Annotated in this window: 42 protein-coding genes, 2 tRNA genes and 2 pseudogenes (1 of these 46 cut by a window edge); 15 read left to right on the top strand and 31 right to left on the bottom strand. The window is 41.1% G+C overall.

The window, feature by feature from the left end:
- A protein-coding gene (trmD, locus tag HMPREF9007_RS13130; RefSeq protein ID WP_008761559.1) for a tRNA (guanosine(37)-N1)-methyltransferase TrmD crosses the window boundary here: on the top strand, nucleotides 1–277 show its 3' portion. It extends 401 nt beyond the left edge of the window; only the last 277 of its 678 coding nucleotides appear in the window; its start codon lies off the left edge, out of view; the stop codon is at nucleotides 275–277.
- Nucleotides 278–493: 216 nt separating this feature from the next.
- Here the strand turns inward: trmD and HMPREF9007_RS13135 are convergent.
- The 5 genes and pseudogenes from HMPREF9007_RS13135 to HMPREF9007_RS13155 form a co-directional block, all read right to left on the bottom strand.
- Nucleotides 494–1404: pseudogene (locus HMPREF9007_RS13135) on the bottom strand (dihydroorotate dehydrogenase).
- Nucleotides 1392–2168 carry a dihydroorotate dehydrogenase electron transfer subunit gene (locus HMPREF9007_RS13140; protein WP_008761558.1) on the bottom strand — a complete coding sequence of 259 codons (777 nt, stop codon included), beginning with the start codon at nucleotides 2166–2168 and terminating at the stop codon, nucleotides 1392–1394. The pseudogene HMPREF9007_RS13135 and the gene HMPREF9007_RS13140 overlap by 13 nt, the downstream one beginning before the upstream one ends.
- A 75-nt stretch (nucleotides 2169–2243) precedes the next feature.
- Complete coding sequence (locus HMPREF9007_RS13145) at nucleotides 2244–2714, bottom strand: helix-turn-helix transcriptional regulator (RefSeq protein ID WP_008761557.1); 471 nt, start codon at nucleotides 2712–2714, stop codon at nucleotides 2244–2246.
- A 1226-nt stretch (nucleotides 2715–3940) separates the two neighbouring features.
- The gene (gene holA, locus HMPREF9007_RS13150; RefSeq protein WP_008761556.1) at nucleotides 3941–4960 is read right to left on the bottom strand and encodes a DNA polymerase III subunit delta; all 1020 of its coding nucleotides are present in this window, start codon (nucleotides 4958–4960) and stop codon (nucleotides 3941–3943) included.
- A gap of 25 nt (nucleotides 4961–4985) precedes the next feature.
- Complete coding sequence (locus HMPREF9007_RS13155; protein WP_008761555.1) at nucleotides 4986–5762, bottom strand: AMP nucleosidase; 777 nt, start codon at nucleotides 5760–5762, stop codon at nucleotides 4986–4988.
- A gap of 63 nt (nucleotides 5763–5825) precedes the next feature.
- Here HMPREF9007_RS13155 and HMPREF9007_RS13160 point away from each other — a divergent pair, with 63 nt between their 5' ends.
- A complete protein-coding gene (locus HMPREF9007_RS13160) occupies nucleotides 5826–6275 on the top strand; it encodes a type I restriction enzyme HsdR N-terminal domain-containing protein (protein ID WP_008761554.1) in 450 nt (149 codons plus the stop codon).
- Between the two features lie 123 nt (nucleotides 6276–6398).
- Here the strand turns inward: HMPREF9007_RS13160 and HMPREF9007_RS13165 are convergent, their stop codons facing one another.
- From HMPREF9007_RS13165 to HMPREF9007_RS13185, 5 genes and pseudogenes are all read right to left on the bottom strand, one after another.
- Entirely contained in the window at nucleotides 6399–9545 is a 3147-nt protein-coding gene (locus tag HMPREF9007_RS13165) for a multidrug efflux RND transporter permease subunit (RefSeq protein ID WP_008761553.1), read from the bottom strand.
- Nucleotides 9546–9627: 82 nt separating this feature from the next.
- Complete coding sequence (locus tag HMPREF9007_RS13170; protein ID WP_008761552.1) at nucleotides 9628–10737, bottom strand: efflux RND transporter periplasmic adaptor subunit; 1110 nt, start codon at nucleotides 10735–10737, stop codon at nucleotides 9628–9630.
- Nucleotides 10738–10770: 33 nt separating this feature from the next.
- Complete coding sequence (locus HMPREF9007_RS13175) at nucleotides 10771–12168, bottom strand: TolC family protein (protein WP_008761551.1); 1398 nt, start codon at nucleotides 12166–12168, stop codon at nucleotides 10771–10773.
- Nucleotides 12169–12305: 137 nt separating this feature from the next.
- The gene (locus HMPREF9007_RS13180) at nucleotides 12306–13136 is read right to left on the bottom strand and encodes a C4-type zinc ribbon domain-containing protein (RefSeq protein WP_008761550.1); all 831 of its coding nucleotides are present in this window, start codon (nucleotides 13134–13136) and stop codon (nucleotides 12306–12308) included.
- Nucleotides 13137–13141: 5 nt separating this feature from the next.
- Nucleotides 13142–14235, bottom strand: a pseudogene (locus HMPREF9007_RS13185) (Nif3-like dinuclear metal center hexameric protein).
- 106 nt (nucleotides 14236–14341) lie between these two features.
- On the opposite strand from HMPREF9007_RS13185, the gene HMPREF9007_RS13190 reads away from it, so the two are divergent.
- A complete protein-coding gene (locus HMPREF9007_RS13190) occupies nucleotides 14342–14758 on the top strand; it encodes a DUF4891 domain-containing protein (protein WP_008761549.1) in 417 nt (138 codons plus the stop codon).
- Nucleotides 14759–14792: 34 nt separating this feature from the next.
- Here the strand turns inward: HMPREF9007_RS13190 and HMPREF9007_RS13195 are convergent, their stop codons facing one another.
- The 3 genes from HMPREF9007_RS13195 to HMPREF9007_RS13205 are packed head-to-tail and all read right to left on the bottom strand — an operon-like array spanning nucleotide 14793 to nucleotide 16517.
- A complete protein-coding gene (locus HMPREF9007_RS13195; RefSeq protein WP_008761548.1) occupies nucleotides 14793–15071 on the bottom strand; it encodes a hypothetical protein in 279 nt (92 codons plus the stop codon).
- Nucleotides 15068–15862, bottom strand: a complete 795-nt coding sequence (locus HMPREF9007_RS13200) for an ABC transporter permease (RefSeq protein WP_008761547.1) — start codon at nucleotides 15860–15862, stop codon at nucleotides 15068–15070. Before HMPREF9007_RS13200 ends, HMPREF9007_RS13195 begins: the two co-directional genes overlap by 4 nt.
- A gap of 34 nt (nucleotides 15863–15896) precedes the next feature.
- Nucleotides 15897–16517 (bottom strand): ATP-binding cassette domain-containing protein, encoded by a 621-nt coding sequence (locus HMPREF9007_RS13205; RefSeq protein ID WP_008761546.1) that lies wholly within the window; start codon nucleotides 16515–16517, stop codon nucleotides 15897–15899.
- Nucleotides 16518–16603: 86 nt separating this feature from the next.
- Between HMPREF9007_RS13205 and HMPREF9007_RS13210 the strand changes: the two genes are divergently transcribed.
- The 3 genes from HMPREF9007_RS13210 (at nucleotide 16604) to HMPREF9007_RS13220 (ending at nucleotide 19253) form a co-directional block, all read left to right on the top strand.
- Entirely contained in the window at nucleotides 16604–17146 is a 543-nt protein-coding gene (locus HMPREF9007_RS13210; RefSeq protein ID WP_008761545.1) for a DUF2148 domain-containing protein, read from the top strand.
- Between the two features lie 70 nt (nucleotides 17147–17216).
- Complete coding sequence (locus HMPREF9007_RS13215) at nucleotides 17217–18332, top strand: agmatine deiminase family protein (protein WP_008761544.1); 1116 nt, start codon at nucleotides 17217–17219, stop codon at nucleotides 18330–18332.
- A 36-nt stretch (nucleotides 18333–18368) separates the two neighbouring features.
- Entirely contained in the window at nucleotides 18369–19253 is an 885-nt protein-coding gene (locus tag HMPREF9007_RS13220; protein WP_008761543.1) for a carbon-nitrogen hydrolase, read from the top strand.
- A gap of 101 nt (nucleotides 19254–19354) precedes the next feature.
- Here HMPREF9007_RS13220 and HMPREF9007_RS13225 read toward each other — a convergent pair whose 3' ends face one another.
- The 4 genes from HMPREF9007_RS13225 to HMPREF9007_RS13240 all read right to left on the bottom strand — a co-directional run bounded on the left by HMPREF9007_RS13225 (nucleotide 19355) and on the right by HMPREF9007_RS13240 (nucleotide 24546).
- Nucleotides 19355–19744, bottom strand: coding sequence for a GtrA family protein (locus HMPREF9007_RS13225; protein WP_008761542.1), 390 nt, complete (start codon nucleotides 19742–19744; stop codon nucleotides 19355–19357).
- Complete coding sequence (locus HMPREF9007_RS13230) at nucleotides 19741–21678, bottom strand: LTA synthase family protein (protein ID WP_008761541.1); 1938 nt, start codon at nucleotides 21676–21678, stop codon at nucleotides 19741–19743. The genes HMPREF9007_RS13225 and HMPREF9007_RS13230 overlap by 4 nt, the downstream gene beginning before the upstream one ends.
- A gap of 3 nt (nucleotides 21679–21681) precedes the next feature.
- Nucleotides 21682–23445: an aspartate--tRNA ligase gene (gene aspS / locus HMPREF9007_RS13235; protein ID WP_008761540.1), complete on the bottom strand. Its 1764-nt coding sequence runs from the start codon at nucleotides 23443–23445 to the stop codon at nucleotides 21682–21684.
- Between the two features lie 75 nt (nucleotides 23446–23520).
- A complete protein-coding gene (locus tag HMPREF9007_RS13240; protein ID WP_008761539.1) occupies nucleotides 23521–24546 on the bottom strand; it encodes a diacylglycerol kinase family protein in 1026 nt (341 codons plus the stop codon).
- A 220-nt stretch (nucleotides 24547–24766) separates the two neighbouring features.
- Between HMPREF9007_RS13240 and HMPREF9007_RS13245 the strand changes: the two genes are divergently transcribed.
- Nucleotides 24767–25951 carry an aminotransferase class I/II-fold pyridoxal phosphate-dependent enzyme gene (locus tag HMPREF9007_RS13245; protein ID WP_008761538.1) on the top strand — a complete coding sequence of 395 codons (1185 nt, stop codon included), beginning with the start codon at nucleotides 24767–24769 and terminating at the stop codon, nucleotides 25949–25951.
- Nucleotides 25952–26038: 87 nt separating this feature from the next.
- On the opposite strand, the gene HMPREF9007_RS13250 is transcribed toward HMPREF9007_RS13245, so the two are convergent.
- On the bottom strand, nucleotides 26039–26386 hold the full coding sequence (locus HMPREF9007_RS13250; RefSeq protein WP_008761537.1) for a lipocalin family protein: 348 nt from the start codon (nucleotides 26384–26386) through the stop codon (nucleotides 26039–26041).
- A gap of 25 nt (nucleotides 26387–26411) precedes the next feature.
- Complete coding sequence (locus tag HMPREF9007_RS13255) at nucleotides 26412–26795, bottom strand: hypothetical protein (RefSeq protein ID WP_032813409.1); 384 nt, start codon at nucleotides 26793–26795, stop codon at nucleotides 26412–26414.
- A 726-nt stretch (nucleotides 26796–27521) separates the two neighbouring features.
- Between HMPREF9007_RS13255 and HMPREF9007_RS13260 the strand changes: the two genes are divergently transcribed.
- The 3 genes from HMPREF9007_RS13260 to HMPREF9007_RS13270 are packed head-to-tail and all read left to right on the top strand — an operon-like array spanning nucleotide 27522 to nucleotide 33901.
- Nucleotides 27522–30734, top strand: coding sequence for a TonB-dependent receptor (locus HMPREF9007_RS13260; protein ID WP_008761535.1), 3213 nt, complete (start codon nucleotides 27522–27524; stop codon nucleotides 30732–30734).
- Nucleotides 30735–30754: 20 nt separating this feature from the next.
- The gene (locus tag HMPREF9007_RS13265) at nucleotides 30755–32653 is read left to right on the top strand and encodes a RagB/SusD family nutrient uptake outer membrane protein (RefSeq protein WP_008761534.1); all 1899 of its coding nucleotides are present in this window, start codon (nucleotides 30755–30757) and stop codon (nucleotides 32651–32653) included.
- 30 nt (nucleotides 32654–32683) lie between these two features.
- Nucleotides 32684–33901, top strand: a complete 1218-nt coding sequence (locus tag HMPREF9007_RS13270; RefSeq protein ID WP_277754662.1) for a DUF1735 domain-containing protein — start codon at nucleotides 32684–32686, stop codon at nucleotides 33899–33901.
- 326 nt (nucleotides 33902–34227) lie between these two features.
- On the opposite strand, the gene HMPREF9007_RS27690 is transcribed toward HMPREF9007_RS13270, so the two are convergent.
- The 10 genes from HMPREF9007_RS27690 to HMPREF9007_RS13315 are packed head-to-tail and all read right to left on the bottom strand — an operon-like array spanning nucleotide 34228 to nucleotide 51949.
- Nucleotides 34228–35286, bottom strand: coding sequence for an FtsX-like permease family protein (locus HMPREF9007_RS27690; RefSeq protein ID WP_277754661.1), 1059 nt, complete (start codon nucleotides 35284–35286; stop codon nucleotides 34228–34230).
- Nucleotides 35243–36586 carry an FtsX-like permease family protein gene (locus tag HMPREF9007_RS27685; RefSeq protein WP_277754660.1) on the bottom strand — a complete coding sequence of 448 codons (1344 nt, stop codon included), beginning with the start codon at nucleotides 36584–36586 and terminating at the stop codon, nucleotides 35243–35245. The genes HMPREF9007_RS27690 and HMPREF9007_RS27685 overlap by 44 nt, the downstream gene beginning before the upstream one ends.
- Nucleotides 36587–36613: 27 nt before the next feature.
- Entirely contained in the window at nucleotides 36614–39022 is a 2409-nt protein-coding gene (locus HMPREF9007_RS13280) for an ABC transporter permease (protein ID WP_008761533.1), read from the bottom strand.
- A gap of 21 nt (nucleotides 39023–39043) precedes the next feature.
- A complete protein-coding gene (locus HMPREF9007_RS13285; RefSeq protein WP_008761532.1) occupies nucleotides 39044–41350 on the bottom strand; it encodes an ABC transporter permease in 2307 nt (768 codons plus the stop codon).
- 18 nt (nucleotides 41351–41368) lie between these two features.
- Nucleotides 41369–43684, bottom strand: coding sequence for an ABC transporter permease (locus tag HMPREF9007_RS13290; protein WP_008761531.1), 2316 nt, complete (start codon nucleotides 43682–43684; stop codon nucleotides 41369–41371).
- A gap of 15 nt (nucleotides 43685–43699) precedes the next feature.
- On the bottom strand, nucleotides 43700–46045 hold the full coding sequence (locus tag HMPREF9007_RS13295) for an FtsX-like permease family protein (RefSeq protein ID WP_008761530.1): 2346 nt from the start codon (nucleotides 46043–46045) through the stop codon (nucleotides 43700–43702).
- 17 nt (nucleotides 46046–46062) lie between these two features.
- Nucleotides 46063–46737 carry an ABC transporter ATP-binding protein gene (locus HMPREF9007_RS13300; protein WP_008761529.1) on the bottom strand — a complete coding sequence of 225 codons (675 nt, stop codon included), beginning with the start codon at nucleotides 46735–46737 and terminating at the stop codon, nucleotides 46063–46065.
- A 49-nt stretch (nucleotides 46738–46786) separates the two neighbouring features.
- Complete coding sequence (locus HMPREF9007_RS13305; RefSeq protein WP_008761528.1) at nucleotides 46787–49162, bottom strand: ABC transporter permease; 2376 nt, start codon at nucleotides 49160–49162, stop codon at nucleotides 46787–46789.
- 14 nt (nucleotides 49163–49176) lie between these two features.
- Complete coding sequence (locus HMPREF9007_RS13310; RefSeq protein WP_008761527.1) at nucleotides 49177–50427, bottom strand: HlyD family efflux transporter periplasmic adaptor subunit; 1251 nt, start codon at nucleotides 50425–50427, stop codon at nucleotides 49177–49179.
- A gap of 49 nt (nucleotides 50428–50476) precedes the next feature.
- Nucleotides 50477–51949, bottom strand: a complete 1473-nt coding sequence (locus HMPREF9007_RS13315; protein ID WP_008761526.1) for a TolC family protein — start codon at nucleotides 51947–51949, stop codon at nucleotides 50477–50479.
- A gap of 214 nt (nucleotides 51950–52163) precedes the next feature.
- Here HMPREF9007_RS13315 and HMPREF9007_RS13320 point away from each other — a divergent pair, with 214 nt between their 5' ends.
- Both HMPREF9007_RS13320 and HMPREF9007_RS13325 read left to right on the top strand, forming a co-directional pair.
- Nucleotides 52164–53540 (top strand): sigma-54 dependent transcriptional regulator, encoded by a 1377-nt coding sequence (locus HMPREF9007_RS13320; RefSeq protein WP_008761525.1) that lies wholly within the window; start codon nucleotides 52164–52166, stop codon nucleotides 53538–53540.
- Nucleotides 53537–54814: an ATP-binding protein gene (locus HMPREF9007_RS13325; protein ID WP_008761524.1), complete on the top strand. Its 1278-nt coding sequence runs from the start codon at nucleotides 53537–53539 to the stop codon at nucleotides 54812–54814. Before HMPREF9007_RS13320 ends, HMPREF9007_RS13325 begins: the two co-directional genes overlap by 4 nt.
- A gap of 627 nt (nucleotides 54815–55441) precedes the next feature.
- Here the strand turns inward: HMPREF9007_RS13325 and HMPREF9007_RS13330 are convergent.
- The gene (locus tag HMPREF9007_RS13330; protein ID WP_008761523.1) at nucleotides 55442–55636 is read right to left on the bottom strand and encodes a hypothetical protein; all 195 of its coding nucleotides are present in this window, start codon (nucleotides 55634–55636) and stop codon (nucleotides 55442–55444) included.
- A 147-nt stretch (nucleotides 55637–55783) separates the two neighbouring features.
- Between HMPREF9007_RS13330 and HMPREF9007_RS13335 the strand changes: the two genes are divergently transcribed.
- The 3 genes from HMPREF9007_RS13335 to HMPREF9007_RS13345 all read left to right on the top strand — a co-directional run bounded on the left by HMPREF9007_RS13335 (nucleotide 55784) and on the right by HMPREF9007_RS13345 (nucleotide 56831).
- On the top strand, nucleotides 55784–56521 hold the full coding sequence (locus tag HMPREF9007_RS13335; protein ID WP_008761522.1) for a class I SAM-dependent methyltransferase: 738 nt from the start codon (nucleotides 55784–55786) through the stop codon (nucleotides 56519–56521).
- A gap of 126 nt (nucleotides 56522–56647) precedes the next feature.
- Nucleotides 56648–56722: transfer RNA gene (locus HMPREF9007_RS13340), tRNA-Pro, on the top strand.
- 34 nt (nucleotides 56723–56756) lie between these two features.
- Nucleotides 56757–56831 (top strand) — tRNA-Pro (locus tag HMPREF9007_RS13345).
- 49 nt (nucleotides 56832–56880) lie between these two features.
- Here the strand turns inward: HMPREF9007_RS13345 and HMPREF9007_RS13350 are convergent.
- Nucleotides 56881–57594, bottom strand: a complete 714-nt coding sequence (locus tag HMPREF9007_RS13350) for a methyltransferase (RefSeq protein ID WP_008761521.1) — start codon at nucleotides 57592–57594, stop codon at nucleotides 56881–56883.
- Nucleotides 57595–57671: the final 77 nt, after the last annotated feature.

Below are 57671 nucleotides of genomic sequence, written 5' to 3'. Positions count from 1 at the left end.
TTATGTGCTGACAGGAGGCGAACTGGCAGCAGCAGTCATGGCGGACGCAATTGTCCGTATCATCCCCGGAGTGATTTCAGATGAACAGTCGGCACTTTCTGATTCTTTTCAGGATAATCTGTTGGCGGCACCTGTATATACTCGTCCTGCCGACTATAAAGGCTGGAAAGTACCCGATATTTTGTTATCCGGGCATGAAGCAAAAATAAAAGAATGGGAGCTACAGCAATCTTTAGAACGAACCAAAAAACTTCGCCCTGACTTACTGGAAGACTAAAAATATATGTAAATAAAAACGACGGTGAAAATATAGAGAATTTCTACCGTCGTTTTTATTTATGTTCTATAAGAAAGACAAATCTGTTATTTTACTCTTCGCACTGGGAATCTCTTTTCATCTATCATTCCGGTACTGATTTTATTCAATATACTTAAAAAGTAAAATAGCATTTTTCTTTCGTATTATATGCGAAGGGTTATTGTATGTTTTCAATTATACCTCAAGCGCACCAATAATTTCTTTTACTGACTTACATCCGTGTCTTTCCAAGTAATTATTTATACCATCTTCAACTTTAATTGTAACAGCCGGATCTATAAAATTTGCCGTACCAATCTGGATCGCAGAAGCACCGGCAAGCATGAACTCAACAGCATCTTTCCAGTTCATAATACCTCCCAAGCCTATGACAGGAATATTTACCACCTTTGCAACTTGCCAAACCATACGCAAGGCAATCGGTTTCACAGCAGCACCGGACATTCCTCCTGTCACAGTTGACAGAATAGGACGTTTACGTTCCGCATCAATAGCCATTCCCAGCAATGTATTGATTAATGATACACTATCCGCACCACTTTCTTCTGCTGCACGGGCAATTTCTGTGATATCAGTAACGTTCGGAGAGAGTTTAACTATAAGTGTCTTTTGTAAGCTGCACGTACCGCTTTTACTACTTCAGAAGCACCTTTTGCTGACACACCAAAAGCCATACCTCCTTGCTTTACATTAGGGCACGAGATATTTAGTTCTATAGCAGGAATTTTGTCAAGTTCATTAATGATCTCTGCAGTTTTCACATAATCCTCAATAGCAGACCCCGACACGTTTACAATCATATTCGTTTGAATGTCTCTTATACGAGGATATATCTGTTCCACAAAGTAGTCAACTCCCTTATTTTGCAGTCCTACAGCGTTTAACATACCGGAAGGAGTCTCTGCCATACGAGGATATGGATTACCTTCACGTTTGTGAAGAGTAGTTCCTTTTACAATAATACCGCCTATTCGCGCTATATCAATGAAATCCGAGAACTCTTCACCATATCCAAATGTACCAGATGCAGTCATCACCGGGTTCTTCATCTGCAATTCACCAATGTTTACACTTAAATCTGCCATAGTAGTTTATTTATATTAAAAACAGGACCTTCTTTACATACACACAAATGTCCTTCTGTCGTATTTTCCACACAACAGAGACATGCTCCAATTCCACAAGCCATTGTATTTTCCAAAGAAACTTCACATTCTATCTGATTACTTTTGGCATATTTTGCCACAGCCATCATCATCGGTTTAGGACCACAAGTATAAATCTGCTCAAAATGTACCTGATTTAATATAGAATGCTGGGTGACGTATCCTTTTTCTCCGTGACTTCCGTCTTCTGTAGTAGTATATACCTCTCCATATTTAACAAATTCTTCCAGCTGCAACAAGTCTTTATTGCTACGAGCCCCTAAAAGGAAGGTAGGTTTATGACCATTTTTCGCCAATTGTTCACCTAAATATAACATAGGGGCTGTTCCGACACCTCCGCCCACAAGCAAAAGCTTATCAGAAGGCTTTTGAGGCATTGTATAGCCATTCCCCAAAGGAAGTACTACGTTGATCACATCGCCCGAATTTACTTCTGCTAAACGTCTTGTTCCGTCTCCAATCAACTGAATAAGGAACCACACTTCGTTTTGTCGCTTGTCTACAAAATTAATAGAAATAGGACGGCGTAAAAATGTAGTAGATGAACCGTCCACCCGAAGTTCGGCAAACTGCCCCGGCAACATCTCGGGCAGCAATGACTGAGAAGTCAATTTCAGCAATACATAGTTTGCATTCAATCTGATATTCTCAGTAACTGTCAGATCTAAAATAAATTTCTTCATGTATGGATATAAAAGTATAAATTCGTATTCCGGTGCAAAGATACAGGAATTTGCTCAAACCACCGATTTTACCTCTCATTTTTCAGGTCGAAAGGTTTCATAAGTATTATCATCAAAGAATATTCTTATTTCAGTGATTTTTCTGGCAGGCTTTTCTATGTACCTAATCTCCTGTTTTACAATCTCTTTAGGTGCATTTTCGGCTGTTCTTAATGCCATTTCCTTGCGATTTTCCGGATTAATCGTCTCTTTGGACGGATTTACAGGATTCTCATCAAACAAAGAAGGCTGATAATCTCCACTGGAAGAAACTGCAGAAGCATCTTCTGCAGATGCTATCATTTCGCCTTTACCATAAAGCAACCATTCAAGATTTACATAATTATAGGTCTGATGTACCTTCATTACAACCTCCAAGCTTGGTTTATTCCGATCATTCAAAATATGCGAGAGAGTAGATTGCTGGACTCCAATTGTCTCAGCAAAAACTCTTGGAGGAACTTTTTCTCTCTCCATTATCATTCTAATTCTGTCTTTTATCTCCATACAGCTTCTTTCTTGTTACAATTGTATGTATTAAACGTTGGTTTCACAAAAATACTAATAACCACTACGGATATACAAAGGTAAATATTACAAATCACAAATGCAAATTATAAGTATAAAAATAACAATATTACAAATGTGTGATCATTATCACAATTAGACTAATATGTTTGTAAAACACAAAATAAAACATAAATTACAATGATATTTTAGATTTAACAAAACAATATATTATATTGATTTATAACATTATATATACAGATAAGAAATAAGTAAATACAATATTCACAAAAATATGCTTCACTCAAACAGTAATTTTAGAGTTATAATTCAATATTAGAGTATATTTATATGGTATACAATGATATAACATATAAAAACAAATTGTTAACCACTCTCCTATTACATTTATAAACTGTATATTACTACTGTAAAACAATCAGTATACTTTTGTGATTCAGTTAGACTGATCACATTTGTAATCTATTCACAGATATAAACTTCACAAACAAACAGGCATGATTACACAAACGTAAATATCAATAGTTGCAAAAACAATAAATCAAGGAATAAAATGCATTATTTACTTATGTATATTGAGAACTCTTCAAATCTTCTTTTACATTTTCTTCTGAAGTACCTCGCAAATCGTAAATCCTTGCCATATTTCCGCACATTCAGTCGATCAATTGTTTTTTTTCAATTCTAGAAGCTCTAAAATTGAATTAAACGCCTGTATTATAATAAATTACACCTATTTTATCAATACCCAAATTAAGATCAACTAGAAAAATAACAGCAAAATATCCCAATTATCCCACAAATTATCAAAATGACATTTTATCAATTCAGGAAAAGAAAGATGATCCTTCCAATTTATGCAAAACCATTTATGCTAATACGATTTGCCATTCTATATTTATAGTCTGAATTAAATCAGATTTTTTCAATTTTGAAAATGAATATAACATAACCTCAAAAACTAGAAAAGAGAGAAATTACCAAAATCGAACTTAAAGAAGAGAAGCAAAAGATCTTCAAATTCCTTTCCATTCATAAAAGTCAGGAAAAAGAGAACAACAGATCCATTGTAAAATATTCGTCTATAAAAGAAGATTTGGTTATGAGTCTGACACAACTAATTTGCAGTATATAAAGAAGGCATATACTTAATCTGTTTTACAGTAAAAGTATATGCCTTTTTTTATTTAGAGTATTCAGTTTTCCTAATGCAAAATTTTAAACACTAATTCACGAAGAATATCTCCGTCAGACATTGAACTATTTTTCACTCCTTTTGATTTTGCATCGGCATATCGTATTTCACCAACAATCTGCATTGTCTTTACTCCACTATATTTGCGCATCGCAATTGAGTAATCCCGAGCTTGCCAAGTAGTTCTTAGCCCTAGCATATTAGCAATACCCTGCTCCGATTTATCAGGCGCATAATATGCTAACATCAAGTTTGAATAAAAGCTGAACAATAAAGACAATGTCATTTGAATTGGATTCGTTTTGGGATTTTCCTCAAAGTATTTTATTATTTTATTTGCTTTCAGAATATCTTTTTCAACCAGAGCACTCCGCAATTCAAAGTTATTATAATCTTTGCTTATGCCTATGTTCTTCTCAATTTGTTCGGGAGTTACACGTTTCTGTCCCGTAGGCAAAGTGATAATCAGCTTTTCTAATTCACCTGTCAAACGACTTAAATCCGAGCCGACAAAATCAGCCAGCATAGCTGTTGCCTTAGGTTCCATATCTATTCCTTTTCTCTTCATGTAGGAAGCAATAAAGGCCGGAAGCTGGGCATCTTTTATCTTCTTAGACTCGAACAAAACACCAGTCTTTTCTACTTCAGCTGCCAACTTTTTCCTACGATCCAATGTTCCATGCTTATGGCATATCACCAAAATAGTGGAATGAAGCGGCTTCTGAAGATAGTACGATAATTCTTCGATGTTCCGGACCGCTTGCGCTTCTTTGACTACCACCACTTGGTGTTCGGACATCATAGGATAGCGTTTGGCAGCATTTATGATTGTCGCTACATCCACATCAGCACCGTACACTACAGTCAGGTTGAACTCTTTTTCCGTTTCGTTCAAGACATTATCAGTAATGTGATCGGCAATCAAATCGATATAATACGATTCTTCTCCCATCAAATAGTAGATGGGACGATACTGCTTTGCCCTCAGTTCTTTGAGGATGTCATCACAGGTCAGCTCTTGTTTTGCCATATATATTTTTTAGAAAGACCGGCAGTTACCAGTCGAATTTCAAGTGTTTTACAGTTTTCTTTGCATCAATAATCATACGCAGAGAAGCGATACCAATCTCAACATGCTCTTCTACATAGTTCTTGGTAACCAGATTATCGCTTTTATCAGTTTTCACTCCATCCGGAGTCATAGGCTGGTCAGATACCAATAACAATGCTCCTGTCGGAATATGATTGGCAAAGCCACAGCTGAACAAAGTGGCCGTTTCCATATCAACCGCCATCGCACGTGTCTTTTTCAGATACTCCTTGAATGCTTCGTCATGCTCCCAAATACGGCGATTGGTGGTATAGACAGTACCCGTCCAATAATCACGGCCATAGTCACGAATGGACGAAGAAACAGCACGCTGCAACATAAATGCAGGCAAAGCGGGAACTTCAGGTGGAAAATAATCATTGGATGTTCCTTCACCACGAATAGCGGCAATAGGAAGGATTAAATCGCCAATTTGATTTTTCTTGTCGATACCACCACATTTACCTAAAAATAAGCAGGCTTTCGGATGAATAGCTCCTAATAAATCCATGATAATAGCGGCATTAGGGCTTCCCATACCGAAATTGATCATTGTAATGCCTTCGGCTGTAGCGGAAATCATATTGGCATCTCTACCCAAAATAGGAACATCAAACTGATTTGCGAAAATCTCTACGTACTTGTTGAAGTTAGTCAACAGAATATACTCTCCAAAATCTTCCAGGTTACGTTTTGTGTAACGGGGCAGCCAATTAGCTACGATTTCTTCTTTCGTTTTCATAATTATCTATTAAATTTGTGGTTCCAATAATGGAAACCGTTATTTAACTTACAAAAATAATAAATGTTATCGTTAAACCTACCAGTATTCGACACTAAAATAAACGTACGAAACGGAAAAAATGTAATTTTCGACGTGATTCGCAAACGATATGTCGCACTTACCCCGGAAGAATGGGTACGGCAACACTTTGTTCACTTTCTTATTGCGCACAAAGGATATCCGAACGCACTCCTTGCTAACGAAGTAATGGTTAAGCTGAACGGCACAACTAAAAGATGTGATACAGTACTTTACCGGAGAGACCTTTCAGCACGAATGATCGTAGAATACAAAGCTCCGCACATCGAGATCACACAAGCGGTATTCGATCAGATAACCCGCTATAATATGGTATTGAAAGTTGACTATCTGATAGTAAGTAATGGAATGCAGCATTATTGTTGCCGGATGGATTACGCCCATCAGAGCTATACCTTTCTTCAGGATATTCCCGATTATAACGCGCTATAAAGATAGTGTCACTATAAGGTCAGGATACTTACACTATACCACACACATAGTGTAAGTATCCCAAGCACATAGTGACACCATCTTTTTCTTGTCTCCGAAAGCTTTTCAATCGATATTCTATTTTTACATATCCGTATTTTCTTTCACATCATCATTTTTCTTCCTGCTAAACTTCTCTTGCAGTTTCTGCATCAATTCATAGAAATTAGGAATATAGACTGTCGCTAATAAAGTATTCATCGCCATACCGAAAACAACCGCAGTACCCAACGCTATACGGCTCTGCGCACCAGCCCCAGTAGCAAACAGCAAAGGCATTACTCCCAATACAAAAGCAAAAGAAGTCATCAAGATCGGACGTAAGCGGACATGTCCTGCTTCGTATGCAGCCTCACGAATTGAGTTTCCTTCAGCACGGAAATCACGGGCAAACTCTACAATCAGAATACCATTCTTTGCCGAAAGTGCAACAAGCAGGATAATACCAATTTGTGTATATACGCTGACCGGAGTTCCCATTATCATACATCCTATCATTGCTCCCAACAAGGCCACCGGCAAACCTATCACGGCAGCCACCGGACTGGTCCAGCTTTCATATTGCGCAGCCAAAACAAGGAATGCTACAATCAAGGCCATGACCAGAACAATGGTGGTCGTATTTCCCGCCTGTGTTTCCTGATAGGCAACTGACGTCCATTCATAGCCAAATTCATCTCCCAGCTGTTCTTTAAACAAAGTTTCCATTTCTTGAATAGCCTGTCCGGAACTGCTTCCGGGCGCTACATTACAAGTCAAGGCAGCTGTTGAATACATATTGTAACGATTGATCTGATCCTGTCCCAACTGCTCTTCCACTTTGGTGAAAGAAGAAAGGGGGACCATCTCTCCTGCCGAATTAGCCACACTGAGTTTTAAGACATCATCAATGACGCGTTGTGCCTGATCACGCGCTTCGATCTTCACCTGATAAATATGACCGAATTCAACGAAATCATTAACGTATGCCGCCCCCATATAATAGCTTAATGTAGAAAATACATCATTCAGAGCAATGCCCATAAATTGCACCTTATCACGATCGATATTCAGAAAATATTGAGGGACATTTGCCTGATACTGACTGGATACAGAAGCTAAGGCCGGTTTGGAATGAGAAGAAGCAAGCAATGCGTCAATAGCCTGCTGCATTTCTGTCGGTCCCAGATTCCTCCGGTCTTCCAATTGAAGTTGCAAGCCACCGGAAGCACCCAATCCTGGAATAGCCGGAGGAACCATAGCAAATGCTTGTCCTGCCTGTATCTCCATATACGCTTCGCCATTAAAACGGTCGACAACGGCAGCAGCCGTATGCTCCTTCCCTTTCCTTTCGTCCCAGTTTTTCAGGACAACAAAATAGGTTGCGGAGTTACTTTGCTCACCTCCGCCCATCACGGAGAAACCAGTGATTCCAATGTAATTCTCCACTTCCGGATAAGAATCCAAAATAGCATTGATTTTATCCCCGACAGCTTGTGTACGTTCCAAGCTGGCTGCCGGAGGAAGCTGAACAACTGCAATAAAATAACCATCATCTTCATCCGGAATAAATGTCGACGGCCAACGCATAAAGAGTATTACGGCAATCACTGTCAGAATAGCAAAAGATACAAAAGAGATAAGCGGACGTTGAAGCAACCATTTCACCGTACTATCGTAGACTCCCTGTGTCTTATCATACGCTTTATTAAATCCTTTGTATATAAAGAAGTTAGACGGTTTGCTCTTTTCGAGGAATAGAGCACAAAGAGCAGGCGTCAGTGTCAGTGAGTTAAAACCGCTTAATACGGTAGAAGCAGCAATTGTCAGTGCAAACTGCTTATACAACTGCCCCGAAATACCACTGATCATCATCGTCGGAATAAACACGGCAAGCAAAACAAGCACCACTCCGACAATCGGCCCCGTAATTTCCCCCATAGCTTTTGTGACTGCTTCACGAGTTGAATATTGTCCGGTCTCCAGCAATCTTGAAGCATTCTCAACCACCACAATAGCATCATCCACTACAATGGCAACTGCCAGAATCAATCCGAACAGAGTCAGCGTATTGATCGAAAAACCAAATGCCGCCATAACTGCCAATGTACCGATCAGCGATACAGGAATTGTGATACAAGGAATAATAACCGCTCTCCAGTTCTGCAAAAACAGGAAAATAACCAGTACTACCAGCAGCGTTGTCTCAAAAAATGTCACCATTACTTCATCAATAGAAGCATGAATTACATCCGTTGTATCCAAAGTTACGTTATAGGCTACTCCTGTAGGGAAACTGGTCGCCAGTTCCTCCATCTTAGCCTTCACCCCTTTTGAAACGTCCAGCGAATTGGAGCCCGGTTGCTGATAGATAGCAATCGCTGCGGTAGGCATCCCCTTCAATCGTGATACTACACTATAAGAAGCAGACCCCAAATCTATTCGCGCAATATCCTTCAGGCGAAGCATTGCCCCATCCTGTTCCCGACGAATGATAATATTCCCGAATTGCTCCGGAGAAGTAAGTCGCCCCTGCACATTAAGTGTATATTGAAAGGCATTTTTATTGTCCTGGCCGATCGGTTGACCGATATAGCCGGCAGACACTTCCATATTCTGAGACTGAATGGACTGATATACTTGCGCCGGAGAAATATTCCGGATGCGCATGGCTTCAGGATCCAGCCAGATACGCATGGAATAATCACCTGCTCCCATAACATTAACAGCTCCTACGCCAGGCACACGTGATAACTGATCGACCAAATTCAATTTGGCATAGTTAGTCAGATAGAGACTGTTGTAGACAGAGTCTTTCGAAGTCATTGTCAGGAACATGACAATGTTCGAAGACTGTTTCTGCACAGTCACCCCCTGCACCACTACCGGTTCCGGCAAGGATGATTGCGCAACACTTACCCTGTTCTGTACTTGTACGGTAGCCATATCGATATCTGTACCGACGGCAAATGTAATTGTCAGCGAATATGCTCCCGAAGAGGAAGAATTTGAAGACATATAGAGCATACCGTCCACCCCATTTACCTGCTGTTCAATGGGGAGTCCTACCGTTTGGGCTACAGTTTCGGCATTCGCACCGGGATAGACAGCCGATACTTGAACCGTCGGAGGTGTAATCTCCGGAAATTGCGCCACGGGCAATATATTGAGTGCGACCAAACCGGCTACCACAATGAGCAGGGCAAGTACGGTAGCAAAGATTGGTCGGTTAATGAAAAACTTAGAAAACATAATATATAAGTTTACGATTAATATTTATATAAGGACAAACAGTTACCTGCATCGTCTGAAGATAACCAACAAGCCGACCGCATCAGGGTATCGGCTTTATCTTCATTCCATCTCTGACCTTCATCAGAGCTTCTGTAACATATCGTTCCTGTGGTGAGAGTCCTCCCAACACCTGCCGTAAGGTATCATTAATCAGTTGTCCTATTTCAATATGCCGATAGTGTACTATGTCCGAATCATTGACGGCATACAGGAATTTACCGAGCTGATCGGTTCCGATGGAAGCCTCTTTCACAAGAATTGCATGATCGGCCTCTCCATAAGGTAAGGTAATGCTGACGTACAATCCACTCTTCAGTACTCCCTGCGGATTATCAAAATTGGCACGTACCATCAGAGTTCCTGTATTCAGGTCTACGTTCGGTGACAGATAATCCAGTGTTGCCGGATAGGATTCGGTACCTTCTTTCCCCAGCTGAACCATGATCTTTTTCGGAAGATCCTTCGTTGGCTGCTGATTGTTCATCGACATCTCCAGCCATTGATTATCAGCAACATTAAAATACGCATACATCTGATCGTCCTTATAAATAGTAGCCAGCGTAACCGGCTGCAAAGAACCGCCGACATAACTGCCGATATCCACTGTCGACTTGCTGATTGTCCCGTCAAAAGGGGCACGAACATAACAATATCCTAAATTTGTACGCGCTGTACTCAAAGCAGCTTCCGCATTGCTGACAGCTGCTACTCCTTCTGTCACAGACGATTCCGACTGCAACACCTGTATCTGACTCACAGCATCACTTTTCACAGCCTCCTTCATACGGCTATAATTATTACGGGCATATTCCAATTGTGCCTGAGCAGTTTTCAGTTCAGCTTCCGCTTGTGCCACCTTATCATTATATAAGGTAGGTTCTATTACAAACAGCAACTGCCCTTTTTTTACCCGTCCGCCCGGTGCGTAAGAGACAGACTGTAATGTTCCGTTCACTCTGGCCACAAGATTTACAGTTTTCTCCGTTGTCAGATAGCCCGGATAATCTTTCGTCAGAGTGATGTCCTTCACTATAGGTTTCGCTACGCTAATTGCCAGAGTCGGCATTCCCTTCATTGCTCCGGCGTCTTTTTTCTCCTTGCAACCAGTCAATACCGACAACACAAGAAAAATATACATTAGTTTTTTCATATCCGTTAGGTTATATTTTATTTATAGATTCTTTTATTCTCTCCAACCGCCTCCCAGCGCTTTATAAAGACTTATCAGTTGCAGCAACGAGCTACCCTGCGCCTGTACCAGTTGATTCTCATAAGATAACAAAGACCGTTGTGCATCAAGCACATTCTGAAAAGGAGAAAGCCCTTGTTTATAAAGTTCCAGTGAAAGTTTCAGAGTTTCGACACCTTGATTACGCACTTCCCTCAAAGCTACAATCTGCTTGATCGAGTTCCGGTAGGAGTTCATGGCGTTATCCGTTTCCTGTACCGCAGTCAGAACTGTCTGATTAAATTGATTGATAGATTCATCCAACTGTGCCTTAGCCAGTCTTGTTGCATTCACTAATTGTCCTCCACTAAAAATAGTCCAACTCAATGACGGAGCAATCTCATAGGTCATACTTTTACTTTTCACCAGATCATTCAAATCACGGGCTGCATAGCCAAACGAACCTTTCAGAAAGATCTTCGGCAGCCAATCGGACTTGGAAGCGCCGAGTAATGCAGCTTGGGCATTCACACTTCTCTCCGCACTTCGCACATCCGGTCTTCTCAGTAATAAATCAACCGGCATACCTACTCCGATCGGTTCCATATAATCAGGTAATGTTCCGGTAGTTTCCAATACAGGACGTATTTCTTGCGGATACATACCCAGCAAAACAGCCAGTGTCGTAATATATTGATTGATACCTGCCTCTAATTGTGGTATGGAGGCTTTAGTACTGTATAAAACGGATTTGGCCTGTGCCACATCCAGCTTGGCAACAAGTCCGGTATTATACCGTACTTCCGTGATTTTCAAGACTTCTTCCTGAGAAGCTACATTCTTATTTACCACTTCAAGTTCCTGCTGCAATTCCCGCAAATTAATATAAGCTGAGGCTACCTCTGATGCCAGAGAAACCATAACCGCCGCATATTCTTCTTTGCTGGCAGCAAAGTTTTCTTTCTGCGCCTTTACCCGTTTGCGAATACTGCCGAAGACATCGATTTCCCAACTCATACTGAGTGCAGCATCATAATAATGATCTGTAGACTGAGGTAAGGTACTGGTATTTCCACTGGTTTCCTGTCGGGTCCATCCGGCATTCAGTCCGATAGATGGAAAGAAATTTCCACGTTCTGCCCAAAGATTGGCACGTGCAGCAGCTATACGATTAATTGCCATCGCTACGGAATAATTGCGATCTACTGCCAAAGCAATCAAAGAGTCCAGTTTGGTGTCCTGAAAAGACTTCCACCAGTGGTCGTCCACCGGAAGAGTCTGTTGAAACACTTCTCCACTCTCTTCCCATTCTTTAGGAAGAGGGGTATTCAAATAGCGGTTCACTGTCTGTCCAACCGCAGTTACAGTTGAAAGAAACAAAAGGAGCGATACGCTCCACGCTCGTACATTCATATTCGGTTCAGGTTTTTATGAAATGAAAAGATAACAATTCAAGGTTAGGTTTGTTTAAAGGGGTAGTAAAGTTAGAAGAAATAAAAAAAGCCCCGCAATAATGCGAGGCTTTCGAATACATATTCAAATATGGTACCTTATTCAGCAGTTTTTCTTCTGATTGCTCTTTTGGTAGTAGTAGCCGGAGCTTCCTCTACTTTATGCTCAATTTGTACACCAGCCAATTCCGGGTCGATCATAATACGTCCGCAATATTCGCAAACGATCACTTTCTTACGGGAACGGATGTCCAACTGTCTCTGAGGCGGAATCTTGTTAAAGCAACCACCGCACGCGTCACGTTGTACATATACAACGCCCAATCCATTGCGGGAGTTCTTACGGATACGTTTGAATGACTGCAACAAACGCGGTTCAATCTTAGTTTCCAGATCTTTGGCTTTATCTCTTAGCTTCTCTTCTTCCTGTTTAGTTTCAGAGATAATTTCATCCAGTTCGCCCTTCTTCTGTTCGAGGTCTTTTTGTCTTTCGCTGAGTATTTGTTCATTCTTTACTACTTCAGCTTCTTTTTCTTCTCTGTCCGCACTGAATTCTTTGATTCTTTTTTCGCAAAGTTCGATTTCCAGGCTCTGGAATTCAATTTCCTTCGTCAAGAAATCATATTCACGGTTGTTGCGGACGTTGTCTTGTTGTGACTTATATTTTTCTACTGAAGCTTTTGCCGTTTCAATTTCTACTCTCTTACCTGCAATAGCAGATTTCAGTTCATCCACTTCAGCTTTGATCTTGTCGATACGGGTACTCAAACCAGCGATTTCATCTTCAAGGTCCTGCACTTCCAATGGAAGTTCACCTCTCAATGTCTTGATTTCATCAATCTTAGACAACATAGTTTGCAGCTGGAACAGTGTTTTCAACTTCTGTTCCACCGTCAACTCATTCGGATCTTTTTTTGCTTCTCTAGCCATTTTACTTACAAATATTTTATGGGATTCGTATTTATTTTACTCAATTGGAGCGCAAAATTAGGAAATAAATCCCGGATTATGGAATAAAAAATTTCTTTTGTATATTGTTCGCTTTCGTAATGACCGATTTCTGCCATCAGGATATCTCCTTCGTGACCAAAATAATCATGATACTTAATCTCACCTGTAATAAAAACATCGGCTCCCGACCGGATTGCCTGTGGAAGCAAAAATGCTCCGGCACCTCCGCACAATGCCACTGTCTGTATTTCTCTCCCTGTCAGTTTGTTATGACGCAGACACTCTACTTCAAACGTTTTCTTTATACGTTTCAAGAATTCCATCTCCGTTTCCGGCTCTTCCAGTTCGCCAACGATTCCCGATCCTGCCTGTGCCCACTCATTTTGTAGCGGATACAAGTCGAATGCAGGTTCCTCATAAGGATGAACAGACAATAGTGCCCTGACTACTTCCGACTTTTTGAATGCAGGAAGAATTGTTTCAATTCTCACCTCTCCTTCCCGATGGAGTTCTCCAATCACTCCACAGAAAGGATGTGTTCCTTCTTTGGCACGGAATGTCCCTTCCCCTTCCAGATTGTAACTACATGAATCATAGTTACCAATATTACCGCAACCGGCAGCAAAAAGTGCGTTCCTTACAATATCCGCCTGAGCAATGGGGACAAAAGTCACTAGCTTCATCAGGCTATTTTCTTTGGTTCAAGCACTTTCAGATGTTTCAATCCGATTTTTTCGGCTATCTTATAATTTACCCCTCCCTGTGCATTATCAAGATTAGTGTGTGCTGAATAGATCACAATATCATTTTTTATTGCTTTCAGCATACAGCGTTCCACATAATCTTTGCCAGTAATGGATTTATAACCTTTAAATATCAAAGGATGATGCGATATGACGAGGTTATACCCCAGCGCGATAGCTTCATCTAAGATAGCTTCAGTAACGTCAAGACACAACAAAGCCCCTGTTGCTTCCGCATCTGTCAATCCGATTTGCAGGCCGGCATTATCAAAACCGTCTTGCAATGGCAGAGGCGCGAATCGTTCAAGGGCGCTTACTATTTCCTTAATTTTCATTATTTAGAGAAAATTTGGTTGCAAATATAGCAAATAAAATAGGAATAAGCTCCCATCTTATCGTTTTTTTAGTAAATTTGTCGCATATCCTTAAAATTAGAACACGATGAAAACAATTCTATCCTGCTGTTTAGTAATTATTCTGGCTGTTTCCTGCCAAATGAAACAGAATCAGAATTCCGATGAGTCAATCGATGAAAACATGAGCGTTGATAATACAGAAACTTGTATGGTAGATACCGTAAAAGCTACAGCTATCTTTTGGATAGATAAAGCAGAAGCCAAACATTGCAAAGATTCGGGGCTCCGTACGATTAAAGCGAAAGTATTTATTCACGAAAATGGAAAGGTTGACTTCCTGTCTTTCACCAAAAAGCAATCATCAGGTGTGGAAAAGTACATACTCCATCATCTTGATAAATTCCAAATTTCAAAACGAATGTTGGAAGGCGGGTATATACAAACAGGAGAACAATTCGTTCAGCTTCGCTGTATGAGGGAGAAACTGCAAGCTATGCAATAACTCACCGGATCTCTTTCCTGAATGGAAGAAATATTTATTTGTGAAACTTCATCTGCACCTTATTCTTTAGTGCATACCGTTCATCTACCACTTTGTCTGTAGGAAAGAAAGTGAAAAAAAGACGCCACCCTCCTTCTGTATAGACAAATTTGCGTCCGTTTGCGCCATGAAGAATAGCTTGATATTTTTCCAAAACGAAAGATTCGATATGTTCCGGCATTTCATTTCCCATTACCGAGAACTCTACAGTAATGAAAAAATTCGGAACAGACAGTTCCGCCACATTTTGGAATATCCGGTCGGTAACAGTCATTTCTTCGTTTCTTTCGTTACTTCCAATAACTTCCCGTATGCATCAAATGATCTTCGGGAAGCCAGTGAAATAGTAATCATCAGTGACAGCATGGAAGCCGTGAAGGTAATAACCATAATCATCATCTGATATTTGATTGCCACATTCGGACTGCTTCCTCCCAAAATTTGTCCGATCATCGTACCCGGCAGAGCCACCAATCCCATCACTGCAATATTCGCAATCAAAGGACTGAATGACTTGATGATGGCCTGTTTTATAAATGGTGCCTGAGCTTCCTGGCGTGTAGCTCCATTTCCTAATAAATAACGGTATAATTGTTGTTCCCGCTTCAGTCCGCTATAATAAGTATTCAATGCAATCACATTACTTGAAAGCATATTCCCCATTAAAATGCCGAATATTGGAATAAAATACTGAGCACTGAAAATGTTATCTAACTGAAGGACAACACCGATAAAGTACAATCCAACCACTACTACACTGCACAAAAAACCTATAGAAATCGGTATCAGCAAGATGCTCCGTTTCAGTTGAGTACGTACCAACGCTGTTTGTCCGGCAACAAATATCATGATAATCACCCAAAGGAAATTAATCCAGGGATTATTCCACAAGAAAAGATACTTCAGATATATACCGATAAAAAATAGCTGGATAATCATTCGAAGCGTACCTATCACGGCAGGTTTCAGCAACCCTGTCTTGAACTTCCAAAGATAAAAGAACGGAATGGCAAGCAATAGCAAGCCAATAAATAAATTATAATATGAAATATCGATGGTTCCCAAAATAAATTCCCTTTATGCTAGTATTAAATATCGTTTATAGTTCTATTAAATAATGACAGCCCGAAGCAAAGTCTTTATCATGTGATACAGCTAACACAGCCGCCCCTTTCTCTGCCTGCCGCCTGAAGAAAGCCAGCACTTTGTCTGTTGACCCGGCATCCAACGCTGATGTCGGTTCATCAATAATGATCAAAGGTTTGTTGAGCATCGCAGCCACTGCCAGCATGATACGCTGACGTTGTCCGCCTGAGACTTCATTCACCCTTTTAGTATACAAATCATGTTCCAGCCCCAGATCATCAAAATATTCATAGAGCCTTTCTTCCGAAAAAGGAACGGAACGATTTACTTTCAGATCAAACGGAAGAGCCACCATTTCCTTTACCCATTCAAAAGGCAAGGCCAGTTCTTGTGGAATCCATGCAATTTGCCGCCGGATTATATCTATAGTTGATTTATCCAACAAGGTATCTCCTACTTTTATGGTCCCCTCCTTTAACGGCACAAAGCCCATCACCGCATTTAGCAATGAGGTCTTTCCACAGCCGGACTGCCCTACAATACAGGCGGTTTTCCCCCTCTCCAGATTCAGATTTAATCCGGAAAAAAGTACTTCTGTCCCAAAAGCGATACAAGCATTGTTGATATGTAGCATGGCGTTTTCAATTCTTTCTTTCCGGCAAAGGTAGTATTTTCTTGAAAAACGTTATCTTTGCCTCACTAATTAATTCGAGAAAAGTTATGATACTGAACGAAAGAGATGCCCGTCATGAGCATATATTACAGGTAGCACGCCAAATGATGACCGCCGCACGCACTGCTCCGAAAGGAAAAGGGATTGATATCATTGAAGTGGCCTTGATTACCGATGAAGATATTAAACTGTTGTCGGACAAAATGATAGCTATGGTAGAAGAACACGGAATGAAGTTTTTCCTTCGGGATGCCGACAACATCTTGAGTGCCGAATGTGTTGTATTGATAGGAACACGCGAACAGGCACAAGGTTTGAATTGCGGACATTGCGGATTTGCGACATGTGCCGGACGCACGGAAGACGTCCCCTGTGCATTGAACAGTATTGACGTTGGCATCGCCATCGGCTCCGCTTGTGCCACAGCAGCCGATATGCGTGTAGATACCCGTGTCATGTTCTCTGCCGGATTGGCAGCACAACGCCTCAATTGGCTGAAAGACTGCAAAATGGTTATGGCTATTCCGGTGAGCGCCTCTTCAAAGAATCCATTCTTTGACCGGAAGCCGAAACAGGAAACCAAAGCATAAGGTATGTGTCAAAAGACTGGTACCTGCTCATTTTATAAACTGATTTTATAACTAAATATAATATAATCTGATGGGAATCATGGTTGGACTTCCCAGCCCCAGTGGCTCGGAAAAAGATTTGCAATTGAACTTTGGAAAGAATATGACTGTACAGGTAGAAATGAGAGCTCCTCACCTGCCTGCCGAATGGCATCTGCAAAGCGGCATACAGTTGACATGGCCGCATGCCGGTACAGATTGGGCATATATGCTGAAAGAAGTACAAGAATGTTTTGTCAATATAGCCAGAGAAATAGCCAAACGTGAGTTATTATTAATCGTGACTCCCGAGCCCGAAGAAGTAAAGAAACAGATAGTGGCTACCGTAAACATGGACAATGTCCGCTTTCTGAGATGTGAGACAAACGATACATGGGCACGCGACCACGGAGCTATCACCATGATAGATACCGGCAACCCTTCCCTGCTCGACTTCACATTCAACGGCTGGGGATTGAAGTTCGCCTCCGAACTGGATAATCTGATTACCGGACAGGCTGTAAAAGCCGGAGCGCTGAAAGGCCAGTATATAGACTGTCTTGACTTCGTTCTCGAAGGAGGTTCCATCGAAAGCGACGGTATGGGGACACTGCTTACCACCACCGAATGCCTGCTCTCCCCCCACCGGAACGGGAAACTGAATCAAGTAGAAATAGAAGAATATCTCAAATCAACTTTCCACCTGCAGAAAGTCCTCTGGCTGGATCACGGTTATCTGGCCGGCGATGATACCGACAGTCATATCGACACCTTGGCACGCTTCTGTTCCACCGACACCATTGCCTACGTGAAATGCGACAATACCGAAGACGAACATTATGAAGCACTGCATGCCATGGAGGAACAATTAAAAACATTCCGCACATTGACAGGAGAGCCCTATCGCCTGCTGGCTTTGCCAATGGCAGACAAGGTAGAAGAAGACGGTGAACGACTGCCTGCTACCTATGCCAATTTTCTGATTATGAATGATGCAATTCTTTACCCCACCTATCAACAGCCGGATAATGACCGGAAAGCGGGAGAAGTATTGCAACAAGCATTTCCTAAACATCAGGTCATCGGTATTGATTGCCGGGCATTAATCAAGCAACACGGTTCTCTGCATTGCGTCACCATGCAGTATCCGTCAGGTGTTATCCAATAACGGACATTTCAGTAGCATATTAAATAATTATTCATCATGAAAAAGATAAAAGTAGGATTAATCCAACAATCCAATACCGCAGATATTCGGGTCAACCTGATGAACCTCGCTAAAAGCATTGAAGCCTGTGCTGCTCACGGAGCACAACTGATCGTGCTGCAGGAGTTGCACAATTCACTTTATTTCTGCCAGACAGAAAATACGAATCTGTTTGACCTTGCCGAGCCTATCCCAGGACCATCTACAGGTTTCTACTCCGAACTGGCAGCGGCTAATAAGGTAGTGCTTGTTGCTTCACTCTTTGAAAAACGCGCACCGGGCCTATATCATAACACAGCTGTCGTTTTCGACCGCGACGGAAGTATTGCCGGAAAATATCGGAAAATGCACATTCCCGATGATCCTGCCTATTACGAAAAGTTTTATTTCACCCCCGGAGATATCGGTTTCGAACCGATCCAGACATCCTTAGGCAAACTGGGAGTACTGGTATGCTGGGATCAATGGTACCCGGAAGCTGCCCGTCTGATGGCTCTGAAAGGGGCTGAACTTCTAATTTATCCTACCGCCATCGGCTGGGAAAGCAGCGATACGGACGATGAAAAAGCCCGTCAGCTCAATGCGTGGATAATCTCCCAACGTGCTCATGCAGTGGCAAACGGTCTTCCGGTTATCTCTGTCAACCGTGTAGGGCACGAGCCCGACCCTTCCGGTCAAACGAATGGCATACAGTTTTGGGGAAACAGCTTCGTAGCCGGACCGCAAGGAGAGTTTCTGGCACAGGCAAGCAACGATCATCCTGAAAACATGGTAGTTGAAATAGACATGGAACGTTCGGAGAACGTCCGCCGCTGGTGGCCCTTCCTCCGTGACCGTCGAATTGATGAATATGACGGACTCACCAAACGTTTTTTGGATTAGCGAGCAGAATCACAATTAATCACCGATAGAAATAATACAAGAGGTCCACAAGAGTTGCTATTCAGGCTTTTCTCTTGTGGACCTCCGTATTATATCCTTTTTTATTGGAAAGTAATCTTCTTATTAGCAATAAAGTTGGCAGCTCCGTAAATAAACAATCCAAGGAACTGGGCCAGATATTCATTAACATCCAGACCTTCTACCAACAAAATAAGGAATAAAAACTGCGCAGTGTAAGCAACCCCGAAAGCAGAACAGAAGAATAGTATCTGTTTCCAGACATTGTTCTTTCTTTTTTCTACGGGGAATATCCAATACTTGCACCAGATAAAGTTATGAATCTGGGCTATAATATACGCAGTTACATTAGCCACCATATAGTCACCTTCGAATGACATTTCTCTCATCATCAGCCACACAACAAGGGCCATGATCAAAGCATTCATCGTTCCGATTACTATAAAGCGAAATATGCGCACTGATTCTTTCATTTCACAACAAGTTCGTCGTTATTCATTCGTATCATGTACTGCTGAATGATTGCTTTCAGTTCATCTTCCATCGACTGTTGCACATCAATCTGACCCAGAAGATTATGTTCCAGCAACTTATCCGTTTTAAACGCATACATGGCTACGGCGTTCCGGCCATCAAACTGCAATAAATAGTCACCTTTAAAGAATTGATATATTCCATTGATATAATTTACGGCATACGTATCCTCAGCAGGCGTATTCAATAAATCACACCCAAAGGAAACAAATGGTTTGTCATACCCTAAATACCCCAATACAGTAGGCATAATATCAATTTGTTGTGCTATCACATCTTTACGGAAACCTTTCAAATTACTTTCCGGCTGATAAAACACTACAGGAACAGAGAACAACCCGCTTTCCGTCTCATACTCCGGACGTTCCGGCGAGTTGGTATGATCTGCTGTAAATACGAACAGCGTATTTTTATACCACGGTTCTTTCGAAACCTTTTCAAAGAACAACTTCAAAGCATGATCCGTGTATCCGATGCACTGACGAATAGCTTTATTCCCTTTCGGAAAAACGCCTTCGTATTCTGCTGGAACTGCAAACGGATGGTGGGAAGAAAGGCTGAACAACGCAGCTGCAAAAGGCTGCTGAAAACCGGATAAAGTATTACCAAAGAACTGGAAGAATTTCTCATCCCAAATTCCCCAATGCCCATCAAAATCCTTGTTACCCGGATTAGCCTCATTATATTCCGTACGACCAAAGTAATTGGTGTACCCTGCCGTACGTGCAAAAGCTTCAAATCCCATAGAGCCATTGTCCGCCCCGTGGAAGAAAGCGGTGTAATATCCTTTTTTGCCCAACTCCCCGCCTATACTGGATACCGTGTTCAAAGAAGATGGTGTCAGAAAGAACGGTTCTATAAACATCGGGATACCCGACAATACGGAAGGCATTCCGTCGATACTCTTCATACCATTAGAGAATGAATATTTAAAAGTCAGACCTTCAGCCATCAACGAATCAAGGAAAGGCATATATCCCTTATAGGTTCCATTGTCCAATTCTTCATTCAGAAAGCCGCTATTCTCTTTACTAAAGCTCTCCAGAATAAAAACAACCACATTCAACGGCCTGAATTGCACACTATCCGCAGGCATATGCACCGGCGTGTACAAAGCTTCCATCTTCTCTTTATCGAAATACTGAGGTATGGCAAATGAGGTCTTTCCAAACGTGCGGAAGATAGAAAAAGGGGTATTCAGTACGATCCCCGTCTCCATCGGCCGGTCTACATACTTATTGGCGTTGCTGATTGTGATTGGACGCACCATGCCGGTAAATCCGCCACGCATTCCGCCGATACACAAGTACACTCCAAGCCCCAAAGTAAGCAAATGAACCGTATAATAAACTGGCATACGCTCTACCTTTACCGGCTTCGGCTTACGATACAACTTAAATAAAGCATAACCAAAAGCAATGGCAAACAACGTCAGATACCAGTGATTCAATAATTCTGTCCCTATAATACCTCCCAGATTCCCTTCATTCTTAAATTCACTGAATACGGACGCAGTCGTTCTTCGATGGGTATATTGGAAATAAACCGTATCCATCAGGTTCATAATAATGACAATCAGGTTGGTTGTCACAAAAATCCCCTTTGTAATCTTCTGATATATTACATTTTCCTTATAATGAAGCGGAATCAGCATTAGGAAAATATACAGAAGATTCGTATAAAGAATGGCAGAAGTATCAAAAAGGAATCCTCCCTCGAACATTCTCCAGATTCGTCCGGCTGAAAGATCGGAAAAAGCCTTCAAATTTTCTATCAGAAAGATGACACGACAGAGAATAAAGCACCCCATCACTAATAATAAATTAATTATGAGTGACAGGGTGGTATTATAAAGAGAACGATATTTGTTCATCGTTTACTTATTTTCTTTGATATCAACGATCAGGTTGAGTTCATCAAGTTGAGTCTGATCAATTTCAGACGGTGCATCCAACATTACATCGCGCCCTGAGTTATTTTTGGGGAATGCGATACAGTCACGGATAGAATCCAGACCGGCGAAAAGAGACACCCAACGGTCAAGACCGTATGCCAAACCACCGTGAGGAGGTGCACCATACTTGAAGGCATTCATCAGGAAGCCAAACTGAGCCTGTGCCTTCTCCGGTGTGAAACCTAGGATTTCGAACATTCTGGCTTGCAACTGGGCATCGTGAATACGGATAGATCCTCCACCGACTTCCACGCCGTTGACAACCATATCATAAGCATCGGCACGCACAGCAGCCGGGTCAGTATCCAGCAATGGAATATCTTCTTCTTTCGGATGCGTAAACGGATGATGCATAGCCATCAGACGGCCTTCTTCCTCACTCCATTCGAACATTGGGAAGTCAATCACCCAAAGGCAAACAAACTTATTCTTATCACGCAATCCCAATTGGGAACCCATTTCCAAACGGAGTTCACAAAGTTGCTTACGTGTTTTCATCACGTCGTCGCCGGAAAGAATCAGAATCAAATCACCCGGTTTAGCGCCAAATGCTTCCTTCATCTGTTGCAGCACTTCCTGTGTATAGAATTTGTCTACACTTGATTTCACCGTACCGTCTGCTTCTACACGAGCATACACCATACCTTTCGCACCAATCTGCGGTTTCTTGACGAATTCAGTCAAGGCATCGAGTTGTTTACGGGTATAAGTTGCAGCCCCTTCCGCACAGATACCGCCAACGTATGCGGCATTATCGAATACAGAGAAACCATAACCTTTCATGATATCCATCAGTTCAACGAACTTCATGCCGAAACGCAAATCCGGTTTGTCGCTGCCATAATATTTCATGGCATCAGCCCAAGGCATACGCTGGAACGGTTCGGTCAATTCAACACCCCGAAGAGTCTTGAACAGATGTTTGGCCATTCCTTCGAAAGTAGAAATGATGTCTTCCTGTTCTACGAAACTCATTTCACAGTCAATCTGTGTAAATTCCGGTTGACGGTCGGCACGCAAGTCTTCGTCACGGAAACATTTTGCAATCTGGAAATAACGGTCGAAACCGGAAACCATCAGTAACTGTTTCAGTGTCTGCGGAGATTGCGGAAGTGCATAGAATTGTCCCGGATTCATGCGTGAAGGTACCACGAAGTCACGTGCACCTTCCGGAGTAGAACCGATCAGTACAGGAGTTTCTACCTCTATAAAGCCCAAGCTATCAAGATACTTGCGTACTTCGATTGTCATCTTATGACGTAATTCCAAATTAGAGCGTACGGCATTACGACGCAAATCCAGATAACGGTATTTCATACGGATATCATCACCACCGTCCGTATTATCCTCAATTGTAAACGGAGGAGTCATGGCGGTGTTCAGAACGTTCAGTTCGGAAACGATAATTTCAATATCTCCGGTAGGGATGTTTGCATTCTTGCTGAAACGCTCATTCACTGTTCCTGTGATCTGAATCACGAATTCACGACCCAGTTTATTGGCACGGTCGCAAAGTTCAGCATTAATTTCTTCATTAAAAACCAACTGGGTAATACCGTAACGGTCGCGAAGGTCAATGAAAGTCATACCTCCCATTTTACGGCTGCGCTGTACCCATCCAGACAGCGTGATTTGTTTATTAACATCGGAGATTCTCAGTTCTCCACATGTGTGCGTTCTGAACATATTTTCTAATATTTATGATATTTTTCGTTAAGTAGCTTGCAAAAGTACACAATAAATCAGAAATCGGCATTTATTTCAGACTTTCTTTGTCAGCTTTTTCAATATTTTCTTGTTTTTATCTGTTATATTGTCCACAATCGCCTCATTAATCAGTTTTATTCCGTTCACATATTCCTGTGCTCTTTGAAGAACGTTGGCCGCATCTTTTTCTTCTGTCTTCGGCACAACTACGCGTAATCCGCTTTTAATAAGTTCGATATTTACATCCGCCTCCGTCTCCATCGGGTCACCATCAAAATGCACGACTCCCGGCACAGCCCGTCGAATACACAACTTCTTACAACGGAATGTCTTGATCCGGCTGTTCTGATCAATAGTTTTATTAAATAACTGGAAAGCAAGAGAGGGTACATCCAAAACGGTAAAAGGCTCGAGGATGGTCACATCCAGCAAACCATCCGTCAATGTGGCTTGTGGAGCTATATATGCATTGTTTCCATATTGTGACGCATTTCCGCAGGCAATAAGGAAAGCTTTATACTTGCTGACTCCGTTTTCCGTTTCCAGTTCATATGTTTCGGGCTGATATTTAAGACTTTCCTGCAACGTCTTTTCGAGATAAGTCAATAGTCCGCGCTTTCCGGCATGAGCAAATTTCAAACTGACAAATGCATCAAACCCTACTCCACAGGTACAGAAAAAGTCCGTACCATTAATCTTACCATAATCTATGGTATCCAGGCATCCCTCATTGAGCACTTCCAGTGCCTTTTTAGGTTCCATAGGTATGTGCAGATGCCGCGCCAGTCCATTCCCCGATCCGCAGGGAATAATTCCCAATGCGGTATCAGTATGTACCAACGAACGAGCTATTTCATTAATTGTTCCGTCCCCCCCGATAGCCACAACGACGTCAGCTTTCTCTTCCGCAGCTTTGGCAGCTATCTCTACTGCATGACCGGCTCTTTCCGTATACACTACTTCCCAAGTGTATCTCGCCTTATCAATTTTTTCATCCAGCAAGTTAAGAATCAATTCTTTACTTTGTGTTCCCGAAATAGGATTGACGACGAATATTATTCTTTTCATTCTTTCGTTCATGCTAATCTTTGTCAATTGTAGACGACAAAAGTAATACAAATATATTAAATTTTGATCTATTAGAGGTTTCTAATCTCATGGGAGCAACTTTTTTCTTTTAAAAAGAACAGATAAAAGCAAATTTTGTTATCTTTGCCCCCTGTTTTAAACACTTGTTAAGATAAAAGGAAATTAGATCATCAGCGAATGATCTGAGTATGAGTATAATAAATTATAATTCATGGGATTATTACAAGAGAAGTTAGCTAAGTACGACCTGCCACAGAAATTTATGGCACAGGGCGTTTACCCATATTTCCGTGAGATTGAGGGAAAGCAGGGTACAGAAGTAGAAATGGGCGGACAACATGTGTTAATGTTCGGGTCCAATGCATACACTGGCCTTACGGGAGATGAAAGAGTGATTGAAGCAGGTATCAAAGCCATGCGTAAATACGGTTCCGGTTGTGCCGGTTCACGTTTTCTGAATGGTACGCTCGATCTTCATGTTCAACTTGAAAAAGAACTGGCAGCCTTTGTTGGCAAGGATGAAGCACTTTGCTTCTCTACCGGTTTTACGGTTAATTCCGGAGTTATCTCATGCCTGACCGACCGAAATGATTATATAATATGTGATGACCGTGACCATGCCTCTATCGTAGATGGCCGTCGTCTCTCCTTCTCACAGCAATTAAAATATAAGCACAACGATATGGCGGATCTGGAAAAGCAACTTCAGAAGTGCAATCCGGATTCAGTGAAACTGATCATAGTAGACGGTGTATTCTCTATGGAAGGTGACTTGGCAAACCTACCCGAAATCGTTCGCCTGAAACATAAATACAATGCTACTATCATGGTAGACGAAGCTCACGGTCTGGGTGTATTCGGAAAACAGGGACGTGGTGTATGCGACCATTTCGGTCTGACACACGAAGTAGACCTGATCATGGGTACTTTCAGTAAGTCACTGGCCTCTATCGGCGGTTTTATCGCTGCTGATTCTTCCATCATCAACTGGCTGCGACACAATGCACGTACTTATATTTTCAGTGCATCCAACACTCCGGCTGCAACAGCAGCTGCTCTGGAAGCGCTTCATATCATCCAGAATGAACCGGAAAGACTGAACGCTCTGTGGGAAGCAACCAACTATGCTCTGAGACGTTTCCGTGAAGCAGGCTTCGAGATCGGTGCTACTGAGTCTCCTATCATTCCTCTTTATGTACGCGATACGGAGAAGACTTTCATGGTTACTAAGTTAGCTTTCGACGAAGGTGTATTCATCAATCCGGTTATTCCGCCGGCATGTGCTCCGCAAGACACATTGGTACGCGTGGCATTGATGGCTACTCACACCAAAGAACAAATAGACAGTGCTGTAGAAAAGTTAGTGAAAGCTTTCAAAGCTTTAGACCTTTTGTAAGCAGCATCTCTGAAAAGCTATAAAAAAGCTACTTTCCGAAAGACAAATCATCAGGAAAGTAGCTTTTTTAATTCTACAGCAAACAAATTACTTCTGCTTTGCGTAACGAATTTCCATTCCTTGGTTATCCAGAACCAAAGAATCAGCCGTCAGTCTCTTGATATCCATCGTATCCACAAATTCAATCGTCTGGCCATTACCGATACTTTTTCCTGTCAGAATCAGTTTAGTTCCTTCCTGTTTCCAGCTTTCATAAACCAAAGTAGCCATATTGACAGAAGAAGCAACGCCTCCTTCTTCCATCTTAATACCTTGTACTTGTCCTTCCAGTCCCGGCACAGGTTCTACCCACGAGCCAACAATTGAGGCAGAGTTACCTCCACATGCAGCCAATAAACCCATCAACAGAGTTGCTGCCAACATTTTCTTTTTCATTCTGTAGTTCTGATTAGATTATTAATTAGTCATTAGTCCGATCCGCCTTCTTCCCTACTACAATCACTTTCTTTGCAGTTGGTATCGTATTCGATCCCGGCTCTTCCTCTTCTTCTATGTAATTCACCTGTACGGTGTCTCCCAGTTCGAAGCCACCGACTTCACTCGGCTCCTGATCCATCGTACTGACGAACACTGTATCTCCTTTCGAAGTAACCAACATAAAATTATTCATCGAAGCATCTTCTACTACCCCGAAGATTGTTTTCTCATCTTCTGTAGGAGCAACAGCCAGACTATCATCCATAGTATCCTGCTCTTGTCCCGCAGTCTGTCCGCTCTTTGATTGACAAGCACTTATCACACCAACCAAAACAGCAAACAATAAAAAAACTCTCATTTTGTTCATATGCTTTTTATTTGAGATAAAACTTAGAATATTGCAAAGGTAATTTTTAAAATTGTTTTTCCCATGAACCTGCTTAAAATTAATTGAAATAAGGCATTAAAAGTTTTTCTATACCGGCACACGCTCATTACAAAATAATGATACATATATAATTATACAAAACGTAAAATAAGGATAAGACAGACAAAACAGGAATATGTTAAATACTATTTTAGCTCATTCCGATCAAACATACAATATATTAATAATCAGATAAATAATAGATAAATTAAGGATATATTCAGATAAGTTCATGGAGAACTTGGTAGCAGATTTTAGAAAAATAAGCTTTCATCTTTTGAAAATTTAAGGTTTATAAATATTGAATGATTTTCTTTGCTTTGTTGGCGACAAAAATAGTTATATTTTTCAGAAGTACGCTATAAATTGATGCTTTTTTTAAAAGTTATTTCTTCGTTTACCCTATCTTTTCCTTTTATAATTCTGATAAAGTAATATTTCAGGAGGTATTTGAAATTAATATGTACTCATAATACTCATCCCACCAAGTTCTCCATGAACTTATACCGCCTTAGAGTTTACTTAATTCTATATTTCACAACCTAATTTTTAATCAAAAATCAACACACAATCAATGCCTATGGAAATATTACAGTATTATGATTTACAATCCCTATCGTTTACAAACAAAACCGGTAAACTAGTTATTATTTTAAAATCAAAATTATGAAAAACATTTTATTTACTTCAAACAAAGTGCACACAACCGCGCGAATCGGTGTTCTGTTCTTTTCTTTATGTTTTTCTCCACTCATAAATGCCGGCAATGCGGAAAAGCCGATGAATGGCATAGAGAGTTCAGAAACAACGCAACAAAATAAGATTAAAATAACAGGTGTAGTAACAGACAGCAAAGGAGAATCTATCATCGGAGCCAATGTTGTAGTAAAAGGACAATCAAACGTCGGAGCAATAACCGATGTAGAAGGACGTTATCAGATTATGGTTCCTTCCGACAATGCAATTTTGCAAGTATCATATCTTGGATACGTAACCGAAGAAATAAAAGTAAAAGGGCGCCGCAACATCAATGTGATGCTGAACGAAGACTCCAAAGCGCTGGACGAAGTTGTAGTAGTCGGCTACGGACAGCAGAAAAAGGAAAGCGTAGTCGTTTCTATGAGTTCCATCAAACCAAAGGATATCGTTGTCCCTTCGCGAAGCCTGAATAACAGTCTTGCCGGACAAGTCGCCGGTTTGATTGCAGTACAACGTTCGGGTGAACCCGGATATGATAACGCAGAGTTTTGGATTCGAGGCGTAAGTACCTTTGCGGGTGGTACATCTCCGCTGGTACTTGTGGACGGTGTACCCAGAAGCATGAGTGATATTGAACCCGACGAAATCGAAACGTTTTCGGTTTTGAAGGATGCCGCTGCAACAGCCATTTATGGTGCCGAGGGAGCCAATGGTGTAGTACTTGTCACTACCAAACGCGGACGTGTAGAGAAGGCAAAGATTTCATTCAAGACAGAACACACCATTTCTTCCCCCACCCGTCTTCCCGAGTTCGTTGGTTCGGCCGACTATCTGGACCTGTTCAACGAAGCACTCCATAATGATGGGGAATTACCGCAGTTTTCGGATGACTTAATTGCACATTACCGGAACAATGACGATCCGGACCTATATCCAAATACCAACTGGATCGACAAAATGTTACGTAAAAACACATTCACACACAGATATACCTTGAATGTACGTGGAGGTACAGAAAAAGCAAAATACTTTGTTTCGGCAGCATATTACAACGAAAGTGGTATTTTCAAAGGAAGTCCTACCAAACAATATAATACAAACATCGGCATCGACCGTATCAATCTTCGTTCAAATATTGATATGAACGTATCAAGCACTACAACTGTAGGAGTTGACCTCGCACTTCAGTATCTGGTTAATAATTATCCGGGAACAGGAACTGCCAATATATTCCGTTCCATGCTGATTACTCCTCCTTATACATTTCCGGCTGTGTACAGTGATGGTACTGTTTCAACCTACTCACAGGAACGTGACGCTAACATGCGCAACCCGTACAACTTATTGATGAACTCCGGATACGCCAAAGAATACCGTACTGCCATTCAATCCAAAGTTTATGTAGACCAGAAACTGGATTTTATCACCAAAGGTTTGTCTGTACGCCTGAACGCAAGTTATGACTATGATAGTGAAATGATCGTTCGCCGTGAATATAATCCGACAAGATATCATGCTACGGGACGCGACGAAAACGGCAATCTATTATTTGCTACAGTCGTATCCGGAAACCCTGAATTGCAGGACCCTAAAAATAGTGCGACAAGCGCAACCAAAAAGATTTATATAGATGCTGCCATCAACTATAAACGTACATTCGACCAGCACGAAGTAGGTGCCATGCTATTGTACATGCAGAAAGAAACCCAAAATCACAATGTTGCGCTTCCCTACCGCAAGCAAGGTCTGATAGGACGTTTAACTTACGGTTACGGCGGACGCTATTTCATTGAAGGCAACTTCGGATACACCGGTTCAGAAGCATTTGCTTCGGGCAACCGTTTCGGTTTCTTCCCGGCAGTAGGTCTCGCCTACTACATTTCCAATGAGTCTTTCTACCCGGAAGTGATCAAAAAGTATGTCCCCAAACTCAAATTAAGAGCCTCTGTCGGACGTGCCGGTAACGACAATACAGGAGGAACCCGTTTCTTGTACCGTCCGACCTACAAAATGGATGCTGGAGGTTTTACGCAAGGTTACAATGATACCGGAGGCGGTCTGAACGGTATCGGCAACGGTATCATAGAAGGACGTTTTGCAGCTCCTTACTTGGGATGGGAAGTAGAAGACAAACAAAACTACGGTTTCGATATCGGCTTGTTTGACAACCGTCTTGAAGTTATCTTTGATTACTTCGATTCTACCAGAAGCCAGATTCTGCTGCAACGTCAGACTGTTCCCCAGCTTGGCGGTCTGAGAGACGATCCGTGGCAAAACTTCGGTAAGGTTCGCAACAGAGGTGTTGACATGTCTGTGAACGCTCATCAAAATATAGGCAAGGTAAAACTTAGCGCAAGAGGTACATTCACATTCACCCGCAATAAAATTCTGGAATATGATGAACTTCCTCCAAAGTATGATTACCAGGCTATTACGGGCAAACGTGTCAGTGATAAAGATAACCTCTATTACATCGCAGAACGACTTTATACCGAAGACGACTTTACCGTAAGCACTAACGCTAACGGTCTGAAGACTTATAAACTCCGTTCGGAAATTCCACAACCAACCTTAGGCGGACTCCTTGGTCCCGGTGACATCAAATATACCGACGTCAATGGAGACGGAATCATCGACTCTTATGACCGTGTAAGAGGAATCGGTCATCCAGAAACTCCGGAAATTATCTACGGATTCGGTTTAAATGCCGAATATAAAGGAATCTACGCCAGCATCTTCTTTCAGGGAGCAGGAAACACTTCTGTATTATTGGGTGGAAAGACTTCCGAAGGATGGTATCCGTTCTCATGGGGTGTCGACCAGTCCAACTATCGTACCTTTGCATTAAACCGCTGGACAGAGAACAATCCGAGCCAGGATGTAATTATTCCCCGTCTGCACAAGAGCAATGCGAACAATGCTAATAACCGCGTTGCCAGTACATGGTGGCTGCGCGATGGCTCTTTCCTCCGATTGAAGAATATAGAAATCGGCTATCAGATACCTAAGAAATTTTTAAGCAAGATCGGCTTCGAAGCTGCCCGTATCTATCTGATGGGATATAACCTGGCAGTATGGGATCATATCAAATATTTCGATCCGGAAGCCGGAAATGCGAATGCCGGACTTAACTATCCGCTGCCGCGAACCTATACAATCGGTCTTGATTTCACATTCTAAAAACCATAAAAGATAAAAATATGAAAAGTAAAAGTCACATATATATGTTGCTGATGGGATTATTCTTCTCCGTCAGTTCATGTGATTATCTGGCTGTTTCGGACCAGATGTCAGGAGGCTTGCAAAATACAGATCAAATATTTGAAAACGTAGCCTATACCAAACGATGGTATGCCAATGTCTTTGCAGGAATCCCCGATTATTCGGGAATAAACAGCCTGAATGTAGGAGCCTTTAAAAATCCGTGGGCTGCAATCTGCGATGAACTAGTAGTAGGTTATGGAAATGCTGCCAAGGCCAACAACTCGGACAAGAATGCGGCGACCGCTGGTTTTCACCGCTATGGCGACTGCTATAAATACATCCGGCAGGCTAACATTTTCCTAGAGAAAGCTCATGTGATTACAACCAGCGGTACGCAAGGCGACAGACTGGAAGAAGACGAACTGAATGAGATGCGTGCCAACGTACGCTTCATGCGTGCATTTTACAATTATCTGCTATTGGAACAATACGGTCCTATTATCCTCGTAAAAGATAAGGTATACGAGGCGACAGAGACTCAGGATGTTCCCAGAAATACGGTAGATGAAGTTATCACGTATATTGATCAGGAACTACGTGAAGTAGCTAATGAACTGCCACAGGAACCGATGCACGAAAATGAATCTTACCGCGCATGGCCAACCAAAGGTGTCGCTTTGGCCGTACGTGCCAAATTGTGGCTATATGCAGCCAGCCCCCTTCTCAACGGGGGATACAGAGAAGCGCTGTCTCTGACCAACCCAGACGGTACAAGACTCTTCCCGGATCGTGATGACAACAAATGGAATACTGCATTAAACGCCTGCAAAGATTTCATCGATTACGCAGAAACCGGAAACCGCTACGAGTTATACAAAGAATATACAACAAGCAGCACCGGTGAACAGATTCTAGACGTAGATGCCTCCGTTTACAACCTCTTTCAGAAATACAATAAAGAAATCATCTGGGGCACCGCCAACAACGACTGGGGAGGACTTGACGGTGACGCATTCGACCGAAGAATCGTTCCTCGCTGCGAAAAGAACGGTTTGGGTTCGACCGGAGTAACGCAAGAACTCGTAGACGCCTTCTATATGAACGACGGACTTCCTATCAAGGAAACCGACTATCTGCCGAAATCAACACTTTATAAAGAAGATGGTTACGGAACTTACAAGGACAAGAATGACGGAAAATACTCTAAGAACTACACCAACGTAACAGTCAGTAACCGCTATCTGAATCGTGAAGCACGTTTCTACAACACTGTCTTCTTCAACGGACGCCAATGGCCTGTCACCTGCAAACAAGTCCAGTTCTACAATGGAGGTAATGCAGGCGTTCAGGAAGGACAAGCCACTACAACCGGATATATGCTTTTCAAGCGCTTCAACCGATCAATCAGCAAAACCAGTCCGGGTGTAGCTAGTCAGAACCGTCCTTCCATAATCTTCCGTCTGGCGGATTTCTATCTGATATATGCAGAAGTTGCCAACGAAGTAAATCCGAGCGACTCACGCGTACTGACTTATCTGAACCTCGTACGCGAACGGGCAGGCTTGCCGAAAGTAGAAATACTGAATCCCGGTATCGTAGGTAATAAAGAATTGCAAAGAGCAGCCATTCAGCGCGAACGCCAGATTGAACTGGCAACGGAAGGTCAACGTTATTTCGATGTACGCCGCTGGATGATTGCCGACAAAGACGGTGAAGGACGCCAAAACGGATATGCACACGGTATGAATGTTCGGGGAACTATCAATGATACCGAAGAGTTCAACCACGTAGTGGAAACTGAAAAAATTGTATTCAACAGAAAGATGTACTTACAGCCAATACCGGATCACGAAATGAGAAAGACACAAAACCTCGTCCAGAATCCGGGATGGTAATTGTATAAGCACAATAAATCAATGAGCATTATGAGAAAAATAAGTTATATACTAATATCAGGTTGCATCACTCTCTCTATTATCGGTTGTGATGAAACCTTTGATACGAGCAATACATCCGAAGGGATTTTGTCATTGTCTGAAAACGGACTGACTATTCTGCAATCGTATAATGTAGGAGAAAAATACAATGCTGACTTATGGATACAACACGGAGGACTGGAACTGAATAACAGTACCGTCACCTTCACCGTAGACAAAAGCCTGCTCGACTCACTCAATACTGCCGACGGAACCAGTTACCAGATACTTCCGGAAGATTGTTATCAAATGACTAACACAACGGTTAACGTATCTGCCGGTGACAGACTGGCAAAAGGCACTATCGTATACGACCCGACAAAGATTCATGCGTTGTGCGGCTATGACAATGTTCAATACATTCTCCCACTCAAAGCAAGCACTACAGGAGAGAAGTTGAACCCCGACCGTTCCACCCTCCTACTGGGATTTAAAGTTTCCGAACCCATTGTAACTATCATAAACGATGGTATACAGGAAATCAATGTCGACAATGTAAAAGAGTTGCCGATTACCATTGGAGTACCTTTTAGCAATAAATGGAACATCAACTGTACTTTAGTCAACAACCAGTCGGTAGTAGATACATACAACAGTGCCAATCAGACTTATTTCAGTCTTCTGCCGGCAGAGTGCTATACCAAACCCGAATCCCCGTCATTGTCTCAGGGAGTTGATCAGACCACAGTCAGTTACAAGCTGAAAGATAACATTCTTCCGGGAAATTATATGCTTCCTGTGCAAATAGGCGAAGTTACTTCCGATGCCACTATCCGTGCGGATAAAGACACCTACACAGGATTCTGCATCATAAAAGAAGGAACGAAAATATCAAAGAGCGGCTGGGAAGTTCTGTCCTTTACGACACAGGAAACTTCGGGAGAAGGAGCCGGCAATGGATTAGCCAAATGTCTGATAGACGGAGACACTGAAACATTCTGGCATGCCAAATGGCAAGGTGGAAGCGACCCGCTACCGTATGATATTGTGATAGATATGAAGCAAAACATACAAATAGCACAGGTGGAATTGCTTCCGCGCGGCAGAGGTTCAAACAATCCTATCAAAGTGGTCGAGTTTGCAGCTAGTGAAGATAACGTGAACTGGACTCCTATCGGCAGATTCGGATTCACGAATCAGGATGCCGCCCTGGAAATATTTATGTAAAATCGATCAAAGCACGTTACATCAGACTCACGATTCCCGATGACGGAGGAAACAGTACTGTCGCTGCTATCAGAGAACTAGATGTCAAGGGCACTATTATTAACTGACACATGAGCATTCGATAGGTATTTTATAGCAAGTGCACTCTATAGTGCATCTTGAAGTTAAGCTACTCTCTTCCCCCCCAAAGAGAGTAGCTTTTTATTTTGTCCGATGCCACCTTTCCTGTTTTTCCAACGGTTGATTAAGCTTCAAAGTCGACGGCAAAGGAAGAACGTTTTATCTTCTTAGAAACTGGATACTGAAGAACTACATATTCATAGTGATCATTCCGTTTTAATAGTCTCAGCCGGATTACTTAATGCCGTATGATATCCGTTAAGGACAACTGTGACAAAAGTTACAAGCATTAATAAAACGACAGGTACTATAAATACTTCTATTCCCCAATTCGCAGGATACACAAACTGTTCCCTCCACCGTTTCATCAAGACATATACGATAGGGACAGCGATCACGTCGGCTATCAGAATATAATAGAAGAACGGACGGTTCAACAACAATAGAATTTGGCGGGAAGAGGCACCGTGTACTTTACGAATCGCAATTTCTCTTTTTCGTTGTTCTACCGCATACCATGTAATTCCAAAGATACCAAAAAGGGTCAGGAACAAACTGATTATAGCATAAGCCAGTAATAATCGGGAGAAATTCACCATATCTGTATTGTTGGATATATATTGCTGATAGGCGTCTATGTAAACAAAAGAATGTCCCGGCTCGTGTTTCTCCCACAGCAACCGGAGATTTTTTACTATCTCATTGCGTCTGCTCTCATCTATACGACAAGACAGGTAGGTTGCCTGATCAACCGGAATCTCTTGAAGAATGATCTGCATCGGAGTAATGGCAGAGTTGAAAGAAGTCAGTCTGAAATCTTTGCATACACCAATAATAGTTCCTTCACCGGCGTTGTCCTGCGCATATTTGCTTAAGGCCTGCCCCACCGGGTCTTCTCCTGCCGGCACAAAAAACTGCACAAAGGCTTCATTAACAACTACCGGATGGGCTACCTTGGAAAATAAATCCTTCGTTCGTTCCGGTTCGAGAAGTTCTATGTTGAATAAGTCCAGCAGTTCATAGTTCTCGGTCAATAAAACTTTATTTACCATTACTTCCTGCCCGTTCCTGTTTAGTGGAATGATGATATTAAAAGGACTCGTTATCCGCCCTTTGGATAACAGGGCAGTTTGGATACCGGGCAGGTTTTTAATGTCATTATACAAAGGGACGGTCAGGGCAGTCCCCTCATTACCTAAGATTAAAATTCCTTTAAAGCGTTCACCCTGCTCTTCTATGGTTGAAAGTTGCGTACGTATCATCATAAAGGCAGTCATCAATCCGATGGAGATAACCATTTGCACGCCTACAAGGGTCGCTACCAGTCTTCTTCTTTTTCTCCCTTGAAAAAAATTGCCGATATCCGCTGATAGAAATGCGGTTCAGTTTCTTCGTCATATAGGTGGCCGGTATAATGGCCAAAAGAGAAACAAACAGAAGAATAAATGGAAAGACTTTCCATGAAAGAATGAAACCGAAAGTCAGACGGGCATCAAAGAAATAATTGAAAAGAGAAAGTATGTCCCCCATTACAAGAATGGAAAGGATGAAAGCAATAAATACGGTAAGGAATGTATCAATAAAAAGTTGCCGGCAAATATATGAATGGGAAGCTCCCATCAATGTCTCTACATGAATCATGTTTACTTGTTTCAGCAGGCGCGAAAAGCTTAGGTTTACGTAATTGAAGCAAGCGATGAATAAGACAAGAAAAGCTGATAATAAACCGATACTCAACAAAGCGATCTGCCGATGACTGAATGTTTTCACGGAATCAGCCAGTTTTGTGTCAAAGTAGGATTCTTGTAATGTCTGGAGTTTATAATAACCGGGACCTGTCACTGTAGGCAGTTCTGTTGACTCAAAACGCTCGCAAAAGGCTGACACGTCAGTCTTTTCTTTGAGAAGAATCATACAGGAAGTTCCTTCTTCCTGCAGGTTCTGAGAATTACCAAGCAAATCAATACGGAGTGCTGACTGCGCATAAAACTTATATATGGCAGATACCTTTTTCATTTCAACTTTATCTCCATATACCACAGAAAGTTCTCGCCCGATACAATCGAACTTCCCGAAGTATTGCATGGCCTTTTCTTCACTCAAAGCAATACAGTCCGGCTTGGTCAAGGCTTCTTTCATATTGCCGGACAATATCTGGTACGGGAAAAAACGGCAGAAAGAACTGTCGGCCTCAACAATGACCTGTTGAGGAAAGCGCTGGTTCTCAATTTCAATATGAGTTGCCTCCTTCTCGGTCAGCCGGAGATAAGATTCAATCTCCGGAAACGGAGCTATCATTCCGGCAACCGACCCTCCGTAGACAAATGATACTTGTCCGGTGCTCTGCATGGATGGTAGTCGCTGAGTCAGGCGCAGGATACGGTCCTTCTTTGGATTTTCCCCTTCTATCGTATATTCATGGATGACAAACGAGATCAGAAGATTGGTACAGGAAATACCGACCACAAGACTGACCAAAGAGATGACCGCAAAAAGTTTATTGCGCCACCAGTTTCTGAATATAAGTTTTAATAGTACGAGGTTTTCCATAGCAGTTCGTTCCATTCGTTGTAATCTTAGTCGTTTTTAATCTTATTCGTTCTTCATGATCAATGCCGGATTGATGCGGACAGCTTTGCGTACCTGCCAGAGTAATGTACCCAGTGAGATAAGCAAGGTAAGGATGAAGCCTGTCACAAAAATCCCTGCTCCTATCGGAGCTTTCACCGCAAAGTCTTTGGTATAGTCATTAATAATATAATAGACCAAAGGAATAGCGACAGCAAAGGCGGCTCCCAAAATATAAAGATACTTCCTGACCAATAACAAAGCGATCTGTTTGCCGGTAGCTCCGTTCACTTTACGCAATGCAATCTCCCTGTAGCGCTGGCGAATGTCATACAATGACAGCCCGAACAATCCGAGGCAGGAAACGCAGATAGCCAGTCCGGCAAAGGTGACGTAGATGTGGGTTGTTCTCTTGTCATCATCGTACAGTTTTTCAACTTCATCTTCGACGAAGGAGTAATTGAACTCCCCCTCACCCATTACTTCGTTGTGTAGTTCCTTCAAGAATTGAATGGCTTCCTTGCGTTTACCTTCGGCTATTTTAGCCATTAAAGGTTCGGTAGGGTTTTCTCCTTCATCATACAGAATAGCCAGTGGTGCATCCCCCATAGATAAGTGTCCGGTCCGGAAGTCTTCTATCACACCTACTACCTGATAAGCAGGATTTTTACTCTCATCTGTCCCCACACTCCACCATAGACGGGATTCGGTTTGCAGTGAAGCTTCATTAATATCTTTTATCCGGAAGAGCTTTCTGGCTGTTTCATTTATCATCATTTTATATTGGGCAAACTGGTCTTTATCATTCCACGTTCTTCCTTCTTTCAGCTTCAGGCCAAACATATTCATGTAATTATTATTAACATATATGATAGCCATTTTATGTTTCTCTCCGTTACTCTCCACATTGACGTATGGTTCCAGATTGATAGGTGCTTCCCCATATCCCCATGAAATGAATAAAGGGCATGCGTCCATCTTCTGTTTAATAACCTGTACCTTATGCCGCTCCAAGTCACGTTCTTTCTGCCATTCTTCATCATTTGCATATCTTCTGTTTTGTGTCTCGAATGACAGGAACTGGCATGAAATGATATTCTTTGCCTGATATCCTAAATCCGCATTCAGCATTGTGTACAACTGGCGAACAAAAAACAATGCGACTACTATCAGACTGAACGTAATGACATATTGAATAAACAAGAATATTGCACGGGAAACAATTGAATTTCCTCCGGCATTTACAGAACGCAAAGAAGTGATCGGAGAAGAATAGTTGTAACGTAAGAAAGGAAAGACAGACGTCACCAACGGCAATACGAATAATAAAATGAGAGACAGCGACAGATCAAAAATGATATCCGGTTTTACAGGAATTGCATATACCGAGGCGAATATCCCGGCTGAAGTTTCGATCAGCATCCAGATGATAAGCAAGGCGGCTGCCACCATATATATATTCTCTACATAAATCTGGATAAATATCTGAAAGCCGCTCGCACCATATACTTTTTTTACACCAAACTCACGTGCCCGCTTTAGAACGATAACCGTGTAGATATTGATAAAATTGAAGACTCCCACCAACAGCAGCATACAAGCCACTACAGTCAGAATCGTCACATGATTGATATTCCCCCGCAAAAAAGAAGCTGCCGAAGGTTCGACAATCTTATTGAAATACAATCCTTTCAAGGGAGTAAGCCCGTACTGTATGGGAGAATGACTGTAACATATTAATGACTGCGGCTTGGAAATCTTTTCATTATACTTTTTCAGGTCTGTTCCGTTTGTCAACCGGACCATGCAGAATCCCATCCGACTCCAGTCTGTATATTTCCCCTGATTCACCGGAGCTATCAGGTCGAATTGTAAAGAAGCCTTGGTACTCGGTTCATCCACAATGCCACGAATGGTAAGTACAGAACCTGACGATGAAGTTAATTGTTTCCCTATCGGGTCTTCGTCACCAAAAATATGCCGTGCATATTTCCGGGTAATAATTGCATCATCCGGTTTCTGAATAGTTTTAATTCCCGAAACTATCGGATAGTCCATCAACTGCAAAAGCAAGCTATCAGTTACCAAAACATTGGCCCGGTAACGGTGATTATCGACTACAATATAATCATCGTCAAAAGAAACACTATAAGAATATGCTTCTACTTCCGGATTCTTTAAAGGGTCTATAAAATTAGGATCATTATTCCTGTCTGTATTATCTGTGATCGAAATGCTGCCATTACTCCTTTGAATAGTCAGCAAGTACAATCGGTCCAGGTCCTTACAGAAATGGTCAACTGTTATCTCCTGATGGATATAGCGTACAATTATCAACGTTGCAGCCACACTGACTGCAAGCCCGATAATATTGATCATCGTGTATATTCTGAAACGGGATAAAGTCCTGATAGCAGATAATTGGTTCTTCATATTGCTTTTATACTAAGGATGTTATTCACTTTTGATTACTTCCGCCGGATTCTGTCGGGCAGCTTTCCATACTCTGCCTATAATACTGAAGAATATAATAAGCCCTACAATGATAAAAATAGCTCCATACATCCAGGCACTTATCTCTGTCCGTTCTACATAGCTTTCCAACCAATGTTTCATAGCTATATAACCTATTGGGAAAGCTATGAGGGACGCTACGATCAATAATATCAGGTATTCTTTCAGGAACAGAATCAGAATATCCCGAATTATAGCTCCATTCACTTTACGAATAGCAATTTCTTTGGATCGCTGTTCGCAAGTCAGTGTCACCAAAGAGTAAATACCCAAAATAGAGATAATCACGCAGACTATACTTACAAAGCCTAATAATTTAAGAAGAATGTATTCTGATTTTAAATATTCATTATAATGTTCCTCTATATTGGTCAATACATATTCAACTCCCGGATATTCTTTGGCAAATAAATCCTCGGTTTTCTGCTTTAGCTCTTGCCATTGCCCTTCATGATATTTGACTATAATCTGCTTTCTGTCAGAGAGTTCGTTATTCTGACCTATAAAAGCTACCGGTTTTACAGGAATTGTAGGTGGGCTGGTATGAAAGTCTTTAATGACTCCGACAATGGTATACTCATGCTTGTCTTTTCCCTGGTATATTTTTTTTCCTATTGGATCATGCATATCCAAAGATTTAACGGCAGTCTCATTGATTACAATCTTATCAACATCATCTTTTTTCAGCATTTCTCCTTTCAGTAGCTTTAAATGATAGAATCGCATTATTTCTTCATTTTCTGCCAGACATTCCAAATTTGTCTGATCTGTGCTACTTTGCTTTCCATCCCAGTCTGTTATCCGCCATGAAATTCTTACTCCCTGAAGCAATAAGCCATAATTTCCTTTCAGTACCTCCCTGGTACATGGCATTTGTTCTACTTTATCCGCTATGGCACTAAAAGAATCATTCGGATACAGATATTGAAAAACTGCTATATTCTTTCTCTCCCAACCTAAATCAACATTATTCAGGAAAAAAAGCTGTCTCATAATGACGCTTACTGAGAATATAAAAAGAATACTAATTATCAGTTGAAGCACGACACTGATTTTACGGTACAAAGCTTTTCCGACTGTCTTTTGGGAATGATAATTCTTCTTTACAATAAACGATAGAAATAAAATTAAGGAAGTAATGGCAACTCCTCCCAGATAGAAGAAAGATTCTACGTAAATATTTCCACTGATATTTGACACTTCCTTGAATACTGATAGAAAAAGTTCAATAAAAGTCATTCCCAGTAATCCTGACAATAACAATATCAACAAGTATTCAACGGAAAGTAATATAAATAGTCCCATATGAGAAGAGCCACACACTTTTCTCAGTTCCAACTCTCTGACACGCATACGCATACGGGCAAAGAATAAAGAAAAATAGTTGAAAAGAGAGCACAATATAACTAATCCGCCTACTACCGCAAAAAGAATCAGGTAATAAAACTCGACTGTCCTTTCTGTATTTAGAGCTGAATAATAATAACCTGTGATTGGCATCAATCGATATTTCCCAATAAATATATTTTCCTTCTCTTTTTCCTGAGCATATTCGTTAAGCTTCTTCTGAAAAAGTTGAAGATCCACTTTCTTATGGAATCTGAGAATTGTCATGAAGCCTGAATTCTGCCAGTCTTCGGTCCAACTACTAAAATAAGCACCTTCTGTCCAAAAGCCGAATGACAGATTGCTATGATCTTCCAAACCATCAAGAATTGCACATACAGTCTGAGAGCTACCTCTTAAGTTCACTTTCTGTCCTAAAATATCCGTTGAACCGAACAGACGCATCGCCATATCCTTTGTTAAGGCTATTTTCTCATCCGAGTGCATAAAATCCGTATTCCCCGATACAACAGAAATATCAAACATATTCATAAAACAAGAATCTGCTCCTATCTCAATACCTTCCAAAGGTGACTGTCCTTCCACTGAGATTTCTACATTTTGCCATCTCGTCAAAGCACACGCTGCTTCTATTTCCGGAAAGTCTCGTTTCAAATAAGTAGATAAAGGGTATGGAGACGAAGTATCGAAACCGGAATTCTCTAATACTGATTCTTTATATAATATGTAAGTTCTCTCCGATCCTTTTAGAAAGGCATCATAAGTCATCTCATAATGTATCCAAAACGTAGAAAGAGCAAAACAGGTAAATCCGACAGATAATCCTATAATACTTATTATAGTTTGCGTTTTGTATTTTATCAAATTGCGAAAGGCTATTTTTAAGTAGTGTCGTATCATCGTATATTATTTATTATTTTATTCACTCTTAATTACCTCTGCCGGATTCTGTCGGGCAGCTCTCCAAACTCTCCAGATAATACTTATAAAAATAATAAGAAGCATTGCTACAAATATTCCTGCATATATCCAGATGTTTATCGAAGTCTGTTTTACATATCCTTCAAGCCAGTGCTTCATAATGGCATATCCTAATGGAAAAGCGATGAATGACGCAACGATAAGCAGAAGCAAATACTCTTTAAAGAATAAGTTCAAAATAACTTTAACACTTGCACCGTTTACCTTCCGAATGGCAATCTCCTTTCGACGCTGTTCGCATGATAAAGTCACTAAGGAGAATATGCCAAATACGGCAATCACGATGCAGATAAGAGAAACAACACTCAGTAACTTGCTTAATGTATCTTCTGACTTCATATAATCATTGTAAGCCTCTTCCATATTAATCAAATCTAATATCGCATCAGGATTGACTTTATGTACTTCTTCTTGCAGGTTCTGTGATACCTTATTCCATGTACCTTCCTTTACTTTGAAAATTAGATGCCCCCTATCATTATTCTTTTGTAAAGAGAACATTGCCGGAGACACTGGATGTATGGGAGCATTATAATATATATCTTTGATAACACCCTTTACCCTATATTCTCCGTTTATCTCTTTTCCTATCGGTGCATTCCACCCGAAAGCTTTGACAGCAGCCTCATTAATGACAACAGCTCCTTTTTCATCTTTATCATCCAGCATACTACCCTCTAAAACTTCAATATGGAAGAAGTCGGCAAAATTCTGATTAATAGTTTCATCTTCCATATTAAAAGTTTGTTGTTCATCTGACTTTCCTTCCCAATCGCTCACTCTAAAAGTAGAATACAAAAACTTTGGAATAGGGGTATAAAACTCTTCCATATGTTCCACTATATCAGGGGTCTGTTTTACTATTTGTGCTAAAGTAGCTTTCTCACAACCCGAAGCATAAACTATCACTCCCACATTATGACGTTCCAATCCGAGTTCCCTTGAATTTAGTAGAAAGTTTAGTTGCTTCATCATGACTAAAGTACAGAAGATAAAGCTTAGACTAACAAATAATTGAAACAAAATACTGCCCTTATAAAACCAACCGGAAAGATGAAGATTAGACTTATGCCTGATATTTTCAAGCAAAGCCTGTTTGTTGATATAGTATATAAGTATAGTAGCGACACCTACTGTTAGTATGATCAAAGACAATATGTAAACAAGTACTTCGTTATAAAAAAATGAAGTATTCTCACTTATTTGCGATAGCGATATAAAAATGGGCAGAATTAATTCCATTAACATAATCCCTATTCCAGATGATATCAGAAGTAACAAAATCAATTCTGAAAGAAGTAATAATAGCAAACTAGTATTAGAAGATCCATTCACTTTTCGTAAAGCCAATTCACGCTTGCGCATCCGAATGCGAGTTACTAGCATCGTTAAGTAGTTACACAGTCCACAAATAATAACCAAAGCGCCAATACAAGCAAAAAGACGAACATGATTCAATTTGACATTAACATCTTCTCTTGGATGAGTACTCCGCAATGTTGACAATAGAGCAATAGGAGTCGTTATTAATTGTTTATGTGAGTCTTGTTGGATTTCATACTCAGTTAGCCTCTTCTCCAATGCTTTCACATCACTATTCGGATACATACGGAAAAGAGTATTGCACTGCTGTCTACCCCAATTCGGATCTTCATCTTTGTAGGGCAATAAGATGTCAAAAGGATACAAAGAGTGTCCTTCCCATGATTTCACCACTGCAACTATCATCATTTCTGTATTTCCTCTATTAGGAAATAGTAAGCTTTTGCCAATGGGGGATTCTTTTCCGAATATCTGTTTAGCTATTTTATCTGTAATAGCGATCTGTTTATCGCCCAGTTGCAAACGATTGTCCCCGTCTATCACTGTGATATTAAATACCGAAATAAAGTTGGAATCAACTTCCAACTGCCATGTATGATATATATTCTTCTCGTATTCAATAGGTTTTATACCCTCTTTAGATAAATGACAAGCTTTTTCCACCTCTGGACAATTCTTCATCATATAGTCAGCCAATAAACCTGATGAATAGTAGGAAAAGCCGTCCCCCTGCAATTCAAACTTGTTACCTGCCAAGTAGATGCGCTCCGCCCCTTCATGAAACGTATCGTATGTCATTTCATAACGTATCCATAGGGCAGACAATGCAAAACAGGTGAAACCAATTGCCAAGCCGACTATACTTACAATACTCTGCGTCTTGTACTTGATCAGATTGCGAAAAGCTATTTTTAAATAATGATATATCATGACATTGTGTTTATGTTATTCACTCTTGATAATTTCTGCCGGATTCTGCCGGGCAGCTTTCCATACTCTCCAAATGATGCTAAGCAAAAGAATAATAGCTATCACAACAAAGATACTTATATATACCCAGCCATCTATCGATGTTTGTCTCACGTAGCTGTCGATCCATCTCCTCATTACAACATATTCTGTGGGGAATGCAATAACGGCAGCTATGATCAATAACAATAAATATTCCTGGAAGAACATCTGCAGGATATGATGGATTTGCGCTCCGTTCACCTTACGTATAGCAATCTCTTTCTGACGCTGTTCACAAGACAGCGTTACCAATGAGAAAACTCCGAATACAGAAATAATGACGCAAACCAATGATACAAAACTCAATAATTTCATCAGTGCATCTTCGGAGCGGAGGTACTTGTTATATTCCTCTTCTTCATTAAACAATCGCATATACGCATTCGGAAATTCCTCTCTGTACAGTTTCTCTATGGTCGCACGGCATTCATTCCACGTGCCCTCTCTAAATTTAAACAGAATGCTGGCACGATTCAACAGATAATCTTGCGCTTTAGGATGCTGAAAAGCAATCAGTCCCGGTTCACTCGTAGGAGAACGATAGCTAAAGTTCCTGACTACTCCGACAACCTTATATAGGCTACGCTGACCATTATATTCATGATAGAAACTTTTGCCCAAAGCCCGTTTCCATCCAAATTTACGGCATGTATTTTCATCTATCACGACTTCATTTTCTTGATTCTTGTCCGATATAAACTCGCCTTCCAATAAATTCAATTTATAAAATTCAAAGAATTCTTCTTTAGCAGGCATCATACCAACAGTTAAAGGTTCTTCCACTGCTTTCGGCAAATCATCCCAGTTGTTTATTTCGACATACATCATCGGTCCTGTAGGAATAATCGGGAAATACGAAGGGGGCAAAGCCTCTGTCACCATGGGCAAAGCAGCTATCTTCGCCGACCATTGCTTAATATCACCATTCCATAAGGCTACATTACCGACATTATGGCGTTCCATTCCTAAGTCCGTATTTTTCAGAAAATAGAGTTGCTTCATCATAACAGCCGCACAGAAGATAAAAGCAAGACTGACAACTAACTGCATGATAATTCCTATCTTACGAAACAGATAAGGTCTGGTAGTTACCACATTCCCTTTTATCGCTTCCTGCAATGTCCGACGGCGAAAATAAGATAAAGGTATCTGTGCAAACAGGAAAGACAGAATAATTACAATCAAAAGATATGCAATGATCTCTCCATAATATACACTGGCCTCTATCTGTGTGAAGTTCAGGAAGCTGGACATACTCACCTCTATCATCAACAGTCCGCATAACAGGGCGATACATAGAATCAACGACAGTTCAATGGCAAACTGCACCGATAAAGATGTATTACTTGCACCATTTACTTTACGAAGCGCCATTTCACTACTACGCATGCAAAGCCGACTGATATAAAGCGTCAGGTAATTGAATAAGGAACAAATAATGACCAATCCGCCTGCTAAAGAGAAATAGAAAATATAACTGAAGGAGATAACTACCTCTACTTTAGAAACATAATCCGAATAACGCAAAGCCGAAATGGGCGTGATCAGAAGCTTCACAAGTTCGCTCTCTTTGGGAATATCCAAGATATCAATGTCTTCCATCTTCTTTTGAAAAGTATCCCTATCCACTCCTGCGCGAACACGGATAAACAGTTGTTCTCCCTTACTACTCCAGCGTGGATAGCGCCTTGCCGAACTCAATACACTATACGGTATATTGGAATGACGGGACCATCCGCTCACAATGGCGCCTATCTTACGGGGACGTCCGCTCAGTTCTACTTCTTTCCCCAAAGCATCCTCTTCACTGCCAAAAAGCTTTCGGGCAAACTCTTCCGTAATGGCGATTTCCGGATCATTTTCTTTCAGGAAGTTGACTGTTCCTTTCAGCAGCCGTATATTGAAAAAGTTCATGAAAACAGAATCTGCTGTAGCCATTACTACCTCCTGTTCATTATCTCCCATACGGAATTTCATATCCCGATATATGGAAGTGGAAGCAGTAGCTTCTATCTCCGGCATTTTCTCCTGTAAATAGTTTGCCAAAGGGTAAGGAGTAACATTGGATGTACTACCAGGGGAATCAGTATAATGCGCACGTACCATATAGATACGGTCGGCTCCGTTATGGAAAGTATCGTAAGTCATTTCATAACGAATCCATAAGACAGACAGCGCAAAACAAGTGAAACCAACAGCTAATCCAATGATACTGACAAGGCTCTGTGTCTTGTACTTTACCAAATTGCGAAAGGCTACTTTCAAATAGTGTTTAATCATGGTACTTTATGAATATATTACATACTGACTTCCGTTACTACCTGTCCGTCAAACAAATTAATGATACGGTCGGCATAACCGGCATCGTGCTGTGAATGTGTTACCATCACAATAGTGGTTCCTTCCTTATTTAGTTCACTCAATAGCCCCATCACTTCTTTACCGTTCTTTGAGTCCAGATTACCGGTAGGCTCATCGGCCAGGATCAACTTAGGATTGGCAACTACTGCACGGGCAATAGCAACACGCTGCTGCTGACCTCCGGAAAGTTGTTGCGGGAAGTGTTTGCTGCGATGTGTGATAGCCATTCGTTCCATAGCAGTCTCCACTCTCTTTTTACGTTCGGAAGCTGAGATACCCATGTAAAGCAAAGGCAATTCAATATTTTCATAAACATTCAATTCATCTATCAGATTGAAGCTTTGAAAGACAAAACCGATCACTCCTTTACGAAGGCTGGTACGCTGTGACTCTGTGTACTTGGAAACTTCTGTTCCATTGAGGTAATATTCCCCTCCTGTCGGATTGTCCAATAACCCAAGAATATTGAGCAATGTTGACTTTCCACAACCGGAAGGTCCCATAATGGCAACGAACTCTCCTTGTTTCACTTCGATACTTACGTTATTCAACGCCCAGGTTTCTACTTCTTCGGTCTTGAAAATCTTCTGTAAATTAATTGTCTTGATCATAATTGTATTATTTTTAAAATTATATAATAGTACTTGATGTTTTCATCTTTCATTGTCCTTTCAAAATAGTAGCCGGATTAATAGCAATAGCCTTTCTTACCTGATAAATCAAGGTTACTAATGAAATTAGTAAGACGATGATGGCTGCCAAAGCAAATAGCCACCAACTAATGTCGGTCCGGTAGGCATAGTTTTCCAGATAAACATTAATTCCCCAATAAGCTAAAGGGATAGCTATTACAAACGAAGCACCCAATATCAAAATGTACTGTCTTAAAAGTAAAGGCAGAATATCTTTCATCATAGCTCCATTCACTTTTCTAAGGGCAACTTCCCGATAACGTTGTTGGATATCGAACAATGAAAGTCCGAACAATCCCAATGAAGAAATCAAAATTCCCAGAAGTGCGAAAGAAGAATATATAATCGTAATTTGCCGGTCTTCCCGATACAAATTACTGATCTCATCTTGCACAAAAGCATACTCAAATGTTCCATCCATAGTTTCGTGATGAAGTTTATCCAAAAAGGCGATAGCTTCCTGTTGCTTGCCAGGAACGATGGCTGCCACGATAGGCACTTGATCGGAATAGGTTTTGCAATACATATACGCTATTGGTCCGATAGGTTTCGACAGGTGCCCGCAATAGAAATCTTCGATCACTCCAATGATTTGATAGGGCGAATTACTTTTCTGCGGCCATATCGGATTTTCTGTTTGAAGTTCAGCTTTGCTAAGAGTTTTAAATCCGAACAATGACATAGCTTTCCGGTTTAAAATCAATTTAGCATCTCCTTCCTGGTCTATACTATCATTCCATAAACGTCCTTCCAACAGTTTGAACCCGTAAAGTCTTGAAGTAGATTCTGTAGAAGGTATCAAAGCAACTGCTTTATAATCATTGTCCATTGGCTTTTTAAAATTAAAGCTGCTATTTTCAAGTTGGTATTCGTATGGAAGATAATTATATCCCCACGCAGTAAACAATGGAGAAGCATTCATTTGCTGATCTATCTGACTATAAGAAGTCTCTCTTCTACTCAAACTAGCTCTGAATTCCTCTTTAGTCGTAGGTGTTTTTCGATCGTAAATCTGGAACTCTGCTCTGATTATGTTATCCGTTGTATAGCCTGTCTCTGTATGCAACATTTCGTATAGCTGCCTGACAAAAAACAAAGACAAAACAATTAGTGTAAAGGTAATGACATACTGGACACTTAAATAGAGATATCGTACCACAGTGAGTTTATTTCCAATATATATACTTTGCAATGAACGGACGGGTGTAATATGTCGGTATCGTAAAAAAGGATAAATCACAGCAATCCCCGGTAACAAGAGAAGAAATAAGACAGATAACAGACCATCGAAGGCTATCTCTTTTTGTTGTGCCATTCCAAACTGTATTTCAATAAATCCTGTAGAGATTTCAATTAAAAACCAGGAAAGACATAATGCAATAGCTATGAGAAATAAATTCTCAATGTAGAGTTGTACGAACAAATGTATCGGAGTACTACCGAATATTTTCTTCAATCCGAACTCTTTTCCCCGCTTCAATAAAATCACAGTATAGAGGCTCATGAAGTTGAATATGCCGATTAACAACACAAGGATAGCAACTAAAGACAACCGCTGTAACTGTTTAGGACTTCCATGTAGTAACATATCATTGTATGAAACGACAGAAGAATCAAAATAGCTGTCATTTATAGATAGCAACTGATTTCGTATTTCTTTTTCAGTCCGGGGTTCTGTTTCGTATGCCGCATGACGTTGATTTATTGTGTTCAGATTTGCCCCCTGGCGGATAAGTACTACATTGACTGGAAAAGTAGCGACCCAGTCTTCTTGCAGTTTATCAGAAACCAAAAGATCAAAATGTATCGAACTTTTTCTATCTTGCATACTGATAACACCTGTCACAGTCAACGGATCACCTGTTGAATAAGTAATTTTCTCTCCGATAGGATTCCTGTCACCAAAAAGCTTATTGGCCAATATTTGCGTAATTATGACGTTTTGTGGATTATCATTTAAAGAAGCAATATTACCATAACGTACCGGAAATTTCATCACTTTCACAAAGTTGCTATCAGCAACAATGGTTTCTACATCGAAGCGTTCTTTGTCCAAGATAATCACATCCTTATTATACCATAAGACAGTAGAACTGCATTCTATATCCGGATCAGAGAAACCAGTTCCGGTAACAAAACGACTTCCGGGAGAACTTTTATCCTCCTGTATCTGAAAAGCTATTCTATCTCTATCCGGAATATAGCTGTCTACAGTAAGCTCCTGTTCCACATAACGGAATATAATAATGACACAAGCCATACTTAATGCCAATCCGATGATATTGATAATCGTATATATTTTAAACCTACATAAGGTCCGGATAGCTAACTGTATAATCTTCATAATATTGCGTGTTTTTATTTTAATATCAATTCCTCTGCATCGCCAAAGGTATCATATCCTGTCGTAATTACCCAATCTCCCGTCTGCAAACCTTCCGTAATTTCGTACTGCTGCGGATTCTGCCGCCCAATACTTAATGGTACACGGATTGCTTTTGTCTTCGAAGCATTCACTTTGTAAATCCATTGTCCTCCTGTAGACTGATAGAAATTACCCCGTGGAATAATAAGCGCCCGTTCCGGCTGACCTAATTCAATCTGTACACGGAAGCTTTTGCCGACTCTGACATTATCGGGCATATCGCCGGTAAAGACAAGATCGACATCAAACATACGGTCTTTTACTTCAGGGACGACTTTCGTTATTTTCAGCGGATATTTCTTTCCCTGATAATTGACGGTAGCAGGCAGTCCGGTAGTGATCCTGTCAATGTAATATTCGCTTAGCGAAGTATGTATCTTATACTGATCGAGTACCTTTATTTCGGCAATGCTTTCGCCGGAAGAAACCTGCTGCCCCGGAGTAACCCTGACAAAGCTTAGTTGCCCTTTTATAGGAGCCGTCACCACCAGGTTATTCAATCGCTCATGAGTACGTTCATATTTCTTGCGCTCCCGTTCACGGTCATTGCGAATCAGTTCTTTACGAATCATCGTAACAGCCGAATCATGTCGCAGGCTTTCTTGTTGCAATGCCGCGTTTTTTAGTTTGTAGTTATATTCATCTTCGGCTACTTGTAGTTGAGCCTTACTCTTTACTCCCATCTGAAACTCTTCCCGATCAAGGGCAATGCTCTTTTTCAGTCGTTCCAGTTCGTAATTATTCGTCAGAGCCTGTTGCTTCAGATTAAGACTTTTCTGTTCCATCTCAATCTCCTGTTCCTGATAGGTAATCATTTGCTTTTCCCATTCGTCACGCTGGTCTTCAATGCTGCGAAGCAGGTCTGGATTGGAAAGGACGATAATGGTATCCCCCTGATAGAGCAGACTCCCTTCCTCACCAACGATGCTTTCAACGCTTCCCGCTTCGCGGGTATTGATTTTGATAGTCAGTATAGGCTGAATCAGTCCCTCCACATCTACATATTCCATAAAATTATCCTCTTTCACTTCCGCTATCTGAATATTCTCGGCATCAATACGTAATTTTCGGGGGCCTAATGACAGAACAATTACATAAATCAGAAAGGCAGCAAACAAAAGTCCGCCTATCAGATAGTATCTGTACCGAATATACCAAGGTTTCTTTTCTAATTTTATATCCATGACTTTATCAGGTATTTTATATTTTTATTTATTACAGCTAAGTAAGTTGCTATTCTATCAGAAGATTGTAATCTTCGGTCAGCAGCGTGCTTCGTTCAAAATCGTAGAGTGTCATACTTCGAAGTGTGTAATATAAACTCCAGTAATTGTACAAAGCCGACACGTAATTACGGCGGGCACTATCTTTCTCGGCAATGGAAGCATTCAGATCGAGGATAGTGGATTTTCCCAGTATATAAAGTTTGCGGGCAACTTCATTTCTTCGTTGAGCCGTTTCATCTGTACGAGCAGCAATACGTACCCGTTGCGTTTGCAGATTAAATTGTTTCACCAGTTTGCGAACATTCAATTCAAAATCCGTCCGGTTTTGCTCCACTTGCGTATATACCAGATCACGATTGGAACGGGCTACCCGCACTTGTCCTTTCCCTCTTCCCCAATCTAAAATAGGAAGAGCGATACTCAGACTTACATATTGCTGGTCTAACAGATTTCGATAAGCATCCGGCAGCTTTTCGGCAGTCTGCGTCAGTCCGAAACGGAGATAAATATCCGCTTTCAGTCCCGCATTGGCACGGGCTCTTGCCACAGCACTCTCACTTTCCAGTTTTCTTCGTTTCATCGCCTGTATGTCCGGACTGTTTTCGTATGCCAATGCCAATGCTTCATCCAGATTGACACTGAAATCCGGTACTTGCGAGTTGATACGCACACGAAGTTCCCGATCTTCCTGAATGCCCAGATAAGAACGAAGTTCCTGCATGCAATTATCCATTTCTATACGGGCATTCATACGATTTGTTTCTTCGGTCAGACGATTCAATTCTAACTGCAGCATTTCATTCTCTGTGATCGTGCCTATATTGTAGCGCCCCTGAGCGTAACGATAGAGCGTGTCGGCATTTGCATAATTGAAAGAAGCAATATCGTAATTACTTTGAGCGGTAGCCAAAGCGAAGAATTTATTAATTGCATTGGCAGAAACAAGTTCCAGTGTTTCCACATAACTTTTCTTGGCTTCCTGATAGCGTACCGGTTCTATACGTTTATCCCATTTCAGACTATTATAACCAAAAAGCGACTGGCGATATCCTATCATGACAGGAGAAGTTTGCCATGAGTATTTATGTTCGCTGAACAAGTCCATACGTTGCGCAGATGTTTCGAGAAAAAGGGAACCTCCGGTCCAGGGAATATTCTGCGACAGGTTCAAAGTCAGATCGGTATTCAACAGATTTTGCTCGACAAACTTAACGGAACCGTCCCCCATTGTAATCTTATTGATAGCACGATTCAAATTAGGATCAGATGACAAACTCAAAGATGGCAAATAGTTAGCCCGATAATATTTGTAGTTCCAGTAAGCCGAACGAAAACTATGTCGTGCAGTCTGTGCATCAGGTGATTCCAGACGGGCTATTTTCACCACCTGCTCCAACGACATCTCCATTGTTTGATTTTGAGCAGCCAGCAGTTCAGTCGACAGGATTCCGAGTGTTATATAGAGTATTTTCAGATTCATTCTTAGATTTATTTGTTATTTACTATTCAAAACTTGTGCCATTCTTATATTTCATTATAATTCAGCTATTTACATTTACCACACTATTACAAGCAGCGTGCAAATACGCACAAATTTAGTGCGCAATCGCACATACAACACATGATTATTATCCATATCTTTGCCCTTGCATTAAAACTTTAGGATAAGTAACGAATCATATACCCCATACCCTATGGATGAAGTCAACAAACTAGGAAAGATACTCATTGTAGATGATAACGAAGATGTGCTCTTTGCCCTCAATCTACTACTCGAACCCTATACGGAAAAGATAAAGGTAGCTACCACTCCCGACCGGATTGAGCATTTTATGACTACCTTTCAGCCCGATCTTATCTTATTAGATATGAACTTCAGCCGTGATGCAATTAGCGGTCAAGAAGGTTTTGAAAGTCTGAAGCAGATTTTGCAGATTGATCCGCAAGCTATTGTCATCTTCATGACTGCATATGCGGATACAGATAAAGCTGTACGGGCTATTAAAGCCGGTGCAACAGATTTTATCCCCAAACCTTGGGAGAAGGAGAAATTGCTGGCTACTCTCACCTCCGGTATGCGTCTGCGCCAATCTCAACGGGAGGTAAACATCTTAAAAGAGCAAGTAGAAGCACTCAGCGGACAAAGTTCTCCGGAAGGGGATATTATCGGAGAATCTCCGGTCATGCAGGAAGTATTCGCAACCATAAACAAACTTAGCAGTACAGATGCCAACATTCTGATTTTGGGAGAAAACGGAACGGGAAAAGACGTGATTGCCCGACTGTTATACCGCTGCTCTCCCCGATACGGCAAACCTTTTGTCACCATCGACCTGGGAAGTATCCCCGAACAACTTTTCGAAAGTGAACTGTTCGGATTTGAAAAAGGAGCTTTCACCGATGCTAAAAAGTCAAAAGCCGGACGGATGGAAGTTGCCACCAATGGTACTTTATTCCTTGATGAAATCGGCAATCTTTCGCTTCCCATGCAATCGAAGCTGCTCACTGCGATCGAAAAACGGCAGATCAGCCGCTTAGGAAGCACACAGGCCGTGCCTATTGATGTTCGTCTGATTTGCGCAACGAATGCGGATATTCGCCGTATGGTGGATGAAGGAAGTTTCCGTCAGGACTTACTATATCGTATTAATACAATTGAAATACATATCCCCCCGCTCCGCGAACGTGGGAATGATATCATTCTGCTTGCCGAATATTTTCTGGACCGTTATGCACGCAAATATAAAAAAGAAATGCGTGGCTTGACACGGGAAGCCAAAAATAAGTTGCTGAAATATACGTGGCCGGGCAATGTACGGGAGTTGCAACATACAATGGAACGTGTCGTAATATTGGGAGACGGTTCTTTGTTAAAACCCGAAAACTTCCAGTTCCACGTCACCCCCAAGCAAAAAAAGGAAGAAGAAATTGTTTTGAACCTTGAACAACTGGAACGGCAAACCATTGAAAAAGCAATGAAACTTAGTGAAGGGAATATCTCACGTGCTGCCGACTATTTAGGCATTACCCGCTTTGCCTTATATCGCAAACTTGAAAAACTAGGCTTATGAGACGATTTGCATTCAGAGTAATTTTACATATTTTACTGATAGTATTGTTTTCTATCGGCAGCTACCTGTTATTTCAAAAACAATTATGGTTCAGTACTACTATCTGCATTATATTGCTGATAATTACCGCCGTACATCTTTACCGTATGCAGTTCAAACAAATTGCCCTATTGCGACGACTGACAGACGGCCTCCGCTATAATGACATGATGCAAACTTTCCATCCACCTTTCAAAAACAAAATAATGAATGAATGGGCGGAAGAACTTTCGGATACTTTAAAAGATTTTCGGGGAAGATTGCTGGCAGAAGAGATCAAGCACCAATACTACGAGAACTTATTAAACAAAGTTGATACGGCAGTGCTTGTTGCCGATAAAGCCGGACATATAGAATGGATGAATCAGGCGGCCGTTACCCACTTAGGACAAATATCACAATTGCCGGAAACATTGCTGAAGGCTTCTGTTGCCCATGACACCCCCGTCATCCGTATCGAACAAAATAGCACTGTGCTGGAAATGGCCATATCACGCACTACATTTGCCACTCAAGGTAGAGAACAGCAGTTAATCAGTTTAAAAAACATTCATTCTGTATTGGAACGCAATGAAATGGAAGCCTGGCAAAAGCTGATACGCGTGCTGACTCATGAAATCATGAACTCTATCACACCAATCATTTCTCTTTCGGAAACATTAAGCGAGAGAGGAATCCCCAGTCAACTGGGAGAAAAAGAATATTCTGTTATGCTGCAAGCCATGCAGACCATTCACAGAAGAAGCAAAGGATTACTGGAATTTGTAGAGAACTATCGCCGGCTCACACGAATCCCTGCTCCTATTCGTACACAAATTTCTATTGCGGAATTATTCACGGATTTAAAGAAATTATTTCCGGAAGAAGAGTTTCAGTTTGAGATTCCCTCGCCCGAACTAAAATTAAATGTGGACCGAACACAAATAGAACAGATTCTTATCAACCTGCTGAAAAATGCCGGTGAAGCATGCAGTCGGAAATCAGATAAGAAGATTCAGGTAAAAGTAAAAAGACTTTCTGCCGGAAATACTACATTAACAATATCTGATAATGGAGAAGGTATTCTGCCCGATGTATTAGATAAAATATTTGTTCCTTTCTTTACCACCAAAACATCCGGTTCAGGTATCGGATTAAGTTTATGCAAGCAAATCATGACTTTGCATGAAGGAAGTATTAATGTTAAGTCGGAAGTAGGTAAAGGAAGCAGTTTTATCCTTACTTTTCCTAAATAAGAGCCTTTGATATTTGCATCTTGATGTGCTATTCTTAAGATTACGTCGAAAAATTATTGTACCAAAAGCAACAAACTAGAAAATAAACTGCATAAATAAATGCAATAATATGCGAAAACGCAGCCTGATATTGCATAAAACGGCATAATATATACATCTTTTCGTATGTACAAAACACTTATTGGTTTAAAAGGAACACCTCGTTGGTTTTAAACCAACGCTACCTTGCTCACCGAGGAACCTATTTTTCATTCATGGGAAAGAGATAAAAAGGCGATTCGGTGCTTATTTTCATCTGATTTATTAGAATTATAAGCAAGGTAAGAAGTAGCATAATGATTATCATTAAGCCATTCATCCAGCTTAATGATTAGTAACAAGGGAAAGAGCAGTTCAAGTCGATCAGTATATCAGACAATTAATAAAATTATGTACTTTCCTATTTAAAAATGCAGGCGTTTATTGATCCTTAGCTTATGACAGATGTAATTATAGCCCTTCCTGCCTGTTTAAATATTCTTTTTTTCAGAATGATCGTTTTTTCACTAAACGAATACTAATCTGAGTCCGGTATAGCCCGAATATTCATTAAGCCTGCCGATCGTCTACTTAAAGCAGAGGACTCAATCATCCTCTGCTACCCAAACTATTTGTATCAGGATTCAACTCCTTTACAGCATCTTTTACCGCTTTCTGGGTCGGTTTACGGTAAGTTTCCGCTTGTTGTACCGGAACAATCTCATTGACCATTCTTTCATATCCTTTTTGTTCTAACAAATGAACTTCCTTTTCATTCGTTTCTTTTTGTTTTTCCGTTTTCATATGGCTTTTTCATTTTTAGTTTTCTACTTTGAAAACAGAAAACAGCAAAAGATGGTTCATCCTATCTGATTTTATTTTCAGTTAATTCGTCCCAATAATCGCATAAATGCATATATTTGCCCATCTAATATGAACCTCATTGAAGTTATGAAAGAAAATAAATATGACGATGACCGCTTCTTCAGCCAATATGCTCAAATGTCACGCTCTGTAAAAGGATTGCAAGGTGCCGGAGAATGGCATATATTACAGAAAATGCTACCGGACTTTACAGACAAGAGAGTACTGGACTTAGGCTGCGGATTTGGCTGGCACTGTATCTATGCCATCGAACATGGTGCAAAGTGTGTTACAGGAATTGATATTTCCGGAAAGATGCTGGAAGAAGCTCAAAAAAGAAATTCTTCACCACTCATCGAATATAAATGTATGGCAATCGAGGATTTCGACTTTCAACCGGATACTTATGATATCGTAATCAGTTCCTTGACCTTTCATTATCTGGAATCTTTTATTAATATATGCCGTAAAGTCAACAGCTGCCTCACAGCAGGAGGTTCTTTTGTTTTTTCAGTAGAGCATCCGATATTCACAGCCTATGGTAATCAGGATTGGCATTACGACCTGGATGGAAAACGTGCTCACTGGCCTGTAGACCGCTACTTCAGTGAAGGCAAACGTACTGCTGTTTTTTTAGGAGAAGAAGTCGTGAAGTATCATAAGACTTTAACTACATATATTAATAGTCTTCTTCAGACCGGATTTGAAATTTGTGAATTGATAGAGCCCCAACCGAGTGAAATGATGCTGGATACTATTCCGGAAATGCAAGACGAACTTCGGCGTCCAATGATGCTTCTTATTTCTGTCAAGAAAAAAAGTTGACTTGCAAACAGATGAATTTCAGTCGATTGTAATTTAATCAATAAAAACATTCATTTAGTTATTGATAATTAAAAAATACTCCCTATCTTTGCACCGCTTTTGAAAAGAACAACCCTTTAAAAGTAGCGGGGTGTAGCGCAGTCCGGTTAGCGCACCTGCTTTGGGAGCAGGGGGTCGTGGGTTCGAATCCCGCTACCCCGACTACAAAGGAAAAGGGAGTTTGGTTAAAAGTTTTCGGGGTGTAGCGCAGTCCGGTTAGCGCACCTGCTTTGGGAGCAGGGGGTCGTGGGTTCGAATCCCGCTACCCCGACGAAAAAGGAGTTACATTAAGTAGCTCCTTTTTTATTTGTGCAAAAATATTATTTCAAATGCAAATAGTATTCACGGGTCAATGCTTTATACTCTTCACTATATTGATGACGGGCTACTTCAGTCAACAGTTCCTCAACAGTACATCCTCCATTATCAAAAGAAAAAGTAATTAAGGTCCGTTTTGGAGTTCCTCCCGGCTTGGTTATTACATTTAGCTGGCGAGTTGCATATAAATAATATTCGGAAGCTGCAGTCTTCACCCTGTCAGCCACGTCTGTCGGTATTACGATTGTAAAAGTACCTTCTTTCTTCAATAAATCAGCCACACCCTTCAGCAACTTTTCATAAGTCAGAGAATCGTTATGTCGCGCCATGCTTCTCTGTTGGTCCGGACAACTAAGTGAATCCACAAAGTAAGGAGGATTGGAAACGATCACATCAAATTTATCCGGAGACTGATAGGACAGAAAGTCTTGCTTCACCACTTCTATCCTATCCTTCCAGGGAGAACGGGCTACATTTTCCTTAGCCTGCACGGCAGCGGCTTCGTCTATTTCCAGCGCCACAATATTTGCATCCGGCAGACTACGTTGAGCCAGCATCAAAGCAACCAACCCCGTCCCGGTTCCAATATCTAAAATTCGATGTGCCCCTTGAACAGAAGCCCACGCCCCTAAAAGTACCCCATCCGTACCTACCTTCATGGCACATTTGTCATGCCATACTGTAAACTGCTTAAACTGAAAGAAAGGATTCGCCATTTTATTAGCCATCTAAACCTGTTTTTTATTGATCTTTGCTGAAAACCGTCAAAAATAAATAATTATTATGGAATAAA

It is taken from the genome of Bacteroides sp. 1_1_14, assembly GCF_000162515.1.
Lineage (GTDB): Bacteria > Bacteroidota > Bacteroidia > Bacteroidales > Bacteroidaceae > Bacteroides > Bacteroides thetaiotaomicron.
The sequence above is the reverse complement of the archived record's forward strand: the minus strand, read 5'-3'. Positions and strand labels throughout refer to the sequence as shown.

Excerpts from the sequence above, each read along its gene's own strand:
- HMPREF9007_RS13190 (WP_008761549.1), top strand. The coding sequence starts at position 14,342 with ATGAAAACAATTCTATCCTGCTGTTTAGTAATTATTCTGGCTGTTTCC.
- HMPREF9007_RS13170 (WP_008761552.1), bottom strand. The coding sequence starts at position 10,737 with ATGAAAAAACTAATGTATATTTTTCTTGTGTTGTCGGTATTGACTGGT.
- HMPREF9007_RS13245 (WP_008761538.1), top strand. The coding sequence starts at position 24,767 with ATGGGATTATTACAAGAGAAGTTAGCTAAGTACGACCTGCCACAGAAA.
- HMPREF9007_RS13180 (WP_008761550.1), bottom strand. The coding sequence starts at position 13,136 with ATGGCTAGAGAAGCAAAAAAAGATCCGAATGAGTTGACGGTGGAACAG.
- HMPREF9007_RS13230 (WP_008761541.1), bottom strand. The coding sequence starts at position 21,678 with ATGAACAAATATCGTTCTCTTTATAATACCACCCTGTCACTCATAATT.
- HMPREF9007_RS13140 (WP_008761558.1), bottom strand. The coding sequence starts at position 2,168 with ATGAAGAAATTTATTTTAGATCTGACAGTTACTGAGAATATCAGATTG.
- HMPREF9007_RS13315 (WP_008761526.1), bottom strand. The coding sequence starts at position 51,949 with ATGAATCTGAAAATACTCTATATAACACTCGGAATCCTGTCGACTGAA.
- HMPREF9007_RS13330 (WP_008761523.1), bottom strand. The coding sequence starts at position 55,636 with ATGAAAACGGAAAAACAAAAAGAAACGAATGAAAAGGAAGTTCATTTG.
- HMPREF9007_RS13215 (WP_008761544.1), top strand. The coding sequence starts at position 17,217 with ATGGGAATCATGGTTGGACTTCCCAGCCCCAGTGGCTCGGAAAAAGAT.
- HMPREF9007_RS13145 (WP_008761557.1), bottom strand. The coding sequence starts at position 2,714 with ATGGAGATAAAAGACAGAATTAGAATGATAATGGAGAGAGAAAAAGTT.
- HMPREF9007_RS13305 (WP_008761528.1), bottom strand. The coding sequence starts at position 49,162 with ATGAAGATTATACAGTTAGCTATCCGGACCTTATGTAGGTTTAAAATA.
- HMPREF9007_RS13165 (WP_008761553.1), bottom strand. The coding sequence starts at position 9,545 with ATGTTTTCTAAGTTTTTCATTAACCGACCAATCTTTGCTACCGTACTT.
- HMPREF9007_RS13285 (WP_008761532.1), bottom strand. The coding sequence starts at position 41,350 with ATGATACGACACTACTTAAAAATAGCCTTTCGCAATTTGATAAAATAC.
- HMPREF9007_RS13335 (WP_008761522.1), top strand. The coding sequence starts at position 55,784 with ATGAAAGAAAATAAATATGACGATGACCGCTTCTTCAGCCAATATGCT.
- HMPREF9007_RS13220 (WP_008761543.1), top strand. The coding sequence starts at position 18,369 with ATGAAAAAGATAAAAGTAGGATTAATCCAACAATCCAATACCGCAGAT.
- HMPREF9007_RS13205 (WP_008761546.1), bottom strand. The coding sequence starts at position 16,517 with ATGCTACATATCAACAATGCTTGTATCGCTTTTGGGACAGAAGTACTT.
- HMPREF9007_RS13175 (WP_008761551.1), bottom strand. The coding sequence starts at position 12,168 with ATGAATGTACGAGCGTGGAGCGTATCGCTCCTTTTGTTTCTTTCAACT.
- HMPREF9007_RS13255 (WP_032813409.1), bottom strand. The coding sequence starts at position 26,795 with ATGAACAAAATGAGAGTTTTTTTATTGTTTGCTGTTTTGGTTGGTGTG.
- HMPREF9007_RS13300 (WP_008761529.1), bottom strand. The coding sequence starts at position 46,737 with ATGATCAAGACAATTAATTTACAGAAGATTTTCAAGACCGAAGAAGTA.
- HMPREF9007_RS13295 (WP_008761530.1), bottom strand. The coding sequence starts at position 46,045 with ATGATTAAACACTATTTGAAAGTAGCCTTTCGCAATTTGGTAAAGTAC.
- HMPREF9007_RS27690 (WP_277754661.1), bottom strand. The coding sequence starts at position 35,286 with ATGATGATACGTACGCAACTTTCAACCATAGAAGAGCAGGGTGAACGC.
- HMPREF9007_RS13195 (WP_008761548.1), bottom strand. The coding sequence starts at position 15,071 with ATGACTGTTACCGACCGGATATTCCAAAATGTGGCGGAACTGTCTGTT.
- HMPREF9007_RS13210 (WP_008761545.1), top strand. The coding sequence starts at position 16,604 with ATGATACTGAACGAAAGAGATGCCCGTCATGAGCATATATTACAGGTA.
- HMPREF9007_RS13290 (WP_008761531.1), bottom strand. The coding sequence starts at position 43,684 with ATGATATATCATTATTTAAAAATAGCTTTTCGCAATCTGATCAAGTAC.
- HMPREF9007_RS13155 (WP_008761555.1), bottom strand. The coding sequence starts at position 5,762 with ATGAAAACGAAAGAAGAAATCGTAGCTAATTGGCTGCCCCGTTACACA.
- HMPREF9007_RS13310 (WP_008761527.1), bottom strand. The coding sequence starts at position 50,427 with ATGGATATAAAATTAGAAAAGAAACCTTGGTATATTCGGTACAGATAC.
- aspS (WP_008761540.1), bottom strand. The coding sequence starts at position 23,445 with ATGTTCAGAACGCACACATGTGGAGAACTGAGAATCTCCGATGTTAAT.
- HMPREF9007_RS13160 (WP_008761554.1), top strand. The coding sequence starts at position 5,826 with ATGTTATCGTTAAACCTACCAGTATTCGACACTAAAATAAACGTACGA.
- HMPREF9007_RS13240 (WP_008761539.1), bottom strand. The coding sequence starts at position 24,546 with ATGAACGAAAGAATGAAAAGAATAATATTCGTCGTCAATCCTATTTCG.
- HMPREF9007_RS13225 (WP_008761542.1), bottom strand. The coding sequence starts at position 19,744 with ATGAAAGAATCAGTGCGCATATTTCGCTTTATAGTAATCGGAACGATG.
- HMPREF9007_RS13270 (WP_277754662.1), top strand. The coding sequence starts at position 32,684 with ATGAGAAAAATAAGTTATATACTAATATCAGGTTGCATCACTCTCTCT.
- HMPREF9007_RS13265 (WP_008761534.1), top strand. The coding sequence starts at position 30,755 with ATGAAAAGTAAAAGTCACATATATATGTTGCTGATGGGATTATTCTTC.
- HMPREF9007_RS13350 (WP_008761521.1), bottom strand. The coding sequence starts at position 57,594 with ATGGCGAATCCTTTCTTTCAGTTTAAGCAGTTTACAGTATGGCATGAC.
- HMPREF9007_RS13320 (WP_008761525.1), top strand. The coding sequence starts at position 52,164 with ATGGATGAAGTCAACAAACTAGGAAAGATACTCATTGTAGATGATAAC.
- HMPREF9007_RS13280 (WP_008761533.1), bottom strand. The coding sequence starts at position 39,022 with ATGAAGAACCAATTATCTGCTATCAGGACTTTATCCCGTTTCAGAATA.
- HMPREF9007_RS13325 (WP_008761524.1), top strand. The coding sequence starts at position 53,537 with ATGAGACGATTTGCATTCAGAGTAATTTTACATATTTTACTGATAGTA.
- HMPREF9007_RS13250 (WP_008761537.1), bottom strand. The coding sequence starts at position 26,386 with ATGAAAAAGAAAATGTTGGCAGCAACTCTGTTGATGGGTTTATTGGCT.
- HMPREF9007_RS13260 (WP_008761535.1), top strand. The coding sequence starts at position 27,522 with ATGAAAAACATTTTATTTACTTCAAACAAAGTGCACACAACCGCGCGA.
- holA (WP_008761556.1), bottom strand. The coding sequence starts at position 4,960 with ATGGCAAAACAAGAGCTGACCTGTGATGACATCCTCAAAGAACTGAGG.
- HMPREF9007_RS27685 (WP_277754660.1), bottom strand. The coding sequence starts at position 36,586 with ATGGAACGAACTGCTATGGAAAACCTCGTACTATTAAAACTTATATTC.